This window comes from Micromonospora sp. NPDC051543 (assembly GCF_044454415.1).
Classification (GTDB): Bacteria; Actinomycetota; Actinomycetes; order Mycobacteriales; family Micromonosporaceae; genus Micromonospora.
The window spans coordinates 174460-231136 of the sequence record NZ_JBITDT010000006.1 but is presented as its reverse complement, the minus strand read 5'-3'; the positions used below and the strand labels follow the sequence as shown (position 1 = coordinate 231136).

The following is a 56677-nucleotide window of genomic DNA, read 5'->3' as shown; positions in this document are numbered from 1 at the left end:
CGCTGGGCATCCTCGCCGTGGTCACGCCGGTGACCGCCTTCGTGGCCATCGAGTCCGGTGAGGCGTTCACCGACGCCCTGGTCGCCCGGGGCTACCAGGGGCAGATCCTCGACCAGATCTTCGAGCACTCGCGCTACGGCGACATCCTCTTCCGGATCGTGGTGCCGCTGGGGATCGTGGCCATCGCGCTGCTCGTGGCGACCAGCGGACACCCCCGGGTGCCACGGCTGCCGGCCCTGGTGACGCCGGTGCTCGCGGTGGCCGCCGTCGCGCTGTCGCTCGCTGCCCTGGTCTACGTCGCTCTGACCGGTCACTCCGGTGCCGAGGCCGTCTGGGGCACCACCCTCTGACCAGCGCGGACCGACGGTCGCTGCCGGCCGCCGCCCAGCGGCGCGGTGGTCAGAAGAGGATCCGCGAGCAGAGCAGGCAGACGAGGGCCACCACCACCACGGCGGCAGCGGCCCCGAAACCGTAGGTGACCCGCTGCGACCGCTGCTCCGCCACGTCCAGGGCGGCCGTGTCCTGAGGTGGCAGGCGTCGCGGCGGCGCCGGCTCCAGGTGTACGGGGGGACGCCAGCCCGCCGGAGGCGGCACGCTCGGGGGTGGCCCCGCATAGCCGTCGGTGGTTGGTGTGGCGGGCGGCGGTTGGTCCGCCGGGGGACCGTCGCCGGTCCCGGGCCGACGCCAGTAGTCGTCCGGGGTGCTGCCACCGCTGGGGGTCGTCACGCCGTCCGAGGCTACCAACGGAGCCGCCGGCCTGCGCTAGTGTTGCCGCTCGTGAGCACCGAGGAACCCGGCGCCGCGGTCGCGCGCGGCGATGACGACCGCACCGTCGACCTGAGCGACGACTTCGTGGTGCTGCCCGAGCAGACCTCGGACGACACCGACCACGGCTGGGGCGAGCGCAGCGGAGGAAACGACGACTGGCTCCTCGCCCAACGCCCTCCGCACTGGGACTGAACCCCGGGCAGGTAGACCTGGCCCGGGGTTCAGCGGCGCATCGCCGACGTAGCGGTCTGCGACCGAGCGGAATCAGGACGCCGAGCTGGCCGCCGCCTTGCCGCCGCCCGACCCACCGGACGACGAGGACGAACCGGACGACGACCCGGACGAAGACGAGGACGACGAGGACGACGAGCCGGAGTCCCCACCCGAGGACGAGGACGACTCGGACTTGGCCGGCTTGGTCGCGCCGCCGGCCGACGTCTCCGAGCCGGACGCGCGGGAGTCGGTGCGGTAGAAGCCCGAGCCCTTGAAGACGACGCCGACGGAGTTGAAGACCTTGCGCAGCCGCCCCTGACACGCCGGGCACTCGGTCAGCGGCTCGTCAGAGAAGGACTGCACCGCCTCGAGCTGGTGACCGCACGCGGTGCAGGCGTACTGGTACGTAGGCACGTTCTCCTCCGGTATCTGGACTCGGCCAGTTGGCACTCGACGTATTCGAGTGCCAATGGTGCGTCATTCGGGCCGGGTTCGTCCAGCGGACGTGTGGGGCGCGACACCCTGCGCCGTACCCGGGCCGTCAGCAAGCGTACGCATCCCGCCAGAGGGGGTGACCACCGCGCGGACCGGACGGTCGTGCGGCTCGGCGGGCAGCGCCTCGACCAGCTCACCGTCGTGCAACGGCACCACGGTCAGGCTCGCCGTGGGCACCCGTGCCAGCGCCCGGTCGTAGGAGCCTCCGCCGCGGCCCAGCCGCCGGCCGTGGTGGTCGACCGCGAGCGCCGGCACGACCACCAGTTCCGCGCCGGAGACGGCGGTCACGCCGAGGCGGGGACCGACCGGCTCCCGCATGCCCCGGCCGGCGGCGGCCAGCGCGTGCGGACCGGTGTACGCCGCCCAGTCCAGGTCAAGATCCGCGCGGAGCACCGGAAGCAGCAACTCGCCCTCGGCCGGTAACGCCCCGCGCAACACCTCCGCGAGACTGGCGCCGCCCGGCTCGGAGCCGACCGGCACGTACGCCGTCATCCGGCGCGGGCGCAGCCGTCGTACCAGGGCGACCAGCTCGGCCTGGACGCGCCGGGCGGCTTCGGCCCGCGTCGCGTCGTCCAGGGCCCGACGGTGGGCGAGCAGCCGTACCCGGGTGTCCCGCTTCGTCACACGGGTCACTTCCGCTTCATCAGAAAAATCTGACACGCAACACTCCTGACGCAACGCCACTCCCACGGTTGCTCTGTGTCAGCATCGCAAGCAACGGAGGCGGAACTTCCGGGGGGACCGAGTGACGCTACGCGGGCGGTTGACGGCAGCCTTCCTCGTGGTGGTGCTCGGCCCGGTCCTGCTCGGTGCGTTCTTCGTCGCCTCCACCGTCACGGCCGTCGACCGCACCCGGTCCATCGAACGCCTCGCCGTGGCGGCGTCCGCGGTGCGTACCTCGGTCGACGCGCTCTGCCAGCAGCTCCGTGCCGCCGCCGACGCGGTCGCCCTCACCGGTGATCCGGCGGTCGTCGCCGGTCAGCTCATCGGCCGGGGGTTGGCCGCGGCGGTGCAGGTCAGCGACGTGGGTGGACGGGTCACGTACGTCTCGCCGGGCGCGCCGTCGACACCCTGGCGGGACTGCTCCGAGCCGGTCACCGTGACGTCCGGTCCGGTCCGCGCGCTGGCGGCCCGCGTCGACCGGCGGGACGCGGCCGGCACCCTGCTGGGCAGTGTGGCCGCCGCGCAGCTCGTCGACCCCGCCTTCGTGGCCCGGCTGGCGGCGGTGAGCGGAGTCGCGGTCACGCTGCTCGACGGCGGTGCGAGCGCCGCCCGGTTCACCCACACCACCGAGTCCCGCGAGGTACGCGACGGGGTGCTGGCCGCCGCCGGCCACACCACCGGCGGACGGGTCACCGAAACCACGAAGGGGCGGTACGTGCGCCGGGTCGGGCCGTCGGTGGGCCAGCCGTTGCCGCTGGTCCTGTCCGTGCCGAGCACCAGGCCACCGGGTCTGCACGTCACGCTGGCCGGCGTGGTCGTCCTGGCCGGGCTGCTCGCCGTGCTGACCGCTTGGCGGCTGGCCCGGGTGACCACCCGGCCCCTGGCGGAGCTGGCCGGCGCGGTCGACCGGGTGGCGCACGGCGACCTGACCGCCCGGGTGCCGGTGCGCGGCCGGGACGAGCTGGGCCGGCTCGCGGAGGCGTTCAACCGGATGACCCGCGAGACCGGTTCGTACGTCGCGGCGCTCACCAGCAGTCGTGACCAGCTCCGCGGGCACCTCGCGGTGCTCGGCGACACCCTGGCCAGCACCCACGATCTGCAACGCATCCTGCGGGTGATCCTGCACAGCGCCATCGCGGCCACCGGCGCCCGGGCCGGCGCGGTGCTGCTGGTGGAGACCGGTGGGGTGCTGGTGGCACAGTGCAGTGAGGGTCTGGACGGGCGCTGGCCGGCCCCCGACCCGGACGGCCCGGAGACCCTGCGGGTGCCGGTCGGCGTCGGCGTGGTCGGCGCGGTGGCCGCCACCGGCGAGCCGCAGCGGGGACGCGTGGAACCGACCGAACCGCCGACCGGCGAGCCGCGCTGCCGCACCTACGTCGCGGTCCCCTTCGCCGCCCCGGGCACGACCGGGCTCGGCAGCGGCACGACGACCATCCCGGGCGGCGAGCGGACCATCCCGGGCGGCGAGCGGACCGCCGACGAGGCGGTCTCTCCGGCGGCGGCCCTCGGCGTGTTGGCGCTCTACGATCGGGTGGGCGCGGCCGAGTTCGACGACGACGACCTGGTCACCCTGCGGACCTTCGCCGGGCACGCGGCCGTCGCGGTCGAGAACGTGCGGGTGCACGAGGAGGCCCAGCGGCTCTCCCTCACCGATCCGCTCACCGGGCTGTGGAACTACCGCTACCTGCGCGAGTCGATCCGCCGGGAGGTCGAGCGGGCCAGCCGGTTCGGCCGGATGCTCAGCGTCCTCGCCCTCGACCTGGACCGCTTCAAGGACGTCAACGACACGTACGGGCACGCGGCAGGGGACACCGTGCTGGCGGAGTTCGCCCGGCGGGTACGCGGCGAGATCCGCGAGGTGGACCTGGCGTTCCGGCAGGGCGGGGAGGAGTTCGTGCTGCTCCTGCCGGAGACCGACGCCCGGGGCGCGGCGATCGTCGCGGAACGGCTGGGCGCGGCGGTACGCGAGACGCCGATCGCCGTCGAGGCGTACGCGGGACCGATCGTGGTGACCGTGTCGGTCGGCATCGCCGTCTACCCGGACCACGGCAGCACCGGGCGGGAGGTGCTGGAGGCCGCCGACGACGCCCTCTACGTGGCCAAGGCCGCCGGTCGGGACACCTACCGCGTCGCGGAGGTCCGCCCGGACGTGCCGACGCGGGAGATCCCGGTGCCGGCCGGCGCGGTCAGCCCACCCGACGGGCTGCCGAGAGCCGGCCGGTCCGCGCAGGTCCCGCGGGAGCCGGGCGGCCACGCCCGGTCGGAGCCGGCTGCGGGCGTACCCGAATCGAACCGTCCGGGGCCCGCGCACGCGCGGCCGGAACCGGCGGACGGCCCGGTGGACGCCGCGCGAGCGGGCCCGGACGCGGCGCGGCCGGGGCCGGGCGGCGGCGCGTCTTCTGGGCCACACCCGCCGCGGCAGAGCCGTGGCCGATAGTCTCGCGGCATGTCGGAGCACTCAGCGAACCCCTCAGCGACGGTCGCCGCAACCGGCCGTCCCCTGGCGGTCAAGGCCGTCATCCCGGCCGCCGGACTGGCCACCCGCTTCCTGCCGGCCACCAAGGCGGTTCCCAAGGAGCTGCTGCCGGTCGTCGACCGGCCGGTGCTGCAGTACATCGTCGAGGAGGCCGCCCAGGCCGGCATCGGTGACGTGTTGCTGATCACCGGTCGGGGTAAGACGTCGATGGTGGACCACTTCGACCGTCGCCCCGACCTGGAGACCAGGCTGGAGGAGAAGGGCGACGCCGAGCGCCTCGCGGCCGTGCGTCGGCCCGGTGAGCTGGCCGAGATCTACACCGTCCGGCAGCCGGAGCAGCTCGGGCTCGGGCACGCGATCGGGTACGCCGAGGCCCACGTCGGTGACCAGCCCTTCGCGGTGCTGCTCGGGGACGAGTTCGTGAAGCCGTCCGAGCCGCTGCTGCCGGCCATGCTGGAGTTGCAGGCCCGCACCGGCGGCGTGGTGCTCGCCTTCTTCGAGGTCGACCCGGCCGACACCAAGCGGTACGGCATCGCCTCGGTCGAGCCCGCCGAGGCCGACCTGACCGACATCGGCGAGGTCGTCAAGGTGACCGGCATGGTGGAGAAGCCGCAGCCGGAGGACGCGCCGAGCAACCTGGCCGTGCTGGGCCGGTACGTGCTGCCCGGCACGATCTTCGACGCGATCCGGCGGACCAAGCCGGGCAGCGGGGGCGAGATCCAGTTGACCGACGCGATGGAGTTGCTGCGCACCGAGGGCACCCCGGTGCACGCGATCGTCTACCGGGGCACCCGCTACGACACCGGCATGCCGCTGGGCTATCTCCAGACGGTCGTCCAGATCGCCGCCGAACGCGAGGACGTCGGCACCGAGTTCCGCGCCTGGCTGGCCGACTTCGTCAAGGCCGACGCGGCAGGCGGATCTGGTACATGACCGCGACGGCCGACGCCGAGGCGGCCGCGAACGAGTTGACGCCGCTCGCCGACTACCTGGGCAGCGTGCTGCGCAGGTTACGAGCGCTGCCGCCACTCGACCTCGACCTCACCCAGGCGCACGGCAACGTCCTCGCCGAGGACGTCGTCGCGCCGCACGCCTTCCCGGCCTTCGACCAGGCGGCCGTGGACGGGTACGCGGCCCGCTGGGAGGACATTTCCGGAGGGGGCCGGGGTCCGAGCTACGTCCCGGCCCCCTCCGGCACGCCCGGTGGGCGGAGCATCCGGCTCAACGTGGTCGGCGACCTGGGCGCGGCGAGCTGGCGTCCGGTGCGGCTCACCCCGGGCGCGTGCTTCTCGGTGGCCGCCGGGGCGCCCCTGCCGGTCGCCGCGGACGTGGTGGTCCCGGTGGAGTGGACCGACCAGGGCATGGCCGCCGTCGAGATCTTCCGTACCCCCAAGCGGGGGTACGGCGTCCGCCGCGCCGGTGAGGAGCTGCCCGCCGGCACCCTGCTCGCCCGCGCCGGCACGTACGTCTCCCCGGCTCTCGTCGCCGTGTTCGCGGCCACCGGCATCGGCCACGTGGTGGTCCGGCCGAGTCCACGGGTGGTCATCGTGGCGACCGGGGACGAGCTGGTCGACGTGGGCCGGGGCAGCCAGCCCGGTCAGGTGGTGGACGCCAACTCGCACGCGCTGACCGCCGCCGCGGCCGAGGTGGGCGCGCTGGCGTACCGGGTGGGCATCTGCGACGACGACCCGGAGGGGCTGCGTGGCCTGCTGGAGGACCAGACCCTGCGGGCCGATCTGATCATCACCACCGGCGGGACCGGCACCGGCCCCGGTGACATGGTCCGGCGGATCCTGTCCCGCCGCGAGGGCGGCCGGGCCGGACCGGTGACCTTCACCGACGTGGCGCTCTATCCCGGCACCGCTCTCGGGTTCGGCACGGTCGGCGCCGAGGAGGTGCCGGTGGTCTGCCTGCCCGGCGACCCGGGCGCCGCGCTGATCGGCTTCGAGGTGCTGGCTCGGCCGGCGATCCAACTGCTCGCCGGCGCGGAGCCGGTGTTCCGTCCCAGCGTCCGGGCACACCTGCTGGAGACCGTGTCGTCGCCCGGCGGGCTGCGCGAGTTCCGGCCCGCGCACGTCGCCGAGCGACGCGGCGGCGGTTACACCGTGCAACCGCTGCGTGGAGGACCGTTCACCCTCTCCGGCCTGGCCGAGGCGAACGGGCTCCTGGTGCTCGGCGAGCGGGTCACCAGTGCCGCCGCCGGCTCCACCGTGGACGTCCTGCTGCTGGACCGCCGTCGGTGAGATCCCTCGGACGGGATGTCGGGGGTGCACTTGCGCGCGAACCGGTCCCGCGCGGGAGACTGTGCGGGTGAGTCTCTTCGGACCGGTCCGTGCGCCCGGCTGGCCGGCGGTGCTGGTCGACGGGCCGGTGCTGTTGCGCCCCTACCGGCGTTCCGACGCGGCGGCGTGGTCGCAGGTACGCCGGGCCAACCAGGCCTGGCTGGCCCCCTGGGAGTCGTCGCTGCCGGGCGGTTGGGACGAACTGAACTCGCCGGCCGCGTTCCGGTGGGTGCACCGCGACCAGCGGCGCTCGGCCCGCGAGGGCGAAGGGATGCCCTTCGCGGTCTGCCTGCGTGAGGCCGACCGGGATCGGCTGGTCGGGCACCTCAACGTCGGCAGCATCGTGCGCCGCGCCTTCTGCTCCGGTTACGTCGGCTACTGGGTGGACGCCCGGGTGGCCGGGCAGGGCGTGATCCCGACCGCGCTCGCGCTCGCCGTCGACCACGCGTTCGGCCCGGGTGGACTCCACCGGATCGAGGTCAACATCCGGCCGGAGAACCGCCCGTCGCGGCGGGTGGTGGAGAAGCTGGGCTTCCGCGAGGAGTCGTACCACGTGCGCTACATGCACATCGACGGCGCGTGGCGTGACCACATCGGATACGCGATGACGAGCGAGGAGGTCGCCGCCGAGGGCGGTCTGCTGGCCCGCTGGCACCGGATCCGCGCGACCGCCCGGTAACGACTGTCCCACGCACGGGATCGGCGCGGCGCTGCGGTATCGCGGTCGGTTCACCGTAACCTCAAGTAACTGCAAGCTGCGGCAAGCGCTCACCGCCCGGATGATCCACGCGCTCAGGCGTGATCGGTGGAAGATCCTGCGGTCGGGGAGCGGTTGCTCCGAATTCGGTGACGGGAGGGGTGAGGGTGCCGACCTCGGTGCTCCTCGCCGTCCTCGCCGCCGCCGGCCTGCTCGCCCTGGCTCCGGCGCTGGTTCGCCGGTACGACGCCACCGAGCGGCTGGTGGCGGAGCGGGCGCAGTCGACGGCGCGGGTGCTCCAACGCCGTCGGCGGCGTCGCACTGTGCCGGGACGGCAGCCCCTCCACCCGCCGCGCTCACTTGTCGTAACCCTCAGTGAAGATTCGACTACGGGGAAGTTGGCCGTACCGGTCTCCGCGCCCCCGGCGGCCCGTCGCTCCGGCCGGTTGCGCGCCGTGCCGCCGGCCTTGACGCGCCCCCGCCGTCGTCCACCGCGCCGGCAGCACACCCCCGCCGTGTACCGGCGACGCCGCGTCCTCGCCGCGCTGCTGCTGCTCAACGTCGTCGAACTGATCGGCGTGCTGCTCGTCAGCCCCGGCTTCTGGATCGGCTTCTCGGTCACCTTCATGCTGCTGGCCCTGTACGTCGTGCACCTGCGCAGGCGAGCCCTCGCCGCTCGCCGCCGGCGTCGCGCCCGGGCCCGGGAGGCGGCGTGGTTGGCCGCCCGCCAGGCCGAGGTCCGCCGCGAACAGGCCCGTCGCGCGGCGGCCCGCCGGGAGGCGCAGCGTCGTCTGGCGGCCCAACGCGAGGGGGTACGCCGAGCCGCCATGGGCCTCGACCGCCCGGCGGACCTGCCGGCGGCGGTCAACGGCGGCTCGGTCTCGTACCGCCGCTCGGGTGGCCTGCGCGGTCGCCCCTACGAGGCCGGCCGGGGCGCCTGACCACGCGTTCGTGGGCCTTCGCCGGGCCCTGCGGCGCTTGATCGACTCGACATCCGGAAAGGCGTGGTGTCCGGGTGTCCGGGATACCCCGATTTTCGGGAAGGCGAGTGGATCTCGGGCCTGCGGGGCGGCGCACCGGGGGTGGATTCGCGGTGGAGGCGGGCGACCTGTTAGCCTTGCTGCCGGCCCGCCCGGTGAAAGCCGGGTGGGACCGAAGCCGGTTCGCCGGCGGGGGGCTGTGGCGCAGACTGGTAGCGCACCTCGTTCGCATCGAGGGGGTCAGGGGTTCAAATCCCCTCAGCTCCACCCAGCAGCAGATAGAGGGCGGGTTCTCGGATTACCGAGAACCCGCCCTCGCTGTGTGCCGTGGCTGTCGGGTCCCGCCGTCAGCTGACGGTGATGTCGCTGCACCACATGTACGTCTGGTCCATGTGCGACGCCTTCCACAGCACGAACAGGATGTGGTTCCCGCTGCGCGAGGACGGGATCGAGACGTTGAACGAGATGTTCTGCGCCGGCGCGTAGCGGCCGGTCGTCGCGATCAGGTCCAGGTTGCCCCACCCGAGTTTCTGGGTGGCCGGGTTGAACCCCTGCTTCGAGACGTACACCTGGAAGTAGTCAGCGCCGTGGCTGGCCTGGTCGTACATCTGGACCGTCAGGTTGCGGCTGACGGCTGTCGACTTCCACGCTCCCGGCTGGTTGAGCGAGTCGTTCCGGGAGAGGGCGTTGCTGCACAGCTGCCCGTCCGGGGTGCGGGCCTGGAACTGGCCGCCGAGACCGTCGCGCAGCTGGCTCATCCAGTTCCACATGGTGTCGGGGTTGGCCTGGAACGCGCGGTAGCACATCGGGTCCTGCTGCTGCATGGCCGGATTCGTGTGCTGGTTGCCCCAGGTCTTCCAACACTGGTAGGCGCGAGTCGCCGGGTTGATGACGGTGCCGTGTGCCTGGGCCGCGCCGACCGAGGGCAGTGCGCCGGCCACCATGGCGAACAGCAGGACCAGCGCCTGGAGGGACCGACGGACGGTTGACCGGGGTCGCCCGCCGGATTGATCGGACTTGGTTGAACGCACGGTTCATCCTCCGTTCTCGGGGGTGATCGGGGGTGGGAACGCTCCCAAACCCACTGTTACATCCATGTGTCTAAATATCAATGCTGATCTATCTAAAATGGGATATGAGGTGGTCAGAATGGTCGCCACCGATCGGAGGAACCTGGTCACAGGCCGGCTGCGGCGTCGTACCGGCGACGCTGGTCGGCCATCTCCGACTGGGTCAACGCCTCCTTGAGCGCCAACTCCTCGTACTTGTCCGGGAACATCTGCCGAAGTCGGTCGACGAACATGACATCGGCGGTCGCCTCCACCACCTGGATGCCCGGCGGGTTGGTCGACATGTCCATGATCACGGGGCCGGCCAGCTTGACCGCCACGTCCCAGGGGCGCTTCTTCTCGGCGACTCCGCACAGGTGGAAGCCGTAGACCGTACGCACGTCGGTCAGCGCGGCGGCGTCGGTCGGTTCGTACCCGTAGACGCGGACCCCGCAGATCACCGGCGGCTTACCCTCGGTAGCCACCTGCTGGGCGCCGTGGCCGGCGTGGTTGTGCTGCCCCGGGTCGGCCTGTTCGAGCGTCGTCCGCATCCGCGCGGTGATCTGGGCCTGCAGGTCCGCCGGCTTCGCGTCCTGGTTCGCCTGCCTGACCAGTACGACCGCACCGGCCGACACCGCCAGCAGGATCACCGCCACCCACACCAGGCGGTTGCGATACCACCTGGCGGCATTCTCTGGGGAACTCATCATTGCCTCTCACCTCGTCGCCGGTTCCGGCGTCCTCACGGACCGGACCAGACGCCCCGGCGGGCACGTCGGCCATCGGGGGCATGTGTCGGGGGTGCGTACGACGGAAACGGCGAGCTGTCCGTCGTCACGGAGATGGCCCGGCTGTGCGACAGGCGAGCGTCTGCCCAATCGGCGCGCTGCCGGCACTGCGCTGCTCCCGCGCTGGCCGTTTCCAGCGCGGTTGCCCCCGCGCTGCGGCGATACGAGCCATTCCAACACGTCTGACACCACTCTGGCAACATCGACGTACATCATTGCAAAATCGGCGCGGCGGTCAGGCGAACCGTTCGGTCGTCACGGCGATCAGCCCCTGCTGTCGCAGCAGGTTCGTGAGGTTCATCAGGGTCTCGCGCACCGCCGGGGCCCCGCCTTCTCGCATCAGGACCGTCACGTCGAGGCCCCAGGCGAGTGTGTTGCCGACCCGTCTCAGATCCCAGGTGAACCGGGCGCCGCCGCTGTCGTGACGACCGTCGGCGACCGATCCGGCGGTGCCACCACCCGTCGTGCGCCAGAGGCTTCGCAGGGCTGTCACCTGCTCGACCCGCAGGTCCTTCGCGAACAGGACGCGGTACACGCGTCGTTCGTGAAAGCCCTCCGGCGGCGGCTGGGTCGGGCCGAGTCGCAGTGGCGTGGCCGCCGCGATCGGTTGATGGTCACGGAAGTACGTCCGCAGCACGACCTCGGACGGAAGTTCACCGCCGCCGAGGCGTTGGTAGGCGTCCGCCGCCTCGGCGCGTCCGACGGGAACGACCCGGGCGAGTACGGCGGGGTCCGCCCGCAGACCGCGGCTCAGCGAGGCGGAACTCCACCAGCCATCGCTCGGTGTCCAACTCGCGCTGTGCAGGCCGGTGGCACAGAGGTCGTCCTGGCGGGTGAACTCCTCGACGAGGACGCACTCCCCGTCGTGGCCGTCCGGTGCGGGCAGGACCAGGTGGTAGTCCAGAGCGCGGCCCGAAGGTGGGTCGATGATCACGCGTCCGATCCTGCGGCCACCGCGGATGCGGGGCAAGGGCGTTCCACCCGTCTGTAGCAGACCGCAAGCCGGCAGGACCGGTCACGTCGCTCATCGGACAGGCCGCAACCCCGGGGCGGCTTCAGGGGTGCATCTGACACAAGTCGATGCCCGGGATCGCCGGGCTCCACACGGGGAGAAGAGATGACGTACACCGCTCGACGCAGGATGCTCGCCGGCACCGCCGCTGGACTGCTGGCCGCCTCCCTCGGGGTCGCCGTGTCCTCGCCAGCGACCGCCTCGACGGCGACCGCCGCGCCCGCGAGGACCACCGCCAGCGCCTGCACCATCAGCACCCTGCCCTACCCGACGGACACCTACCGCGCCGACGCGAGCGCGATCGACCCGTCGGGCCGCTTCGTCGCCGGCACGGGCCTGCGGGTCGGTGAGACCGAGAACGAGTACCTGCTGCTGGTCTGGGACAAGCAGCGGCTCATCGAGATCGTGGCGCCGGGCAGCGGACTCGACCCGGTCGACGTCAACGAGAGCGGCACCGTGATCGCCAACGGCTGGGCGGAGAGCGGCATCGGACGGCCGTGGACCTACCGCGACGGCAAGCTCCAGCAGTTGCCGGTGCTGCCGTCCACCGGCATCTTCGTCACCGCCATCAACTCCGCGGGTGACATCGTCGGCTTCGGCTCCGACATCGTGCCCGGCGAGTTCAGCGCCCTGCGGTGGCCGGCCGCCCGGCCGGGGACGGTCGAGGTGCTCGACGCGCCGGTCAACGCCCAGGCGACCGGCATCACGCCGAACGGGACCATCGTCGGTCAGGCGGGACCCTTCGGCGACTGGACCGGATGGGTCCGCCGCCCGAACGGCAAGGTCAAGCCGCTCGCGGTCGCCGGCGGTGGGTCGACGGTGGTCAACGCCGCTGCGGGCCATTGGGCGATCGGTCAGGTCTGGCTCGGCGGTAACAACCCGGCGAAGGTCCGGTGGGACCTCCGCAACGGATCGCACACGATCCTCGACCCGGAGGCGGGGCTCGACGACGTGAACGCCAAGGGCGTCGTGGTGGGCGGTGCCCTGGTCACCCGTGGCGCCACCTCCCGGGTCCTGCCGGGCGGCGGCAACGTCGGCGCGAAGGCCATCGCCGACACGGGTGCCATCGTCGGCTTCCGGAACGCCGACCGGGTGACCCCGGTCCGGTGGACCGGCTGCTGACCTGTCGAACGCGTGGGGCCGGTCCGATCATCGGGCCGGCCCCACCAGCACGTCAGGGCCGCCAGGAACCGGCGGTCGCGAACTGGTGCTGGTACTCCAGCACCCCCGACGTGTCGTGCACGTCGAACACCACGCTGCCGGTACGTCTGCTGCCCGCGGCCAGGTCGTTACCGGCCGGGATCGGCTTGCCGCAGCCGGAGAAGGCACCCGTCACCGCGTTGGTCTCGGTGCCGTCGGCGGCGACCCACTGGAAGAAGAGCGGGTTCGCCGAGCCGGTGCCCTTGGTCACCGTCACCGTCACGTCCGCGATCACGAACATGCCCTCGTCGGGCTTCAGGCCGTACGTCTTGCAGGGCTTCGTAGCGGTGTGGAACTTCGTCACGGTGATCTCGACGGTGCCGCCGTTGTCGTCGATGACGAGAGTGTCCCCGACGGACATGTTCCGGGCCTTGGCGGAGGCGACGGATGGTACGGGCGAGGGCATGGCCCCGGCTGCCGGCTGCCCGGCGTCGCTGGTGACGCCGGGGGTGGGCAGCGCCTCGGTCACGTTGTTGGCGGCGTTCTTCGCGCCGATGACGACGGCCACGATGCCGCCGGCGCAGAACAGCAGGGCGAGCACGGCAGTCGTCACCGCGACGGCGACCACGGTCCGCTGCGACGTCGTCGTCGGCGGGAGGGGCTGCGGCATCGTGAGCGGGTGGCCCGGCCCGTCGCCCTGCGGGTACGCGGCGCCGGAGTACGGCGGCGGGACCGGCTCGCTGCCCGCAGCCGACCAGGGGCTGGGCGTCGCCGGCGGAACCGTCGGGTCTGCGGCGGACTGCTGCGGTGTGGCCGGGAGCAGCGGCTCCGGACTCGGCTGCTGAAGGTCCTGCGGTCCGACGGGGGGCTGGGGGTGGGTCACCGTACTCCTTGACGCCTCGTACGTGCGGTTCGGGAACGCGCCGACGCTACCTCGCGGCGCCGGGCGGCCGGTCGGCACGCCGGCCCGCGTCCCACGGCCCCCGCAGCCCGCGGCGGTGGCCAGCGTGGACGGTGGTGGTCAGCGCGGTGCGAGGACGGCAGCGGTGCGGACCAGGCCGTCGACGACCACGAACCGGCCGTGGATCGTGCTCGGCGGGTCCGCAACCCCCGTGGCCTCCGCCGCGTCCACCCGCACCGGCGCGATCCGAGCGGTGAACGTCCCGGCGTCCGGGTCGATCTCCAGGCGGGCGTCGTGGAAGTCCAGCCAGGACCCGACGACCGGATGCCAGACCTTGTAGACGGTCTCCTTGGCACTGAAGAAGACGATCGGCCAGCGGATGCCGGAGGGGAGTCGCGCGTAGTGCTCCTGCTCCTCGGGCAGCAGCACGAGTCGGCGTACCCCCGCATCGATCTCGCGGTGCTGCTCGGCGTCCATACCGACGGACCGCACGTCGGTGGCGCGCGCCGCGGCGGCGGCGCAGTAGCCGGCGGTGTGGGTGATGGCGCCCACCACGCCCGCCGGCCAGACCGGCGCCCGGTTGGCCGCGCTGGGCACGGCCGCCACCGGCAGGCCGAGGTCGGCCATGGCCCGGCGGGCACAGACCCGGCCGGCGGTGAAGTCCCGTCGACGGGTCTGCACCGCCTGGTCGCTGAGACACGCCTGCTCAGCGTCGAGGAGATCGCCGGTCCAGTCGTCGGGCGCGGCGACCGCCACGGCGACCGTCGGCGGCAGGAGATCACGCACGGCGGGGCCCTACCGTCGAGTAGCGAGGACGCGTTCTTTGGACCGTCAAATTTCTGACTCCCACGACCGCAGAACGTACCGCAAAGATGTAACACCGGAGGGACGCGTCGCGCTCTCCATGATGGCTCCGGGGGGACCACCATCAAGAGCTGGCAAGTTCCCGTGAGCATCTGAAGGAGCTGCGATGAGCGATGGCGCCGAACGGCCAGGGGGTCGGGCCGACGACCACGCACCGACGACCCCGGGCTGGAACTGCGGCTCCTGCGGCGACGAGTGGCCGTGTGCGACGAAGCGTGACCGACTGCTGGCGGAGTACGGGGGTGATCGCGCGATGCTCAGCGTCTACCTGGGCTCCTGCCTCGCCGCCGCCGCCGAGGACCTGCGGGCCGCGCCGGTGATGTCCCTGCAGGGCCGCTTCATCGGTTGGCTGCCGCGGGGGACGCGACGAAGCTGAACCGCCGGTGGCCCCGCCCGACCGGGCGGGGCCACCGACGGACACGGCCGACTCAGGGCCGCCGGGGCCGCCGGGTCAGGGCGAAGCCGACCACCCCGGCCACCGCGGCGAGCACGCCGCCGATGCCGGTCCAGATCCAGCGCGAGCCGAGATCCGGCAGCCAGTCCGTCAGCGAGCCACCCTCGTCGTCGGCCTCCGGCTCCGGCGTCGGTACGGCGTTGAGCACCGTGCCCGCCTTCGTGTTCGGCACCAGCGGTGCGGCCAGCTCGCCGTCATCGGCTGAGGTGCCCCGGTCGGTGACGACGCCGACCAGCAGGTCCACGTCGACGGGTGCGCCCAGGTCCGGCTCGGGCAGGTCGGTGACCGAGAGTCGGACCACGTACGTGCCGGGCAGCGGGTCGGCCGACCAGGGTTCCGCCCAGGGACGGACCTCGCGCAGGGTGCAGCCCAACGCCACACTGGACGCCTTGCCGTCCACCGTGGGCGTCTGCGCCCCGGCGGTGCACGCCTGCCGTCGGCGCAGCCCGTCGAACACGTCGATCGTCCACGTGGAGGCGCCGCTGCGTGCCTTCGGGAAGGTGACGGTGGCGCTGATCTCGTGGATCTGCCCGGCCGTCGCGGTGAACGACCAGTACAGGTGGTCCCCGACCGAGGCGTCCACGCGTACCGGTTGACCGGCGGTGATCGGCGTGGCGGTGAGGAACGAGGTGCCGGCCCGGGTCACCGGAGTGGCGCCCGGCGACGGGCTGGGGGCGGCCACGGCCGCCGCGGGCAGTAACGCGACCCCGCCGGCGGCGAGCAGCGCCGCCAGCGACCGGAACAGTGCCGTACGCATCAGTTCTCCCTCCAGGTGGCGACCCACCAGCGGGTGAGCAGGCCGGCGACCAGGCCGGTGAGCAGACCCGCCATGGTGAGCAGGGCGAGCAGGACCCAGCCACGGCCGAGGTCGGGGCCGTCCGGGGTGCCGGCGGCGGCGACCACGTCGATGGTCAGCTCCACCGGCATGCCGGGCGTCGCCGCGGTGCCCGGGCGTGCGGCGAACGAGTTGCTCACCACCAGGCAGACGGTGGTGGGCTCGACGGCGGGACTCGGACTCGTCCCGGCGGCGTCCTTGTCGTCGGCGGTGGTCTCGTCGTCGGCGCTGGCCTCGTCGTCGGCGCTGGCCGACCAGCGCAGACCGGCGGAGAGCACGTCGGCACGGCCGCTGCCGGCGTCCGCTCCCCTCACCAGTTCCCGTCCGTCCGCCGCGGTGGCCCGCAGCAGTACCCCGTAGTCCCGGTTCACCGGCCGGTCCAGCGCCATGCTCACCGACGCGCGCAGCTCCTGACCGGGGCGCACGGGCACCCGGTAGTAGCGGTGCTCGGAGAACGACTCCCGGTCCGCGTACACCCCGGGGGCGAGCAGCGGCGCGGACTCGCAGGCGTCCGTGCCGCCGACCACGGTCGGCGCCCGGGTGTGGGTGTCGCCGGCCCGCTCGACGAGCTGCTTGATCCGGCCCGTCAGCTCGTCGGCGCTCTGCGCGGCGGTGTACGTGCCGCCGGTCGCCCCGGCGATGCACAGCAGCTGCCGGCGTACCTTCTCGTCGGGTGCGAGGCCGAGCGTGTCGACGACCAGGCTGGTGCCCTGCGCGGCCAGTTCCCGGGCCACCTGGCACGGGTCCGGCGGGGCGCAGGTGTCCTCCCCGTCGGTGATCAGCACGATCCGCCGGGTGGTGGTCCCGGTGCCCAGGTCCTGTGCGGCGGAGCGCAGTGCCAGCCCGACCGGGGTGAAGCCGGTCGGCCGGAGTGTCGCCACCGCTGCCTTGGCCGCGGTCCGGTCGACCGGACCGACCGGCACGATCTGTTGGGTGTCCTGGCAGCCGACCTTCTTGTCCTTGCCCTTGTAGGTGGCGCCGAGCACCCGGATGCCGAGCTGGGTCTCTTCCGGCAGCGCGTCCACCACGTCGTTGAAGGCCTGCTGGGCCACCGAGATCCGGCTGCGTCCGTCGATGTCCGCCGCCCGCATCGAGCCGCTGACGTCGAGCACCAGCTCGACCCGGGGTGGCTCGGCAGCCTGTTCTTCGTCGGCCGCCGCCGGGACCGGCCCGGTCAGCGCGGTGGTCGCCAGCAGTCCGAGAAGGACGGCCGCCGATCGTCTGAAGTTGATCACGGCCCGCAGTGTAGTGAGATCCACTTTGGAGGGCCGTGGGGGTGGTTGGTCGTTCCGGACGGCCAAAGCGTCCCTCTGGGGGCGCTGGGTCCACGTCAGGTCACCCTCGGTCAACGGCCGGAGGATAGTCCTCGGCCCGGCCGGAATCGGTCGGAAATCCGACCCAAGTTGACCCGTTGTGCCGGTGGCGCGCGGTGGTTAAGCTCTTCATGCGCGCCCCAATCGCCCGCTTCCCCCGTGGCAGGCGATCGGGGCGCGCGTCTTTGTCTGGAACTTCCTTGTCCGGAACTTCTTCGTCCGGAACTTCGCAAGCGAGCATCGGGCCCGCACGCATCACGCGTGCGGGCCCGATGTCCTTCGCGCTGTGCGGCGCGTCGCCTGCCGGTGCTTATATCCAGCGACCGTCGAGCCACATCCGGGCCAGCCAGTCCGAGTACGGGATCAGTTTGCCCACGAAGATCGGATAGAAGTAGGCGAAGCACAGCCCCACCAGCAGCACGTACGCCCCGGCCGCGATGCTGCCCACCAACCGTCGTTCGTAGCCGGCGTCGCCGGGCACCAAGGCTTTCGTCTCACCCACGTCACCCCCGGCCGGGGCGATCAACGCGCCCAGCACGTACACCACGGCGAGCACCAGGAAGGGCAGCGCCGGGGCCGCGTAGAACGAGAACATCGTCCGGCCGTCGAGGGCGAACCAGAACCAGGGCAGCAGACCCGCGGCCACGGTGAGCAGGATCGCGCCGGCCCGCCAGTCCCGACGGGCGATGCCCAACCAGACGAGCGCCACCAGAGCGGGCAGGAACGACCACCACAGCAGCGGAGTGCCCAGCAGCAGGATCTCCGAGGCGCAGGTCGGTGCGCCGCAGGCGCCGTCCCCCGACCAGTGGAAGGCGACCGGGCGGCCGAGCAGCAGCCACTGCCACGGCCACGACTGGTACTTGTGCGGGTCGTCGAGCTGGGCGTGGAAACCGTACGCGGCGCGGTGGTACTCGTAGAGGTTGACCAGCGGGCCGATGACCGGGGTGTCGCTCAGTGACCCCGTCGGGTACGCCGACGACGTCGCCAGCCGGTAGTAACCGTCGTCGCTCAGCAACCAGCCCGACCAGGTCGCCAGGTAGGTGCCGACCATCAGCACCCCCGCCAGCACCAGCCAGGGCACCTCGTCGAGCAGGGTGTCCCGCCAGGGCCTGCGGACGCCGGCCGACCGGCGGAGCCCGACCTCCCAGAGGACCACGAAGAGGGCGAACACCGGCACGAAGTAGAGCGCGCTCCACTTGACCGCGCAGGCGCAGCCGATCAGCACCCCGGCGGCCAGCCGCCACCACGGCCACGTCCGCCAACCGGTCGACGGTCGGCCCGCGCGCCCGGGCAGGCTGGGGTCGAGGCCGTCGTCCAGCGCGCGTGCCCAGCGCCGACGCCGGGCGTCCCGGTCGAGAACCAGCGCGCCGAAGGCCGCCAGCACGAAGAACAGCAGGAAGATGTCGAGCAGCGCGGCGCGGGACAGCACCAGGTGGAAACCGTCCAACGCGAGCAGCAGGCCGGCCGCGCAGCCGAGCACCGTCGAGCGGAACAGCCGCCGGCCGATGCGGACCAGCAGCAGCACCGACAGCGTGCCGATCAGGGCCGCCGAGAACCGCCAGCCGAACTCCGGCGCGGTGGTGAACAGGTGCCCGCCGACGGAGACCTTCGAATCCGCGTCCTGGTAGCCGAAGGCCCACTCGCCGATGCCGATCAGCCACTTGCCCAGTGGCGGATGCACCACGTACGACGGGACGTTGTCCTTGTAGTTCCATTCGACGCCCCGGCTGATCAGCCCGTACGCGTCCTTGGCGTAGTACGTCTCGTCGAAGATCTTGCCCTTGGGGCTGGACAGGCCGACGAAGCGCAGGATCGCCGCGATGGCCACCACCAGGGCGGTGGCGAGCCACGAGTACGGGTCCATCCGGCTGTCGACGGTGGCGAACCGGCGACGGACCGCGGCGGACACACCCCCGCTGTCGGTGGGCGGCGTCGCCGCTTCCTGATGGGGGCTGGGCTCGCCCGACACCTCGACCGTTCCTGCCGGCTCGACGCTCGGGCTCTGCGCTGTCGACGCACTCGTCACCCGGCGATCGTAGGCTGCCAGGGTGTCCTGTGGCGCCCGTCGTCCCTGATACCGGTATTCGCTGTCGATGAAGGAGACGATGTCGTGGGTGAAATGTCCGAAGCTGGACGCCTGATCCTGCTCGGCGCCCCGCTCGGCAACCCCGCCGACGCCTCGGTCCGGTTCCGCGAGGTGCTGGCCAGCGCCGACGTGGTGGCCGCCGAGGACACCCGCCGCCTCACCCGGCTGGCTCGCGACCTCGACATCACCGTCGGAGGCCGCATCGTCTCCTACTTCGAGGGCAACGAGGAACGGCGTACGCCCGAACTCGTCGAGGTCATCCTCGGCGGGTACGCGGTGGCGCTGGTGACCGACGGCGGCATGCCGAGCGTCTCCGACCCGGGATACCGGCTGGTCCGGGCCGCGCTGGACGCTGGTGCGCCGGTCACCGTCGCCCCCGGGCCCAGCGCGGTGACCACCGCCCTCGCCGTCTCCGGGCTGCCCTGCGACCGGTTCTGCTTCGAGGGATTCCTACCCCGGTCCGGAGGCGCCCGCCGGTCCCGGCTGCGCGCGCTCGCCGCCGAGGAGCGCACCCTCGTCTTCTTCGAGGCGCCGCACCGGATCGGCGCGGCGCTCACCGACCTGGCCGACACGTTCGGTGCGGACCGGCCGGCCGCGCTCTGTCGGGAGCTGACCAAGACGTACGAGGAGGTTCTCCGCCGTCCCCTCGGTGAGCTGGCCCGCTGGGCCTCGGAGACCGAGCCGCGCGGGGAGATCACCCTGGTGGTGGCCGGTGCGCCGGTGACCGCCGCGGAACGCCCCGACGACGAGACCCTGCGCGCCGCGGTCGCCGAGCGGGAGGCCACCGGACGGTCCCGCCGGGACGCCATCACCGATGTCGCCACCGAGTACGCCCTACGCCGCCGCGAGGTCTACACGATCGTGCACAGCTGACCCGCCGCCGCGCTCACCAGGCGGCCGCCAGGAAGCCGAGGGTGATCAGCGTCGGGCCGGCGAGCGCGGCGGTCACCGCCCACCGGCGGTGTCGCCGGCCGGGCAGCCGGGCCGACCCGGTCCACCGGACGATGCCGGCGGCGCAGCCGAGCACCACCACCAATCCGGGCAGCCAGCGCAGGTGCCGGCTCGCGCCGGTGTCGGCGTACGCGGTGCTGCCGTCCGGTCCGGTCATCCGTGCCCGGTGCGCGGTCCCGGGTGCGTCGCCCCCGGCGGGCACGCCGCCGACGCGTACGCCGGGTGCCAGGAACCGTCCCTCGTCCGCCGTGAACATCCCCCGGCAGCGCTGGGTGAGCCCACCGCCGGCGCAGGAGTCGATCACCACGGTGCCGTCGCGGGAGTGCCCGACGGCGAGCCAGAGCGGTCCCGCGCTGACCCAGGCGAAGAAGGCGGTGACCAGGCTCAACAGCACCAGCACGGTCAGTCCGACCAGGGGGTCGGGCGGTGCGGCCGCCCGCCCGGTGCCGCGACGACCCGTCGCCGGGGTGCGGGGCCGGGGAGCGGGGTCCTCCCGGACCGGGGTGCCGTCCCAGTGCACCTCCTCGATCGGCGCCCAGAAGGCGCCGCGGTCGTCCGGCGGCTCCGTTCCGTCGGACCGGTGCGCGTCCCGGCCGCGGCTCTGCTGACGGACCGGCACCCGGCGCGGCACCGCGTCCACCGGCGCCCCGGTGGTCGGCTCCACCTCGGTCGTCGCCGCCTGACCCGGTTCGACAGCGGCGGGCGTCGCGCTCCCGGCCGCCGCCGTCCCGGCGGACGAGCCGGCCGCTGGCCTCTCGGCGGACGAGCCGGCTGGTGGCCTTTCGGCGGCCGGGCCCGGTGGGTGCGGCCGGGCCGGGCTGGGCGTGGGCGCCGTCGGGCTGGGGCGCGCCGGGGTCGGCGTCGGTGGCCGGGGGGTGGGGCTCGGCCGCGACCCGGCACCGGCGCGGGGCGCGGCATCCGGCTGTGGCACCGGGCTCGGCGCGGGGTCTAAACGGGTGGCGGCGGTCGGGTCGGCGGCGGGCACCGGGCGGGGTTGGGGCGCGACCGTGCCGCCCCGGGACGCCTCGGACGCCCGGCCGGGCTCGTCGTCGACCGTCGGCCCGGTGGGACGCCCGTCATGGTCCCGAGCCGCTCGTCTGCCAGTCACGAGGTTCATTGCACACCGGCGGCGGGGGTCGAACGGGCAGCTGGACCGCGTGTCGGCGACAAATCGGACCAAAGGCCGAGGGGCTCGGCCCGGTCCGTCGACCCGTCACCCCCTATTGGTTCGCGGGCCCGCCGGACGGGTCACTAGGCTTGCTGCTCATGAGTCACGTTCTCGCGGCAGTGGCCTGGCCGTACGCCAACGGCCCCCGCCACATCGGCCACGTCTCCGGTTTCGGCGTTCCCTCCGACGTCTTCGCCCGGTACATGCGGATGGCCGGCCACGACGTGCTCATGGTCTCCGGCACCGACGAGCACGGCACCCCCATCCAGGTGCAGGCCGACGCCGACGGGGTCACCCCGCGCGAGCTGGCCGACCGGTACAACAGGGTGATCGTGGAGGACCTGCACGGCCTCGGCCTCTCCTACGATCTGTTCACCCGCACCACCACCCGCAACCACTACGCCGTGGTGCAGGAGTTGTTCGAGGGGATGTACCGCAACGGCTACATCGTGCCCAAGACCACCATGGGCGCGATCTCGCCGTCGACCGGGCGCACCCTGCCCGACCGGTACATCGAGGGCACCTGCCCGATCTGCGGCTACGACAGCGCCCGCGGCGACCAGTGCGACAACTGCGGCAACCAGCTCGACCCGATCGACCTGATCGACCCGAAGTCGCGGATCAACGGCGAGACGCCGAAGTTCGTCGAGACCGAGCACTTCTTCCTGGACCTGCCCGCCCTGGCCGACGTGCTCCGGCAGTGGCTGGACACCCGCCAGGGGTGGCGGCCCAACGTGCTGCGGTTCTCCCGCAACCTGCTCGACGACCTCCAGCCCCGGGCGATCACCCGCGACCTGGAGTGGGGTGTGCCGATCCCGCTCGACGACTGGCGCGACCGCCCCGACAAGCGGATCTACGTGTGGTTCGACGCGGTGATCGGCTACCTGTCGGCCTCGATCGAGTGGGCCCGCCGCTCCGGCGACCCGGAGGCGTGGCGCAGGTGGTGGTCCGCCGACGGCCAGGGGAAGGATTCACAGTCCTACTACTTCATGGGCAAGGACAACATCGTCTTCCACTCGGTGATCTGGCCGGCGCTGCTCTCCGGCTACTCCGGTGAGGGCTCCCGCGACGGTGAGCCGGGCGAGCTGGGCCGGCTGAACCTGCCCACCGAGGTGGTCTCCAGCGAGTACCTGACCATGGAGGGGCGAAAGTTCTCCTCGTCCCGCAAGGTGGTCATCTACGTCCGGGACTTCCTGGAGCGCTACGACGCCGACGCGCTGCGCTACTTCATCGCCGCCGCCGGGCCGGAGAGCAACGACACCGACTTCACCTGGGCGGAGTTCCTGCGCCGCAACAACGACGAGCTGGTCGCCGGCTGGGGCAACCTGGTCAACCGGTGCGTCTCGATGGCGGCGAAGAACTTCGGGGCAATCCCGCCGGTCGACCCGGCCGGGCTCACGGAGGCCGACGAGGCGCTGCTCGCCGTCGCCCGGGCCGGCTTCGACACGGTCGGCGACCTGATCGGTCGGCACCGGCAGAAGCAGGCCATCGGTGAGGCCATGCGGGTGGTCGCCGAGGCGAACAAGTACCTCTCCGAGCAGGCGCCGTGGAAGCTCAAGGCCGAGGCCGACAAGCCCCGCCAGGGCACCATCCTGCACGTCGCCCTCCAGGTGGTCAGCGACGCCAACACGCTGCTCACCCCGTTCCTGCCGCACTCCGCGCAGAAGGTGTACGAGCTGCTCGGCGGCACCGGCGTACACGCGCCGATGCCCGTCATCGAGCAGGTCGACGACCTGGACGGGGGTCCGTCGTACCCCGTGCTCACCGGGGACTACACGGTGGGCGCGCGCTGGGAGTCGGTGCCGATCGAGACCGGCCGGGCGCTGACCGCGCCGACGCCGGTGTTCCGCAAGCTCGACCCGTCGATCGTCGACGAGGAGCTGGCCCGCCTGACCGGCTGAGCGTTTGGCGGCACGCGGCGGCACGTCCTGCCGCCGCGTGCCGTCAGAGCGCGTACCGGGTGTCCATGACCTGGTCTTCGGTGACCTCGACGCCCGGCGCCCAGGTCTCGTAGACGCCCCGGTCGTGGCACTGCGCGCCGGTGTCGACCACCGCCTCCGGGTCGGGGTGGCGCAGCCGTAGCCGCAGCCAGCCGGCCTCCTCGCGCAACACCAGGCACGGCACGCCCCGCCAGGTGGCGAACCGGAGCCGGCGGGCCACCGCCTCCACCGGGTAGCGGGCCGCCCGGGTCATCGCCAGCACCCGGAAACCCCCGGGCAGGTCGGCCACCGCCTCGTACTCCGTGTCGCCGTAGAGGCCGACGAGCTGGGTGGAGCGCGGGGCGTCGCCGGTCGGCACGAACTCCTGGTCGGGGGAGAGGCCCGGGACCGCGGCCAGCAGGTGCCGCCACTGCGGGCCGACCATCCGCAGCCACGCGCGCTGCTCGGCCTGGTAGCTGTAGAGCACCACCTCCACCCCCTCGGCGGTGTACGCCAACAGCGTCGCGTTCGCCGGCATCGGCAGGTCGGCGAAGTCCCGGGTCACGAACTCCGGGATGAGTTGACCGTTGCTCGGCGCGAAGCCGGTGCCCAGCACCGAGGGACCCACGCGGTCCCGGGAGCTGAGCGCGGTCAGCCCACGGTGCGCCTCGCCCACCGGCACGTCGTAGTCGCCCGGGTCGGCCGCCCGCCAGCGCAGCGCGTACGCCACGTCCGACCCGTCCCGCCCGACGTCCCCGTCGGTGCGCAGCACGGTGGTCGTCGCCGGCGTGCGCAGGTGCGCCACGTCGTGCTCGCGGTAGCAGAAGCCGTGCGGCAGCCAGCCCCGCACGTACCCGGCGAGCTGCCGCGCGGAGAGCATCTTCACCATCCGGGTTCCGCGCCGCACCACCGCCGAGGCGCGCACCGCGGCCAACACCGGGTCACCCGCCGCGGACGGCTGCTGGCTGAGCTGGTGTACGTGCGACCAACCGTGCTCCCGGTGCGCCGGCAGCATCAGCGGCGTCTCCGGCTCCTCGGCCGCCTCGACTGCCCCGTGCACCGCGTTCACCTCGGTGACGTGCACGAACCGATGCCACGGCAGGGCACTGCCCGGGCGGGACGCCCGTTCGAAGCCGGCGACCTCCTCGGCGCTGAACAGCTCGTACGCGGCGCCCCGGGCGATCTCCTCGGCCGGGTACACGTCCCCGCCGAACGCCACACGCAGGCCGATCCGCTCGCCGGCCGCGTCGCTCGCGTGAGGTGTGACCGTCATTGCCGCGACGGTAGAGTCGCGCGGCGTAGTCGAGGTGAACGCCGGGTGGCGGGCGGATGGACGACGCCGGTGTGTGATGCTGTCGCTGATGAGCGAGCCGACTGAAACCCGCCGCGAGCGTGCCGCCCGGCGGGCCGGAGAGTTCCCGCCCGCCCCCGAGCCGCTGCCCCGGCCGGTGCTGGACAGCCACACCCACCTGGACATCACGGTGAGTGAGGCCGGCGTGCCGGGTGGCGGACCGGCCGACGACCCGGTCGCCGCGGCGGTCGACCTGGCCGTCACCGTCGGGGTGGACCGGCTGGTCCAGGTGGGGGTGGACGTCGCGTCCTCGCGCTGGGGCGCGGAGATCGCCGACCGGCACCGGGCCGTGCTGGCCACCGTGGCGCTGCACCCCAACGAGGCGCCCCGGCTGGCGGACCTCGACGAGGCGCTGCGGGAGATCGAGTCGTTGGCCGCCCGCGACCGGGTCCGGGGGATCGGCGAGACCGGGATGGACTTCTTCCGCACCGGCGACGAGGGGCGGGCCGCGCAGGAGGAGAGCTTCCGGGCCCACATCGCCATCGCCAAGCGGTACGGCAAGGCGCTCGTCATCCACGACCGGGACGCCCACGCGGACGTGCTGCGAATCCTCGACGACGCGGGCGCACCGGACACGGTGGTGCTGCACTGCTTCTCCGGCGACGCCGAGTTCGCCCGCGAGTGTGTGCGCCGTGGCTACCTGCTCAGCTTCGCCGGCACCGTCACCTTCGGCAGCGCCACCGCCCTGCGCGAGGCCGCCGCGCTCACACCACTGGACCAGATCCTGGTGGAGACCGACGCCCCCTACCTCACCCCGACGCCGCACCGGGGCCGGCCGAACGCGTCGTACCTGATCCCGCTGACCGTCCGCGCCCTCGCCGCGACCACCGGCAGCGACCTGGACGAGCTGTGCGTCGCCATCTCCGCCAACGGCGAGCGGGCCTTCGGCCCGTGGTGAGCCTCCTCGGCCCGGCGGAGATCCGGGAACTCGCCACCCGGCTCGGCGTCGCGCCCACCAAGAAGCTGGGCCAGAACTTCGTGCACGATCCGAACACGGTCCGGCGGATCGTGAACGCCGCCGGCCTGACGCCCGACGACGTGGCGCTGGAGGTCGGCCCCGGCCTCGGCTCACTCACCCTGGGACTGCTGCCGGTCGCCGGGCACGTGCACGCCGTGGAGATCGATCCGACGCTCGCGGCCGCGCTCCCGGAGACCGCCGCGCGGCACGCCGGAGCGGACGCCGACCGACTCACCGTGCACCGCGCCGACGCGCTGCGCGTCACCGCCGCCGAGCTGCCCGACCCGCAGCCGACCGCGCTGGTCGCGAACCTGCCCTACAACGTCGCCGTGCCCGTGGTGCTGCACCTGCTCGCCGAGCTGCCCAGCCTGCGGCACGGCCTGGTCATGGTGCAGAAGGAGGTCGCCGACCGGCTCGTCGCCGGTCCCGGCTCCAAGGTGTACGGCATCCCGTCGGTCAAGCTCGCCTGGTACGCCGACGCCCGCAGTGCCGGGCGGGTGCCGCCGAACGTGTTCTGGCCGGTCCCCAACGTCGACTCCGGTCTGGTCGCCTTCACCTGTCACGAGCCGCCCCGGCCCGACGTACCCCGCAAGCGGGTCTTCGCCGTGGTGGACGCGGCGTTCGCGCAACGTCGCAAGACCCTGCGCGCGGCGCTCGCCGGCTGGGCCGGCGGCCCGGACCGGGCCGAGGCCGCTCTCACCGCCGCCGGCGTCGACCCCGGCGCCCGTGGCGAGTCGCTGACGGTGGAGCAGTTCGCGGCCATCGCCGCGTCGGCTCCGGCCGGTACGCCGGCCGCGAAGTAGGCTGGCGCCGTGCCCGCCGAGGAGGTGTACGAGTGACCGCGGATGCTCTTCCGCCGCCGCGCAACCGGTGGTCCGGTCCGGACCTCTGGCGCCAAAAGCTCGGCAACTACACAGTCGAAGACGTGCTCTCCCTGCCCGACGACGCTCCCCGGGTGGAGCTACGCGACGGAGTCATGATCGTGGTTCCCTCCCCGACGTTCGGTCATCAGAAGATCAGCGGCCTGCTCTGGAATTGGCTGAGACAACATTCGCCGCAGGGGATGGAGGCCAGCTTCGCCACCGGCATCATGGTCGGCGTCGACCAGACCTTTGAGCCTGACGTCATGCTTCTCGCGGCGGAAACAATCAACTATGACAGTCACTACTCGACTGCTGAGCCCGTGATTCTGGTTGTCGAGGTCGTCTCCCGCAGCACCCGTCGTCGGGACCGGTTGGAGAAGCCGGCCGACTACGCCGATGCCGGGATTCCGCACTACTGGCGGATCGAGCAGGATCCGCTGCACGTGCACGTGCACGCGTACGACCTCGTCGACGGCCGGTACGAGCTGGCCGCCGACTCCGCCGAGGAGCTGATCGTGGCCAAGCCGTTCGACATCCGCCTGCGCGTGCGGGACATCGCCCCGTGACCGAGGCCTGGCGACCGGACGACGAGGACGAGCGGCGCGGGGCCATCGGCCCGGTACGGGTACGGGTGCCCGCGAAGGTCAACCTGCACCTCGGGGTGGGGCCGCTGCGCCGCGACGGTTACCACGAGCTGAACACCGTCTACCACGCGATCTCCATCTACGACGAGCTGACCGCCCGCCGGGGCGACACCCTCGCCCTCACGATGGAGGGCGAGGGCACCGGCGAGCTTGCCCTGGACGACTCCAACCTGGTGATCCGGGCGGCACACGCCCTGGCCGGGTACGCGGGTGTCCTGCCGCACGCCCGTCTGCACCTGCGCAAGCAGATCCCCCTCGCCGGTGGGTTGGCCGGCGGTAGCGCCGACGCGGCCGCCGCGCTGGTGGCCTGCGACACGCTCTGGGGCACCGGGTTGTCCCGCGACGAGCTGGCCGGGATCGCCGCCGACCTCGGCTCGGACGTGCCGTTCCTCGTCTACGGTGGCACCGCGCTGGGCACCGGGCGCGGCGAGGCGGTCAGCCCGGTGCTGGCCCGACCCACCTCGTGGCACTGGGTGGTGGCCATCGCCGATGTGGGCCTGTCCACGCCGGCCGCCTACCGTGAGCTGGACCGGCTGCGCGACTCCGGCACCGCCAGCACGCCGCTGGGCAGCACCGACGCCCTGCTCGGTGCGCTGCGCCAGCGCGACCCCCGGGTCCTCGCCCGCACGCTCGGCAACGACCTCCAGGACGCGGCGCTCGCGATGCGCCCCGCGCTGGCCGACACCCTCAAGGCCGGCGAGGCTGCCGGCGCGCTCACCGGCATCGTCTCCGGCTCCGGACCCACCTGCGTCTTCCTCGCCACCGACGCCGCCGACGCCGAACGGATCGCCGCCGAGCTGACCAGCGCCGGCGTCTGCCGGGAGGCGCGGGTCGCACACGGCCCGGTGGCGGGCGCGCGCGTCGTCTGACGGCGCTCCCCGGCCGGCGCGGCCGGCCGGGGCGTCCGCGTACCCTTGGGTCAGGCGTCCCGAGGTGCCCGCCGGCACCCGGACGCCTTGATCTTGAAGGGTGGAACGTGGCCAACATCGTCAACCTGGACCGGGTGTCCAAGGGGTACGGCGCCGCCGGGCGGCTGCTCACGGACGTCTCGCTCGGCCTGGACGACGCCGACCGGATCGGTGTGGTCGGCCTCAACGGCGCCGGCAAGTCCACCCTGCTGCGGTTGCTCACCAAGCAGGAGGACCCCGACGACGGTCGGGTCACCCACCGTCGTGACCTGCGCGTGCTCTGGCTGCCGCAGCAGCTCACGCTCGCCCCCGACGCCACCGTCCGGGACGTGGTGCTCGGTACCGCCTGGCTGGGCGAGGGCATGGGCGCCGAGCACGAGTGGGCCGGCGACGCCGGTGTCCGCAACATCCTCGACGGCCTCGGCATGCCGCACCTCGGCCTCGACCAGCCGGTCGGCCCGATGTCCGGTGGCGAACGGCGACGGGTGGCGCTCGCCGCGCTGCTCGTGCGCGACGCGGACCTGCTGATCCTCGACGAGCCCACCAACCACCTCGACGTCGGCGGTGTCGACTGGCTGGCCCGCCACCTGGTCGGTCGCAAGGGCGCCCTCGTCGTGGTCACCCACGACCGGTGGTTCCTGGACGCCGTCTGCACCACCACCTGGGAGGTCGCCGACCAGACCGTCCGGGCGTACGAGGGTGGCTTCGCCGCCTGGACCCTCGCCCGCGTGGAGCGGGAACGCGTCGCCGCCGCCGTGGAGGCCCGCCGGCAGAACCTGCTCCGTAAGGAGATCGCCTGGCTGCGGCGTGGCCCACCCGCCCGCACCTCCAAGCCGCAGTTCCGCATCGACGCCGCCAACGCGCTGATCGCCGACGTGCCGCCGGCCCGCGACACCATGTCGTTGCAGCGCATGGCCGTCTCCCGACTCGGAAAACAGGTGTACGAGCTCACGGACGTCGAGCTGCACGCCGGCCCGAAGGAGATCCTGCGCGACGCCACCTGGCTGATCGGCCCCGGTGACCGGATCGCCATCCTCGGTGCCAACGGCGCCGGCAAGACCACGCTGCTGCGAATGCTCGCCGGCATCACCCGGCCCGACGGTGGCCGCCTCACCACCGGCTCCACGGTCCGACCGGCGTTCCTGTCCCAGGAACTCGCCGAACTGCCCGGACACCTGCGGGTGCTCGAAGCCGTCGAGGAGGTCGCCCGCCGCGTGCAGCTCGGCGACCGTGAGGTCTCCGCCGCGCAGCTCGCCGAGGTCTTCGGCTTCGACGACCGGCGGCTCTGGACCCCCGTCAGCGACCTCTCCGGCGGTGAGCGCCGCCGTCTGCAGATGCTGCGGCTGCTCGCCGGCGAGCCCAACGTGCTGCTCTTCGACGAGCCGACGAACGACCTCGACACCGACACCCTGGCCGCGCTCGAAGACCTGCTCGACTCGTGGCCGGGCACGATCATCGTGGCCAGCCACGACCGCTACCTGATCGAACGCGTCACCGACACCGCGTACGGGATGTTCGGCGACGGCCGGTTGGTGCACCTCCCCGGTGGCGTCGACGAGTACCTCGCCCGGACCGCCGAGCGGGCCGGCTCCACCCGGACGGGCGGCACCCTGACCGCCGCGCCCACCGGCCCGGCCACGAGCGGCATGTCCGCCGCCGAGGTGCGCCAGGCCCGCAAGGAGCTGACCCGCCTGGAACGGCAACTCGGCAAGCTCGACCAGCGCGAGGCGACCCTGCTCGACCAACTCGCCGCCGACGCCACCGACTACGCCCGGGTCGCCGAGCTGGACACCCAGCTCAAGGACCTGCGCGCCGAACGGGAACGGATCGAGGAGAGCTGGATGACCCTGGCCGAGGAGTTGCCCGAGGGCTGACCTGCCCGGGCACGCCGGCGCGGGGGCCGTGTGCGGCGTCACACCGGCACATGCGGGACAATCATCGGCGACACCTCACCCCACGGCGTTGGAGACCCAGACATGGCCCACACCCCCATCAACCACCCCGCGCGGCCGATCTACCGGGCGATCGGCGGGCTGACCGGTCTGTACCTGGTGGTCTTCGGTGTGCTCGGCATCATCGCGAGCGCCGGCAACGAGGTCCTCGCGCAGGATGACACCCGCGTCCTCGGCCAGGGCACCAACCTCGGCTTCTCGCTGCTCAGCGTTCTGCTCGGGCTCGTCGTCCTGGTCGGCGCCGCGCTCGGCCGCAACATCGACGTGGCGGTCAACCAGTGGATGGCGTACGCCCTGATGGTGATCGGCCTCGGCGGTCTCGCGTTCATCCGTACCGACGCCAACATCTTCAACTTCAGCGTCGTCACGGTGATGGTGCTGCTGTCGGCCTCCCTGGTGCTGCTCATGGCCGGCATGTACGGCAAGGTCGGCACGGACGAGGAGGCGGAGGCGTTCCAGAAGGCTCGGCTCGTTCTCTGAGGCTCTCTGCTTGCTTTCGTGGTTGCGGCCGTGGGTTTTCGCCGGAGCCCGAACTGCTCCGGGCGGTCAGGCTTGATCCCTGCGCAGCTCGGGCTCCGGCGAAAACCTGACCTGGTCCAGCCTCCGGCGGACCGTCCGGCTTTGTGGTTCTTCGGACAGTTGGCTCTGCCTTGGGTGACAATCCTCCTGAAACGGTCAGACTCAGGTGGATGGGGTTCGGGTATGCCGCACTTTCCGGTCAACCATCCGGCACGGCCGCTCTACCGGGTGCTCTCCGGGCTGATCGGCGTGTACATCCTGGTCTTCGGCGTCTGGGGGGTGGCCGAGACGATCGGTGACCCGCTCTTCGCCCGCACCAGCACCTGGGCCCTCGGGCTACGGACCAACCTGGCCTTCTCGCTCGCCTCCGTGGTCTTCGGAGTCGTCCTGATCATCGGGGCGTCCCGGCGCACCAACCTCGGCCACTACATGAACCTGACCGCCGGGGTGGTGTTCCTGGTGACCAGCATCCTGATGATGTCCGTGCTGCAGACCGACGCGAACTTCCTCAACTTCTCGATGTCGACCGTGATCGTGTCGATGCTGTTCGGCCTGATCCTGCTCGGCACCGGTCTCTACGACAAGGTCGGCCCGTCGGAGCACGCCGAGGCGGAGTTGGAACGCCGTAAACACCCGGTGGCGGACGCGCACCGGAGTTGAGACGGGGTCAGTGCCGGCGGGCGGTGATCAGGGTGGGTTTCGCCTCCAGGTGCGACAACCCGTTCCACGCCATGTTGACCAGGTGCGCCGCGACCGTCTCCTTGCGCGGCTTGCGCACCTCCAGCCACCAGCGGCCGGTCAACGCGACCATGCCCACCAGCGCCTGCGAGTAGAGCTCGGCCAGCTTCGGGTCGTACCCCCGGCTCTTGAACTCGGCGCCGAGGATGTGCTCGACCTGGTGGGCGACGTCGTTCATCACGCTGCTGAAGGTGGCCGTGCCGGACATCAGCGGCGACTCGCGGACCAGCACCCGGAACCCGCTCGTCTCCTCCTCGATGTAGCCCAGCAGGGCCAACGCCGCCTGCTCCAACAACTCCCGCGGATGCCCCGCCGTCAGCGCTGTGGTGATCCGGTCCAGCAGGGCCCGGACCTCCCGGTCGACCACGACCGCGTAGAGCCCCTCCTTACCGCCGAAGTGCTCGTAGATCACCGGCTTGGAGACCTTGGCGCGGGCCGCCACCTCCTCGATCGAGGTGGCGTCGAAACCGCGCTCGGCGAACAGTTGCCGGCCGATCGCGATCAACTGCTCCCGACGCTGCGCCGCCGACATCCGTACCCGGGAGGTGGGCTTGGGTTTCGCCGCCGCGGCCGGCGTCGACCGCCGTCCGACCGGCTCGTCAGTCACCTCGGGCATGTCGCCGCCTCGCTGGCGCTCGGTCACGCCCTGCCGTGGAATGGTGTCTCCGCTGTGCCCGTTCACGTCGTCGCCTCACTGGCGGGCTGTCCGACCGCCCTGCCGTGCCGTGCCGTGCGACCGTACCCGGATCAGGCGCGGCCCTCGTCCGCCGAGCGGTCCGGTCCCCCGCATCGCTCGGTCATCCGGCCATCCTGCCAGGCGACCCGCCGTGGCACCGCCCGGTTTACCGTGGTGCGACCGGCTTCACGAGCTTGGCCGCGATGCGTTCGGGCTTCGGCCAGCGCACCTGCGACGCCGCGCCGATCTTCTCGAAGAACCAGATCACCCGCGCCGAGATGTCCACCTGACCCCGCAGCACACCGTGCCGCGCGCTGGTCGGGTCGGCGTGGTGCAGGTTGTGCCAGCTCTCACCGAACGACAGGATCGCCAGCGGCCAGAAGTTCGACGCGCGGTCCCCCTGACGCATCGCGAACGGACGCTCGCCGTACACGTGGCAGACCGAGTTGATCGCCCAGGTGACGTGGTGCAGAAGGCCGACCCGGACCAGCCCGGCCCAGAAGAACGCGGTGAGCGCGCCCTGCCACGACCAGGTCACCAGGCCGCCGATCAGCGCCGGGCCGAGCAACGAGACGACCACCAGCGCGGGGAAGAGCCGGTCCACCCGGCTGATGTCCCGGTCGGCGATCAGGTCCGGAGCGAAACGCTCCCGGTTGGACAACTCGCGGCGGAACAGCCAGCCCACGTGGGCGTGGAACAGGCCCCGGGTCAGTGCCCAGACGCTCGAGCCGAAACGCCACGGCGAGTGCGGGTCACCCTCCAGATCGGAGAACGCGTGGTGCCGTCGGTGGTCGGCCACCCACTGGATGATCTCGCCCTGCACCGCCAGCGAACCCGCGACCGCCAGGGTCACCCGCAGCCACCGCTTGGCCTTGAACGAGCCGTGCGTGAAGTAGCGGTGGAAACCCACCGTGATGCCGAGCCCGGAGACCACGTACCAGACCAGGCCGATGATCACGTCCGTCCAGCCCAGCCAGCCGCCCCAGGCGACGGGCACGGCGACCAGCAGTGCGACGAAGGGGATCACGACGAACGCCCACAGAGCGGCCAGGATCCCGGGGGACTGGGTGCCGTCGGTGAGCGGTTTCGGGCCGGGGCCGGTGGTGTTGGGTTCGAGCACGGTGGTGGACATGACACCTCGCAGGGGGGACGGGGAAAAGATCACTAACCTACGCCTACGTCACCGTAACTTACGGTCCGGTAGATCGCACGAGGAACTTTCGAAGAACCGTCGTACGCCCGTGCCAAACTGCTGGTCATGGCCGATTTGCTTGCCGTCGAGGTGGCTCGCCTGCGCACCGCTGAACAGCTTCCCGTCGCGCGGATTTTGGACCGTCTCGGCATCGGGCGCAACCGTCTCCAGCGTCTCCTGAGCGGGGTGCCGTCAGGGCCTCGGACGCGGCGACCGGACGCCACCGACGTGGACGATCGAGGGGATCTTGAGGGATATGAGTGCTGGCGTCGGCGGGGTCGGGCGTTAAGGTGTAGCGGCGGGATCCGCTCCTGCCGCGTCGTCCTTCTTGACGATGCGATCGGCCGTGGTGTAATTGGCAACACCCGGGTCTTTGGTACCCGTATTTCAGGTTCGAACCCTGGCGGCCGAGCTGTCCCTATAAGTCCGCTTTAGGTTCTCCTGGGGGTAAGAGGGAACCGTGCCGGGCCTCGTGGTTAGCATGGCCGCGAGAGTGTCCGCCGTCCCGACGGGAGCCACGTCGTGCCCCAGCCCCACCTTCGTACCGTCGTCGTACTCGCCGCCGGTGAGGGCAAGCGGATGAAGTCGACACTGCCCAAGGTGCTGCACCCCCTGCTCGGTCGTACCCTGCTGGGCCACGTGTTGAGTGCGGCCGCGCCGCTCGCCGCCGACCGGACCGTCGTGGTGGTGGGTCACGGCGCCGACCAGGTTCGAGCGCACCTCGCCGAGGTCGCCCCCGACGCCACGCCCGTGCTCCAGGCCGAGCAGCTCGGCACCGGGCACGCCGTGCGGATCGCGTTGGACGCCGTGCCGGAGGGCGCCGGCACGGTCGTGGTGATCAACGGAGATGTGCCGTTGCTGCGCCCGGAGACGGTGGGCGCGCTGGTGACCGCGCACGAGGAGGCCGCCGCCGCGGCCACCGTGCTGGCCGCCGAGGTGCCCGACCCCGCCGGGCTGGGGCGGATCGTCCGGGACGCCGACGGCCGGCTGGAGCAGATCGTCGAGGAGCGCGACGCCGACGCGGCGCAGCGCGCGATCCGCGAGATCAACGCCGGCATCTACGCCTTCGACGCGGTCCGGCTGCGCGACGCCCTGGGCAAGCTCTCCACGGACAACGACCAGGGCGAGGAGTACCTCACCGACGTGTTCGGCCTGCTCCGTTCGGCCGGCGAGCCGGTCGCGGTGCACCTGGCCGTCGACCATGTCGAGACGCTGGGCTGCAACGACCGGGTGGAGTTGGCGTCGCTGCGCCGGCTGCTGCGCGACCGGGTCAACGAGGCGTGGATGCGTACCGGCGTGAGCCTGCTCGACCCGGTGACCACCTGGATCGACGTGACGGTGGCTCTGGACCGCGACGCGGTGGTCGACCAGAACACCCAGCTGCGCGGCGCCACGGTGGTCGGCGCGGGCGCGCTGGTCGGGCCGGACGTCACGCTTGTCGACACCATCGTCGGCGAGGGCGCGTCGGTGGTGCGCAGCCACGCGGTCGGCGCCGAGGTGGGCGCGGGCGCGAGCGTCGGGCCGTACGCGTACCTGCGGCCTGCCGCGCGCCTCGCGGACAAGGCGAAGGTCGGCACGTTCGTCGAGGTGAAGAACTCCGAGATCGGGGCGGGCTCGAAGGTGCCGCACCTGACCTACGTGGGTGACGCGACGATCGGCGAGCAGAGCAACATCGGCGCCGCGTCGGTCTTCGTGAACTACGACGGGGTCAACAAGCACCGTACGGTGATCGGCAGCCACGCCCGGACCGGCGCGGACAACATGTTCGTGGCACCGGTCGAGGTGGGTGACGGCGCGTACACGGCGGCCGGTTCGGTGATCGTGGACGACGTGCCGCCGGGCGCGATGGGTGTCGCCCGGGCGCGGCAGCGCAACATCGAGGGCTGGGTGGTGATGCGGCGGGCCGGTACGGCGGCGGCCGAGGCCGCGCAGCGTGCCCGCGACGCGAAGGGTGCGCAGCGATCCGGCGACGCGAAGGGTGCGCAGCGATCCGGCGACGCGAAGGGTGCGTCGGAGGCGGCCGGGACCGCAAGTGACAGTGAGGCAATGCACGGGCGGGCCGAGACGGTGGGCGGTGCGTCCGGCGCGGGAGATACTGCAACCGAATAGTCCCCGACCCACCACCACCGGGCCGGGAACCGCCGACAAACGGGAGCAGACGGGCCCATGGGCAGCATCGTCGCCGAAAACCGCAAGAGCCTGATGCTCTTCTCCGGACGGGGTTTCCCGGAGTTGGCCAAGGAGATCGGCGAGGTGCTCGGCGTGGCACCGACGCCGGCTGACGCGTACGAGTTCGCCAACGGCGAGATCTTCGTACGGTTCAAGGATTCGGTGCGTGGTTCGGACGCCTTCGTGGTGCAGTCCGTGACGCACGGAGTGAACACCTGGGTCATGGAGACCCTGATCATGGTCGACGCGTTGAAGCGTGGTTCGGCGAAGCGGATCACCGTGGTGCTGCCGTTCTACCCGTACGCGCGGCAGGACAAGAAGCACCGCGGCCGGGAGCCGATCTCGGCCCGCCTGGTGGCGGACCTGCTGAAGACCGCCGGTGCGAACCGGATCCTCACGGTCGACCTGCACACCGCGCAGATCCAGGGCTTCTTCGACGGGCCGGTGGACCACCTCTTCGCGATGGACGTGCTCGCCGAGTACGTGGAGCACAGGTACGCCGGCCGGCCGATGACCGTGGTGGCGCCCGATTCGGGCCGGGTGCGGGTGGCCGAGCGGTGGACCGACCGGCTGGGCGGCTGCCCGTTGGCGTTCATCCACAAGACCCGTGACCCGATGAAGCCGAACCAGGTGGTGGCCAACCGGGTGGTCGGTGAGGTGGAGGGTCGGGTCTGCCTGATCGTCGACGACATGATCGACACGGGTGGGACGATCACGAAGGCGGCGGACATCCTCAAGGAGTCGGGGGCGGCGGAGATCGTGGTGGCGTCCACCCACGCGCTCCTGTCCGACCCGGCCACGGAGCGGTTGAAGAACAGCCCGATCAGCGAGGTCGTGGTGACCAACACGCTGCCGTTGCCGCCCGAGAAGCAGCTCGACAAGTTGACCGTCCTGTCGATCGCGCCGCTGCTGGCGCGGGCGATCCGGGAGGTGTTCGACGACGGCTCGGTGACCACCCTCTTCGGTGGTCTGAGCTGAACCGGGTCCGGTCTGGCAGGCAAGTCTGACAAACTGGTCGAAACGGGCTGATCCGCCAGCGGGAAACACCGCTGGCGGATCAGTCCGGTGCCGTGATCGGGGACTGCCGGAAACCTGGGAATTGGCTCGGGTAGACTGGTGCGGTTGCCACGGCGAGGGTGCCCGGCGGGCCGCTGAAGAGCGCCGCACGGAGGCACCGTCATCGACGCGGTGCTCCGGGCAGTCGTTCATGACGCATGAGCCCCAGCGAGCCCCTCGCCCCAGCACCGCCAGACGACAAGCCGCCGCAGCGAAGCATCAGGAGTTTCCCCGTGTCCGAGGTAAAGATCAGCGCCGAGCCCCGCACCGAGTTCGGCAAGGGTGGTGCCCGTCGTACCCGCCGGGCCGGCAAGGTGCCCGCCGTGCTGTACGGCCACGGCGAGAAGCCCAAGCACATCGCGCTGCCGTCGCGGGAGTTCGCCGCCGCGATCCGCAAGGGTGGCGCCAACCAGCTCTTCGCGATCGACATCACCGACGGCACCCAGGTGCTGGCGCTGCCGAAGGCGATCCAGCGTGACCCGATCAAGGACACCTTCGAGCACGTGGACCTGCTGCTGGTCCGCCGCGGCGAGAAGGTCACCGTCGAGGTCCCGGTTCAGCTGACCGGTGAGGCCGCGAAGGACACCCTGATCGTGCACGACCACGACACCCTCTCGGTGACCGCCGACGCCACCAAGGTGCCGGACCACCTGGAGGCGTCGATCGAGGGCGCCGAGGCGGGCACCACGATCACCGCCGCCGACGTCGAGCTGCCCTCCGGCGTGGAGCTGGCCGCCGACTCCGAGCTGCCGGTCGCCTCGGTGACCGCCGCGCCGACGGCGGAGCAGCTCGAGGCGACGCTGCCCGAGGTCGAGACGGCTACCGACGAGGCCGAGGCCGAGGTCGGCGAGACCACCGAGGGCTCCGAGGGCGCGGACGCCGCCCCGGCCGCCGAGGGCGACGAGAACACCGAGGCGCGTACCGAGGCCTGATCGGTTCGTACTCTGCTGACAGGCGTCCCCGAGCTTCGGGGGCGCCTGTCGGTGTATCGGGAGTCGGCGCAGACGTGTTAAGGGGCGGGTCGTGACGGACGAGGCGGGACCGTGGCTGGTGGTCGGCCTGGGCAACCCGGGGCGGGAGTACGCCGGGAACCGGCACAATGTCGGTTTCATGGTGGCCGAGCTGCTGGCGGGTCGTGTCGGCGCGCGGTTCGGTCGGCACAAGCGGGCGGTGGCCGAGGTCGCGGAGGGGCGGCTGGGGTTCGGTGGTCCGAAGCTGGTGCTGGTGAAGCCACTGACGTACATGAACCTCTCCGGTGGGCCGGTGGCGGCGCTGTCGCAGTTCTACAAGGTGCCCCCGGCGCAGGTGGTCGCGGTGCACGACGAGCTGGACATCGAGTTCGGCCAGGTGCGGATCAAGTTCGGTGGCGGCGAGGGCGGGCACAACGGCCTGCGTTCGATGTCGAAGTCGTTGGGCACGAAGGACTACGTGCGGGTGCGGTTCGGGGTGGGGCGCCCGCCGGGGCGGCAGGATCCGGCGGACTTCGTGCTGTCGGATTTCGGCGCGGCGGAGCGCAAGGAGCTCGATTTCCTGGTGGACCGGGCTGCCGACGTGGTGGAGTCGGTGATCGTCAAGGGCGTGGAGCCGACCCAGAACCAGTATCACGGGGGTTGAGTCGGGCGGTGCGTACCGGATTGGAAACGCCGGGCCGGTAGTCTGCGCCTTTCGGCGTGCCGTGACCGGCGACGCGGGTCGCGGCCGATCGGTGCGTGCGGGCACGGGCCGCGGCGAGGCGACGGGAGCGGGCAGATGGGCAGTCCTCCGATGATCGACGGGGCGTTCGCCCGGTGGTTGGCCTCCCGGGCCGGTCAGGCTCTGCTGGACCTGCGTACGGAGATGGGCTTCTCGGACACCGGGGCGCTGAAGTCGGCCGGGGACAAGGTGTCGCACGACCTGATCCGCACGGAGTTGGCGCGGTGGCGGCCGGGGGACGCGGTGCTCTCCGAGGAGGACGAGGGCTCGCGGTTGGCCTGGGCGGCGGAGGTGAACGCCGGAGCGGTGTCCCGGCTGACCGAGGACCGGGTCTGGATCATCGACCCGTTGGACGGCACCCGCGAGTTCGCCGAGGAGGGCCGCTCGGACTGGGCGGTGCACGTGGCGCTCTGGGCGCGGAGCGCGCCGAGCCCGCACGGGCTGGTCGCCGGTGCGGTGGGGTTGCCGGCGCAGCACCGGGTGTTGGGCACCGACTATCCACCGGCGTACCCGCCGATGACGGTCGAGGCGGCGACCGCCGGCGAGCGCAAGATCCGTCTGGCGGCGAGTCGGAGTCGGCCGCCGGTGTTCCTCACCGATCTGGCCGAGGACGTGGGCGCGCACCTGGTGCCGATGGGTTCCGCCGGGGCGAAGATCGCTGCGGTGGTGACCGGCGAGGTGGACGCGTACATCCATGCCGGCGGGCAGTACGAGTGGGACTCGGCGGCGCCGGTGGCTGTGGCGACGGCCACCGGACTGCACGCTTCCCGGATCGACGGTTCTGCGCTTCGATACAACGAGGCGGATCCGCGCCTGCCGGACCTGCTGGTCTGTCGCAAGGATCTCGCCAGCCGGTTGCTTGCAGCGCTGCAGAGGCATTCCGGGTAGCCTGAGCGCACTTCTTGACATGTCCGACCGGAAAGGTCTGGAAATCGGATGAGCGAGCGAGTGTCATGACCTCCCCCGCGGCCTACCGGGTCTCCCACCTGGACGCCCTCGAGGCGGAGAGCATCTTCGTGATGCGTGAGGTTGTCGCCGAGATGGAACGTCCGGTGCTGCTCTTCTCCGGCGGCAAGGACTCGATCGTCATGCTGCGGTTGGCGCAGAAGGCGTTCGCCCCGGCCAACATCCCCTTCCCCGTCATGCACGTCGACACCGGGCACAACTTCCCCGAGGTGCTCGAATACCGCGATCAGCGGGTCGCCGAGCTGGGGTTGCAGCTCGTGGTGGCGAGCGTGCCGGAGGCCCTGACCAGCGGGCTGGTCCGGGAGTCGGGCGACGGCATGCGCAACCGGATCCAGACGCCCGTGCTGCTGGACGCGGTGGAGAAGCACCGCTTCGACGCGCTGTTCGGTGGCGCCCGCCGGGACGAGGAGAAGGCACGGGCCAAGGAGCGGGTGTTCAGCTTCCGCGACGAGTTCGGCCAGTGGGACCCGAAGAACCAGCGTCCGGAGCTGTGGTCGCTCTACAACGGCCGGCACCACCCGGGCGAGTCGATCCGGGTCTTCCCGCTGTCCAACTGGACCGAACTGGACGTCTGGCACTACATCGCCAGCGAACGCATCCCGCTGCCGTCGATCTACTACGCCCACGAGCGTGAGGTGATCGAGCGCGACGGCATGCTCTACGCGGTCAACGAGTTCTTCCGGCCGCGCGCCGGCGAGGAGCGGTTCAAAGCCCAGGTGCGTTACCGCACCGTCGGCGACGCCTCCTGCACCGCGGCGGTCCGCTCGGACGCGGACACCGTGGAGAAGGTCATCGAGGAGGTGGCGGCCACCCGGATCACCGAGCGGGGCGCGACCCGTGGTGACGACCGGGTCAGCGAGGCCGCCATGGAAGACCGTAAGCGGGAGGGCTACTTCTGATGAGCACCGAGACACTGGCGTTCGCGGCTGTTACCGGGGCCGGTCCGGAGGCGCGGGCGATGGACCTGCTGCGGTTCGCGACCGCCGGCAGCGTGGACGACGGCAAGTCGACCCTGATCGGCCGGCTGCTGTACGACACCAAGTCGCTCTTCACCGACCAGTTGGCAGCGGTGGAGGCGGTCAGCGCGGCCCGGGGCGACGAGTACACCAACCTCGCGCTGCTCACCGACGGCCTGCGCGCCGAGCGGGAGCAGGGCATCACGATCGACGTGGCGTACCGGTACTTCGCCACGCCCCGGCGCAAGTTCATCATCGCGGACACCCCGGGGCACATCCAGTACACCCGGAACATGGTCACCGGCGCTTCCACGGCGGACCTGGCGTTGATCCTGGTCGACGCCCGTAAGGGCCTGGTCGAGCAGTCCCGCCGGCACGCGTTCCTCTGCTCGCTGCTGCGGGTGCCGCACCTCGTCCTGTGCGTCAACAAGATGGACCTGGTCGACTGGTCGCAGGAGGTCTACGAGCGGATCGCCGACGAGTTCACCGCGTTCGCCGCGAAGCTCGACGTACCGGACCTGACGGTGGTGCCGATCTCCGCGCTGCGGGGCGACAACATCGTGGCCCGGTCGGAGAACATGCCGTGGTACGAGGGCCCGTCGCTGCTGCACCACCTGGAGCGGGTGCACATCGCCAGTGACCGCAACCTGGTCGACGTCCGGTTCCCGGTGCAGTACGTGATCCGTCCGCAGTCGACCACGGTCACCGACTACCGCGGCTACGCCGGTCAGGTCGCCTCGGGCGTGCTCAAGCCGGGCGACGAGGTGATGGTGCTGCCGTCCGGCTTCACCAGCCGGATCGCCGCCGTCGAGACGGCCGACGGGCCGGTCGCGGAGGCGTTCCCGCCCATGTCGGTGACGGTGCGGCTGGCCGACGAGATCGACATCTCCCGGGGCGACATGATCTGTCGGCCGAACAACGCGCCCGCCGTCGCCCAGGACATCGAGGCGATGGTCTGCTGGATGGACGAGACGGCCCCGCTGCGGGTCGGTGGCCGGTACGCGATCAAGCACACCACCCGTTCGGCACGGGCGATCGTGCGCGGGCTGCACTACCGGCTGGACATCAACTCGCTGCACCGGGACGAGTCGGCGGACGAGCTGCGGCTCAACGAGATCGGTCGGGTCCGGCTGCGCACCACGGTGCCGTTGCTGGCCGACGAGTACCGCCGCAACCGTACGACGGGCGGCTTCGTCATCATCGACGAGACCACCAACCGCACGGTAGGCGCCGCCATGATCGTCGAAGCCGCCTAACCCCCACCCCCATTTCGCGTTGATCAAGAGGTTCGCGTCAGAAAACGTGCGGATTCTGACGCGAACCTCTTGATCACCGGGATGAACGCGGGGGTGAACGCCGGGGTGGGAGGGGGTGGGGTCAGGGCAGGCGGGTTGCGCCGGGGGAGGGCAGGACCGGGGTCGTGGTGGGGGCCGTGTAATCGCGTTCGGCGTAGGCGATCCTGACTGCCTCGGCCACCGCTTCGACACGGTCGGTCTCGACCAGGGCGAGGACGCAGCCACCGAATCCGCCGCCCGTCATGCGCGCGCCCAACGCGCCGGCCGACAGCGCCGCCTCGACCGCCGTGTCGATCTCCGGCACGGTGATCTCGAAGTCGTCGCGCATCGAGACGTGCGAGGCGGTGAGCAGCGGGCCGATGTCCCGGACCCGGCCGGCGCGCAACAGCGCGACGGTGTCGAGCACGCGCTGGTCCTCGGTGACCACGTGCCGGACCCGGCGCCGGGTCTCGGCGTCGTCGAGCCGGGCCAGGGCGGCGTCGAGCTCGTCGACGGTCACGTCGCGCAGCGCGGGCACCCCGAGCGCCTTGGCGGCGGCCTCGCAGGAGCGGCGGCGGGCGGCGTACTCACCATCGGCGTGCCGGTGCGGCGCGCGGCTGTCGACGACCAGCACGGTCAGCCCGGCGGCGTCCAGGTCGAACGGGATCTGCTCGACGGACTCGTCGCGGCAGTCGAGGAAGAGCGCGTGCCCGGCGCGACAGCGGATCACCGCGGACTGGTCCATGATGCCGGTCGGCGCGCCCACGTAGACGTTCTCCGCCCGCTGCGCCAGCCGGGGCTGCCGCTCGGCGGGCAGCTCCAGCCCCGCGAGGTCGAGCAGGGCGGCGAGAACGGCGGACTCGAGCGCGGCCGACGAGGAGAGCCCGGAACCCAGCGGCACGTCGGAGGCGATGGCCAGCCGGGCGCCGGGCACCGCGTGGCCGGCGTCGCGCAGCGCCCAGACCACCCCGGCCACGTACGCGCCCCAGCCGGTCACCCGGCCGGGCTCGGCCACGTCGTCCGCGTCGAAGGTGATCGTCTCGCCGGAGAGCTCGGACCAGACCGTCCAACGTTCGTCGTCCCGCCGGTCGGCGGCGACCACGGTACGCATGGGAAGCGCGAACGGCAGCACGAACCCGTCGTTGTAGTCGGTGTGCTCGCCGATCAGGTTGACCCGACCGGGCGCGGCCCACAGGCCGGCGGCCGAGGCGTCGTACTGGTCGGTGAAGCCGGCGGCGGCCCGCTCGGCGACGTCACCGGTGGGGCTGGTCATGGTGCCTCCTTTCGCGACTGCGGGGCCCGCAGACCCGGCTCACTCCCCGCGCTCACGACTGCTCCAGCACGTGTGCGCGGTAGAAGGCCCAGGCGTCGCCGACCATGTCGTGCAGGGTGGGCTTGCGCGGCACCCAACCCAGCTCGTCACGGGCCAGCGCGGAGGAGGCGACCAGTTCGGCCGGGTCACCCTCGCGGCGCGGCGCGACCTCGACCGGGAGCTGGTGGCCGGTGACCTCGCGGACCACGTCGACCACCTGGCGGTTGGTGAAGCCGTTTCCGTTGCCGAGGTTGTAGATGCGGTGCTGACCCGCGGTGGCGGCGTCCAGCGCGAGCAGGTGCGCGCGGGCGAGGTCGGCGACGTGGATGTAGTCGCGTACGCAGGTGCCGTCCACGGTCGGGTAGTCGTCGCCGAAGAGTTGGAGCTTCTCCCGCCGGCCGGCGGCGACCTCCAGGGCGATCGGGATGAGGTGTGTCTCCGGGTCGTGCCGCTCGCCGAGCGCGACGTCGCCGGCGAGGTGCGCTCCGGCCACGTTGAAGTAGCGCAGGGACACGGCGGCCAGCCCGTGCGCGTCGGCCTCGGAGGTGAGCGCCATGTCGACCGCGAGCTTGGTGGCGCCGTACGTGTTGGTGGGCGCCTTGACCGCGGTCTCGGTGATCGGCAGCTCGGTGGGGTTGCCGTAGACGGCGGCGGTGGAGGAGAAGACCATCCGGGGCACCCGGGCGGCCCGGACCGCGTTGATCAGGGCGAGCGAGCCGACCGTGTTGTTCTCCCAGTACAGCTCGGGTTTCACCATCGACTCGCCGGCGGCGATGAGGGCGGCGAAGTGCAGCACCCCGTCGAAGCCGGCGTCGGGGGTGAGGACCTGGGCGGCGTCGTGAATGGACGCCTCGACGTGCGTCGCGTCCGGAGCGAGCGCCTCGCGGTGACCGGTGCGCAGGTCGTCCAGGATGACGACCTGGTGGCCGGCGTCGAGCAGCATCCGGGTCACCACGCTGCCGATGAAGCCGGCACCCCCGGTGACGAGCAGTTTCACGTCGTTGCCTCCTGCCTGGCCCGCCGGGACGTGGCCCTTGGTGATCACCCTACGGCGGCGCTCGGGAGCGGTGTGGATCGCGCCGAACGCCATTCCATCATAATCTCTCACGTTTAAACAGAGCCGAACATCTCCGGTGCGGTGGGCACCCGGTGTCTACCATCTCTTTCATGCGGGAAGCAGCCCGTTCCGGGCTCCGGCGGCGGGTGCGGAAACGGTCCCGCCGTGACCCCGGGCCGCTCGCGCGGGCCGTCGCCCGGGTGCTGGTGCGTACCGCCGACGGCGCGACCCGCCTCGTCACCGATCTGCTCGGCACCGGCCCGGCGGCCGGCCGGGAACGCATCTCCGAGGCCGAGCTGCGGGACCTCGTGGCGGTCAACACGGTGCTCGACCCGGACGAGCGGCGGATCATCGACGAGGTGCTGGTGGCCGGGGCGAGCCTCGTCCGCGAGGTGATGATGCCCCGCACCGAGGTGGTCTTCCTGCCGGCCCGGCTGACCATCGCCGAGGCCGCCCGGCTGGTACGGGCCGAGACGCACTCGCGGTACCCGGTCACCGACGGCACCCAGGACGACGTGGTCGGGTTCGTGCACCTGCGGGACGTGCTGCTCCGTCCGGACGCCGACCCCTGCGCCACCGTGGGCGAACTGACCCGCGAGGTCAAGCAGGTGCCGGGGAGCAAGCGGGTCCTGGCCGCGCTGACCGAGATGCGCCGGGAGGGGCACCACCTGGCGGTGGTGGTCGACGAGTACGGCGGAACCGCCGGCATCGTCACCCTGGAGGACCTGATCGAGGAACTCGTCGGAGAGATCCACGACGGGTACGGCAGGCCGCCCGACCCGAGCCACGCCGGCCTGCCGGCCGTGGTCGACGGCCGGCTCAACCTCGCCGACTTCGCCGAGCGGACCGGTGTGGCGCTCCCCGCCGGTCCGTACGAGACCGTCGGCGGGTACGTGATGGCCGTCCTGGGTCGCCTGCCGCTGACCGGCGACGAGGTGCCGGTGCCCGGCGAGCCGCCCGACGGCGGCGGGCCCGATCGGGCAGCATCGGCCGACGGTTGGCTGCTGCGCGTGCTGGCCCTGGACGGACGCCGGGTCGCCCGGCTCGCGGTGACGGCGGCCCGGATGCCGGAGCAGCGGCGCGATCCCGCCGTCAGCCACCAGCGCGAGGCGGACCGGGGCGCGGGACAGCAGCGGGGCACCGCGCTGGGGCCGGGCCCACGGCCGGGGACGAGCGGGCCACGCGAGGTCAGCGCCCCGACACCGGCTGGCCGGGGCCGACGCGCCGGCCCGTCATGACGGCTCCGCATGCTTGCTGACAGAATTATCGTCATGCCCGACGTTCCCGAGCGACCCCGCGTCTTCTCCGGCATCCAGCCGACGGCCGACTCGTTCCACCTCGGCAACTACCTCGGCGCCGTGCGGCACTGGGTGGCCCTGCAGGACACCCACGACGCGTTCTACTGCGTGGTGGACCTGCACGCGATCACCGCCGGTCACGATCCGGCGGTGCTGCGCCAGCGGACCAGGGTGGCGGCCGCCCAGCTCTTCGCGGTCGGTATCGATCCGGACCGCAGCACCCTGTTCGTACAGTCGCAGGTGCCCGAGCACCCGCAGTTGGCATGGGTGCTCGGCTGCATCACCGGTTTCGGCGAGGCCAGCCGGATGACCCAGTTCAAGGACAAGTCCCAGAAGCAGGGCAACGAGCGGGCCAGCGTCGGGCTGTTCACCTACCCGGTCCTGCAGGCCGCCGACATCCTGCTCTACCAGGCCAACGCGGTGCCGGTCGGCGAGGACCAGCGTCAGCACCTGGAACTCTCCCGCGACCTGGCCCAGCGGTTCAACTCGCTGTTCGGCGCGACGTTCACGATCCCCGCGCCGCACATCGTCAAGGACACCGCGAAGATCACCGACCTGCAGGATCCGACGGCCAAGATGTCCAAGTCGTCGTCCTCGCCGGCCGGCATCATCGACCTGCTGGAAGACCCGGCCCGCTCGGCGAAGAAGATCCGCTCCGCGGTGACCGACACCGGTCGGGAGATCGTCTTCGACGCCGAGACCAAGCCGGGCGTGTCCAACCTGTTGACCATCTACTCGGCGCTCAGCGGGCGTGGCATCGACGACCTGGTGTCCGCGTTCGCCGGCCGCGGCTACGGCGACCTCAAGAAGGAGCTGGCCGAGGTGGTGGCGGAGTTCGTCCGTCCCATCCAGGAGCGCACGCGCACGTACCTCGACGACCCCGCCCAACTGGACAAGCTGCTCGCCGCCGGCGCGGAGAAGGCCCGGTCCGTGGCCGGCGAGACGCTGCGGTCCGCGTACGAGCGGGTCGGTTTCTTCCCGCCGGTGCGCGGCGAATAGCGCTGCGGGGACGGGTGGGCGAGTCGGTGGCCGACGTGGCGGCACGGAGTGTGGATCGCAGTGGCGGGGTGCCACCGTCGGGCGACACCGTGCAGATCGGCATCGCGGTGGACATCCCGGAGCCGTGGGGGGCGCAGCTCACCCGGCGACGGATCGAGGCGGGTGATCCCCTCGCGGTGCCCGCGCACGTGACGCTGCTCGGTCCGACCGAGATCCCGACCAACGTGCTGCCGGGCATCGAGCGGCACCTCGCCGCCGTGGCCGCCGCACACCTGCCGTTCACGCTGCACCTGCGGGGGACCGGCACGTTCCGGCCGGTGACGCAGGTGGTGTTCGTCGCGGTGGCCGCCGGCATCAGCGAATGTGAGTTGCTGGCCGCGGCCATCGCGGCCGCGCCGGGCCTGCACCGCCAGACCCGCTTCCCGTACCATCCGCACGTCACCGTCGCGCATGACGTCGCTCCGGAGGCGTTGGACAAGGTGTACGAGGATCTGGCCGACTTCTCCGCGATGTTCGAGGTCGACGCGTTCACCCTGTTCTCGCACAGTGGGCCGGCCCGGTGGCAGCCCCGCCGGGACTTCCGCCTCGGCGACTGACGTTCGGCGGCGCGCCGGCTGGCGAGCGGTCTTGTACTGGTTGCCGGGACGGCGGCGGGAGATCGGCGAGGATGATCGCGTGAACGTGATCGGCCGGATCGAGGCGGGCATCGACCGCTGGGTGGGTGCCGCGCGTGCCCGGTCGAGCCTGTTCGACCACGTGTGGCGTGCCGGGACACTCTACGCCGACGTGTTGGCAGGAAGGCTCGCCGCGGCGATCGCGTACTACGGCTTCTTCGCCGTCTTCGCTCTCGCCCTGGTCGCGTACTCCGTCTTCGGCGCGATCCTGGAGGACAACGACGAGGTCAGCGAGGCGGCGACCGGGTTCCTGAAGGAGAACCTGCCGTTCCTGGACGCGCAGCAGATCGCGAACTCCAGCGGCACGGTCGGTGTGGTCGGCCTGGTCATCCTCGTGTTCACCGGCATCGGCTGGGTGGAGGCGATCCGCTCCTCGCAGCGGCTCATGTACGCGCTCAACCAGCAGCCCGGCAACCTCGTGGTCCGGCGGCTGGTCGACCTCGGGGTGATGATCGGCGTCTTCGTGCTGCTCGGTCTCTCCGTGGCGGCGGTGGACGCGTTGGAATCGCTGCTGCGCTTCCTGCTGCGCAGCACCGGGTCGGTCGGCCTGACCACCGTCAGCGCCGTACTCAGCGTGCTGGTCAACGCGGTGCTCGCCACCGCGCTGCTGCTCGCGGTGCCCCGGCTGCGGATGAGCCGGTCCCGGCTGCGTCCGGTGGTGCTGCTGGTCGCGGTCGGCATCACGCTGCTCAACACGCTCGGGCGGTACTACGTGGTGCGCACCGAGCGGAATCCGGCGTACACCGTGGTGGCCGGCGCGGTCGGTCTGCTGCTCTACCTCTACCTGCTGAACCAACTGGTGCTGTTCGGCGCGGCGCTGCTCGCGACCAGCCGGAGTGGGCGCGTGGTAGACCTGGCGGAGGGCGCCCCCGCGGTGGATGTCGACGAGGACACCGACCCCGGCGCTCCGGGCGGTGCGGGGTGAGGGTGGAGATGTCCGACGTGCTGATCACCGTCGACCAGGACTCGCCGGTGCCGCCGTACGAGCAGGTCCGTGTGCAGCTCGCCGAGCTGATCGGCGACGGCCGGCTGCCGGTGGGCAACCGCCTGCCCACCGTCCGGCAGCTCGCGGCCGACCTGCGACTGGCCGCGAACACGGTGGCGCGGGCCTACCGGGAGCTGGAGGCGGCCGGCCTGTTGCAGACCCGGGGACGCAACGGCACCTTCGTCGCGCCCGGGCGGGACGACGCCGTCGACCGGCTGCACCGGGTCGCCGTCGACTACGCCGCCGAGGCGCGGCGGCTCGGCGTGTCCCCGGACCGTGCTGTCGCTCTCGTGCGGGCCGCCCTGGACGCCACCCGACACGACTGAGCCGACCAGCCTCTCATCGGCCGCCGGACGGGCGGTAACTGAACAGAACGGCACCGGCGCTCACGTTCGCGGACCATGATGAGCCCGTGGGCGCACTCATGACACTGGACCTGCCGGCCGACTCGCCGATGCTCGGCCTGCCGTGGATCATCACCTTCGGGCCGCTCGGCGACCTGGACGAGTGGGAGCCGGTGGTCTGCGGGCCGTACGAACGGCCGCACGCGTTGGCGTTGGCCGAGGCGGTGGTGGCCGAGGAGCAGTTGATGGCAGTGGTGGAACCGCTGCTGCCGGCGCTGTCGGCCGACGAGATCCGCAGCGAGATCGCCGCCGCGCAGGTGGCCGCCGAGGACGAGGCCCGGCAGGTCGAGGGGGCCGACCTGTACGGAGACTTCGAGGACGTGATCGACGAGGAGTTGGACGCCGCAGCCGACGAGGCGGGTCACGGTGAGCCCGCCGAGCCGCCGGACGAGGCCGAGGTGCGCGCCGGCTTCACCCGGATCGCGGCGCTGCTCACCGCGAAGTAACGCGGCAGGTCAGCGCCTCGGGGTGGCGACGGGACGCACCACGGGCGTCACACGAACACCGGCGCCGCGCGGAATCCGTTCCGCGTGGCGCCGGTGCACCTCACCCCCCACCACAAGGGGTCGGCAGCCCAGTCGCCCGTTGGCGCGGGGCACGACGGACGACCAGGTCGAGATTGGCTTACCCGCTCAGCGCCGTTCGAACCAGGCGGCTGCGTCGACGGGCAGCAGTTGGTCGGTGAGCGGCGCGAACGCCAAGACGCCCGGGCCGGTCACCCTTGCAAGCGTCAAGCAGACCTTGCGTAAGGCAACCGCACGGCGGCCGGAGCCACCGCGGTCGAGCCGCGGACGACCAGTTCGGGGCGGAACAGGTACTCGGAGTGCGGGGCGCCGTGCCCGTTGATCTCGTCCACCAGAGCCCGGACCGCGGCCACCGCCATCGCGGTCACCGGCTGCCGCACGGTGGTCAGCGTTGGGTCGGTGAAGGCCATCAGTGGCGAGTCGTCGTAGCCGACCACCGAGAGGTCGCCCGGAACGGACAGGCCGCGTTGCCGGGCCGCCCGCACCGCGCCGAGCGCCATGAGGTCGGAGCCGCAGACCAGCCCGGTGACACCACGGTCGAGCAGCCGGCCGGCCGCCGCCTCGCCACCCTCCACACCGAACAGTGTCAGCTCGGCCAGGGGGGCGAGATCGGCCTCGGCGACGCCGGCCAGCCGGGTCATCGCCGCCCGCCAGCCGGCCACCCTGCGCCGCACCGGCACGAACCGGTCCGGGCCGGTGATCAGGCCGATCCTCCGGTGCCCGAGGGCGACGAGGTGGGCCACCGCCAGGTCGGCGGCCTCCCGGTCGTCGCAGGAGACGAAGGGCGCCGCGACGTCGGGGACGTACCCGTTGATCATCACGACCGGCAGCGGCCGGGCGATCAGCGCCCGGTAGCGGTCGTGGTTGGCGGCGGTGTCCGCGTGCCGGCCGGAGACGAAGACGATTCCGGAGACCTGCCGGTCCAGCAGCATCTCCACGTATTCGTCCTCGGTCACGCCGCCCGCGGTCTGCGTACAGAGCACCGGGGTGAACCCACTCTGCGCCAGTGTCGACTCGATGACCTGCGCGAACGCCGGGAAGATCGGGTTTTCCAGCTCCGGCACCACCAGACCGACCAGGCCGGCGCTGCGCTTGCGCAGTCGCGCCGGTCGCTCGTAGCCGAGTACGTCGAGGGCCGTGAGAACGGCCTGCCGGGTCTCCGGTGCCACACCGGGGCGGTCGTTGAGCACCCGCGACACCGTGGCCTCGCTGACTTCGGCCTGTTGGGCGATGTCAGACAGTCGAGCGCGCATGGCGGCACTGTAGCCCACCGGCAAGTTCTTGCACGGCTCCCTGGAAGCTCTTCCATTGCGGCACGTCCTGCCACCGCCCCGGACGTACGCGGGCAGCGACGCGCCGACCGGCCGGCCCCACTACTACAAAGTGTCGTTGATAGGGGAGGATGGGCGGCGTGGAAGCACTGCGACTCATCCTCCTCTATGTCCATCTGATCGGCTTCGCCCTGCTGCTCGGCGGTTCGATCGCCCAGTACGTCAGCGGGAAGCTGCGGATCAACCCCGCCATGCTCTGGGGCGCCGTGATCCAGCTGCTGACCGGCCTCGGGCTCTCCGCGCCCCTGCGCGGTGGCGGAGACGACGAGCCGAACCCGGCGAAACTTGTGACGAAGTTGGTGATCGCGCTGCTGATCTTCGTCATGGTCTTCTTCTCCCGTAAGCGGGACGTGGTCAACCGTGGCCACTTCCTCGCGATCGTCGGCCTGACCCTGGTGAACGCGGCGGTGGCGGTCTTTTGGCGGTAGCGTCCGAGGGGGGAACCGCACCCCGGAAACCGGACTTCGGCGACACCTGGGGGCTCGGTTAGCAGCACGAAGAGTGATGTGCCCCACGCAAGGGTTACACCCGGGTAACAGGCACTCAACAGTCGTGCACGATTGTCGGCCGGTGGGTGGGCGCGGGCGTACGCTCCCGTCCGTAACGTGGGACAGCCGGCGGCACACCCGCAGGTCGGCTGATGGGCTGCCACCGCACTAGGCGCGGTGTGCAATGGGAAGGAGACGTCTTGCGCTCGGTGCGTGGGATGCGGATCGCCTCGATCCTCGCGGCAGGTGGGCTCGTGCTCAGCGCCGCCGCGTGTGGCGAGGCCCCGGATGATGACAACAACGCCGGCAGTGGCGCCAAGAAGTTCAGCGCCTGCATGGTGACCGACGTCGGCGGCATCGACGACAAGTCGTTCAACACCTCGGCCTGGAAGGGCCTCCAGGAGGCCAAGGCCGCCAACGACAACATCGACATCAAGTACGTCGCGTCGAAGGCCGAGGCCGACTACGAGCCCAACCTGACGCAGTACGTCAACCAGAAGTGCGACTTCATCCTGGCGGTCGGTGGCCTGATGGCCAACGCCACCTCCAAGATCGCCAAGGCGAACCCGAACCAGCAGTTCGGCATCGTCGACGCCAAGCCGGGTGACGCCAACGTCTACCCGATGCAGTTCGACACCGCCCAGGCCGCGTTCCAGGCCGGTTACCTCGCCGCCGGGATGAGCAAGTCCGGCAAGGTGGGCACCTACGGTGGTCTGCCGATCCCGCCGGTGACGATCTTCATGGACGGCTTCGTCGACGGCGTGGCGTACTACAACAAGACCAAGAACAAGAACGTCCAGGCGCTGGGCTGGAACAAGGAGACCCAGAAGGGCTCCTTCACCAACGACTTCGCCAAGCAGGACGAGGGCAAGAAGGTCTCCGACGCGCTGGTCGCCCAGGGCGCGGACATCATCATGCCGGTCGCCGGCGGCTCCGGCCTCGGCACCACCGCGGCGGCCAAGGCCTCGGGCGGCAAGTACAACACCATCTGGGTGGACGTCGACGGCTGCGAGAGCACCCCGGACTGCGCCGCGATCATCACCACCGTGGTGAAGAACATCCCGGAGGCCGTCAAGGAGGCCGTGGTCAAGGCCGCCGGTGGCGAGAAGCTGCAGGCCGAACCCGGCTTCGTCGGCACCCTGGCCAACACCGGTGTCTCGATCGCCCCGTACCACGACTTCGATGGCAAGGTTCCGGCCGAGCTGAAGTCCGAGGTCGACAAGATCAAGGCGGACATCGCCGCCGGCACCATCACCGTCACCTCGAAGGCTCAGCCGACCAAGTGACGTCCGGCGGACCTCTCCGATGAGATCATCGGGGGGTCTGCGGGGCACAGGTACGACCGATCGGCCGCTTCGGCCCCGCGGGTGACCGTGGGAGTCGGGGCGGCCGATCGCGCACCGCGTCAGCCGGGCCGCTCCGGTCCGCTCGACGGCAGCTAGGCTGCACCATCGCTCGCACTCCAGGAGGTTGCGCTGAGACTCGAACTGCGCGGCATCACCAAGCGGTTCGGTGATCTGGTCGCCAACGACCACATCGATCTGACGGTGGAGCCTGGAGAGATCCACGCCCTGCTCGGCGAGAACGGCGCGGGCAAGTCGACCCTGATGAACGTGCTCTACGGGCTCTACCAGCCCGACGAGGGCGAGATCCTGGTCGACGGCACGCCGCTGCGGCTGAAGGGGCCGTCCGACGCCATCGCGGCCGGGATCGGCATGGTGCACCAGCACTTCATGCTGGTGCCGGTGTTCACCGTCGCCGAGAACATCATGCTCGGCGCGGAGCAGGTCCGGGGCGGCATCGCCGGCTTCCTGGACCGGCGGCGGGCTCGGCGCGAGGTCACGGAGGTGTCCGAGCGCTACAACCTGCGGGTCGACCCCGACGCGGTGATCGAGGACCTGCCGGTCGGCATCCAGCAGCGTGTGGAGATCGTCAAGGCCCTCACCCGCGACGTCGACCTGCTCATCCTCGACGAGCCGACCGCGGTGCTCACCCCGCAGGAGACCGACGAGCTGTTGACGGTCATGCGGTCGCTGAAGGCGGCCGGCAAGTCGATCGTCTTCATCACCCACAAGCTGGGCGAGGTCAAGGCGATCGCCGACCGGATCACGGTGATCCGACGCGGCAAGACGGTCGGCACGGCCTCGCCGGAGACCAGCCGCGACGAGCTGGCCGCATTGATGGTGGGCCGCAGCGTGCGCCTCACGGTCGAGAAGTCGCCGGCCACGCCGGGTGAGCCGGTGCTGGAGGTGGCCGGGCTGGTCGTCGACGACGACCGGCAGATCCGGGCGGTCGACGGCGTGGACCTGACCGTACGGGCGGGCGAGGTGCTCGGCGTGGCGGGCGTGCAGGGCAACGGCCAGACGGAGCTGATCGAGGCGATCATGGGGCTGCGCCCGGTGCTCGCCGGCACGGTCAGCCTGGGCGGTGACCGGATCGACGGCTGGACGCCCAAGCGGGTGCTCCGGGCCGGCGTCGGCTACGTGCCCGAGGACCGCAGCGTGGACGGCCTGGTCAAGGAGTTCAGCGTCGCCGAGAACCTGGTGCTGGACATCTACGACCGGCCACCCTTCGGTAGCGGGCTCGCCCTGAAGCCGGACGCCATCGCCACCTCAGCGAAGGAGCGGATCGAGCAGTTCGACGTCCGCACCTCATCGGCGGACGCGGCGGTGGGCACCCTGTCCGGTGGCAACCAGCAGAAGGTGATCGTGGCGCGGGAGCTGTCCCGGCCGCTGAAGCTCTTCATCGCCGCCCAACCGACCCGTGGCGTGGACGTCGGGTCGATCGAGTTCATCCACAGCCAGATCATCCACGAGCGGGACGTCGGCACCGCCGTGATGGTGGTGTCCAGCGAGCTGGACGAGGTGGTCGGGCTAGCCGACCGGATCGCGGTGATGTACCGCGGACGGATCATCGGCATCGTCGGCCCGGACACCCCGCGTGAGGAGATCGGTCTGTTGATGGCCGGTATCCACCCGGACGCGGCGGGCGCGGGCGCGCCGGCCGAGCCCGACGCGACCACCGCCGGCACCGCAGCCCAGCCCGGCACGGCTACCTCTGGTGGCGCGGCCGACGGGGGTCCGGCGCGCGCCGACGGCCCCGCGAGCGAGGACGAGGCATGACCAACCCCAATCCGCAGTCGGGCTCTCCGGACAAGGAGCCGGCGAGCGAGGCGCAGGCGGCGCAGAACGCCCTCGGCAACACCGAGCGGGCCGGCACGACCACGACGGAGAAGACGCCGGAGCCGAAGCCGTCCCTGGGCCGGCTCTTCCTGGACAACCTCTGGGCGGCCAACACCTTCACGGTGACCCTGTTGTCGCTGGTGCTGGCGATCGTCGTCGGCGCGGTGTTGATGGTCGTCTCCGACCCGGACGTGCTGCACACCTACACCTACATCACCGCCCGCCCCTCGGACGCGTTCAGTTCGAGCTGGACGCTGGTGAGCGAGGCGTACGCCAACCTGTTCAAGGGCTCGATCTTCGACCCCGAGGCGTTCTCCGGCTGGGTGAACGGCAGCAACGGCTGGCAGGCCGTGCTCGCGCCGATCTCCGAGACGTTGACGTACGCCGCGCCGCTGGTCTTCACCGGCCTGGCGGTGGCGCTGGCCTTCCGTGGCGGCCTGTTCAACATCGGCGCGCAGGGTCAGGCGACCATCGGCGTCATCCTGGCCGCACTGGCCGGCTTCCTGCTGCCGCTGCCGCCCGGTCTGCACCTGCTGGTGGCGGTGCTCGCCGGCGCGCTGGGCGGGGCGCTCTGGGGCTTCATCCCGGGCATCCTGAAGGCCCGTGCGGGCGCCCACGAGGTGATCAACACGATCATGCTCAACTACGTCGCCACGTACTTCCTGACCTGGCTCATCGTGCAGAACGGCGTGCAGGACCCGACCCGGACCGACGCGATCAGCAAGGCGGTGGACACCTCCGCGGAGCTGCCCCGTCTGCTCGGTGACAACCTGCGGGTGCATGCCGGCATCCTGCTCGCCGTGCTGGCGACCTGGGCGGTCGCCTGGCTGCTCAACCGGTCCACCCTCGGCTTCGAGTTGCGGGCGGTCGGCGCCAACCCGGACGCCGCGCGGACGGCCGGCATCAGCGTGACGCGGACGTACATCCTGATCATGGTCTTCTCCGGGATCCTGGCCGGTCTCGGCGGCTCGAACATGGTGCTCGGCTCCACCGCCAGCGCGTTGACGCCGCTGGTGGTGGCGCAGATCGGCTTCGACGGCATCCTGGTGGCGCTGCTGGGCCGGGTGAAGCCGTGGGGAGTGCTGCTCGCCGCGCTGCTGTTCGGTGCGCTCCAGGCCGGCGGTAACCGGATGCAGTCGTACTCCGGCATCTCGCTGGAGCTGGTGACCGTGCTCCAGGCGCTGATCGTCATCTTCATCGCCGCACCCGCCCTGGTGAAGGCGATCTTCCAGCTCCGGGCCGCACGGGCCGCCCGGTTGCAGACGAGCCTGGCGAAGGGCTGGTAACGCATGTCCACCATGGCTGTCCCCGACGTCGCGGTCGGCGTCGACGAGGGTTTCTGGACCCGGACCCGCAAGGTCGGCCTCACGCTGACGGCGCTCGGCCTGCTGGCGGCGGTGCTGTTCGGGGCGCTCGCCACCGACCAGCAGGCCCGGTTCACGCTCAGCGACGACGCGGCCGGCGCCGCCTTGGAGATCAACGGCACCATCGGTGCGATCCTGTTCGGGATCATCACGATCGCCGCCGGCGCGGCCCTGCTCGCCGGGGTGCCGAAGCGCTGGTTCCTGCCGGTGCTCGGCGTCGGGCTGGTCGCCTTCGTGCTCTCCTTCCTCTGCTGGCAGGTCTCCGCCGCGCCGACCGGGCAGAACTTCATGCCGCTGGTCAACATCATCCGGGGCACGTTCATCCTGGCCCTGCCGCTGATCTTCGGCGCGCTCGCCGGTGTGCTCTGCGAGCGGTCCGGCGTGGTCAACGTGGCCATCGAGGGGCAGTTGCTGATGGGCGCGTTCAGCGGCGCCCTGTTCGGCAGCCTCTCCGGCAACGTCTGGGTGGGCCTGGTCGCCGCCGCCATCGGTGGCGCGTTCATCTCGCTGCTGCTGGCCGTCTTCGCCATCCGCTACCTGGTGGACCAGGTCGTCATGGGCATCGTGCTGAACCTGCTCGCGGTCGGTGTCACCGGCTTCCTCTACGAGCGGCTGATGCAGACCGACGCGGAGAAGTACAACAGCGCGCCGCGCTTCAGCAACTGGGAGATCCCGCTACTCAAGGACATCCCGGTGCTCGGTCCGGCGCTGTTCCGCGGCAACATCTTCCTCTACCTGGGCCTGCTGCTGGTGCTGGTGATCCACATCGGGCTGTTCCGCACCCGGTGGGGACTGCGGACCCGGTCGGTGGGCGAGCACCCGATCGCCGCCGACACGCTGGGCGTCAAGGTGCTCCGGCTGCGCTACCGTAACGTGCTGCTGGCCGGTGTGGTCGCCGGCATCGGTGGTGCGTCGTACACGCTGGCGCTCTACTCGTTCACCAAGAACATGATCGGCGGCAAGGGCTTCATCGCGCTGGCCGCGCTCATCTTCGGTCGGTGGAACCCGACCGGGGCGCTGCTCGCCGCGCTCTTCTTCGGCTTCGCCGACCAGCTCGCCACCTACCTGAGCGCGATCAACAGCTCGATCCCCAGCCAGTTCCTGGCCATGCTGCCCTACCTGGCGACGATCCTGGCGGTCGCCGGCCTGGTCGGCCGGGTCCGGGCGCCCGCCGCCGACGGCAAGCCGTACATCAAGGGCTGACACCCACCCTCGTTCTGTTGATCAAGAGGTTTGCGTCAGGAACATCGCCGATCCTGACGCAAACCTCTTGATCACCGCTGCAGGGGGTGGGGGTTTTTCCGGAGAATGGTGCTATGAGCGACATTGACTGGGCGCGGTTGCGCGCTGCCGCCGTTGAGGCGATGCGGCACGCGTACGCCCCGTACTCGACCTTTCCCGTCGGCGCGGCCGCGCTGGTCGACGACGGTCGTGTGGTGGTCGGATGCAACGTCGAGAACGCCGCGTACGGCGTGACGCTGTGCGCCGAGTGCGGAGTGGTGTCCAGCCTGCACGCCACCGGTGGTGGCCGGCTCGTCGCGCTCTCCTGCGTCGACGCCACCGGCGAGCCGCTGATGCCGTGCGGCCGGTGCCGGCAACTGCTCTGGGAGAACGGCGGCCCGGAGTGCCTCATCGAGACGAAGACCCGGCCGCTGCGGATGGCCGAGCTGCTGCCGCACGCCTTCGGCGTGGAGGACCTGGAGGCCGTCACCGGTGAGACGCCGGTACCGGTCGTCCCGGAGCGGCTGGCCGCCTGGCGCGGTCGCGGCACCGTCTTCGTGCACCCGGACATGTCCGCCGGGCAGCAGGTCTGGACGGCGTACTGGGAGCGGTCGGCCGGGGACGACGCGGGCGCCGAGACCGGTGTGCTGGAGGAGGCACCGAGCTGGGATGATCCCGCCGAGGCGATCACCTGGGGAATGGCCCGGACGCCCCGGGTCGTCGTGGTGGACGAGACCGGCACGATCTTCTGGGCGGGCGAGGGGGAGCCGCCTCTGGAGATCCCGGTTCGGTGGTCTGCCTCTTGAGGTTCGGGGATTGGGCCGACCGTGCCCGGCTCCGGGCGGTCAGGCTTGATCCCTCCGCCGGGCA

54 protein-coding genes, 2 tRNA genes and 1 pseudogene (1 of these 57 cut by a window edge) are annotated in these 56677 nt (G+C 71.7%); 39 read left to right on the top strand and 18 right to left on the bottom strand.

All coding sequences use genetic code 11. The features are described 5' to 3' along the window. Window positions 1-350 carry the 3' portion of a DUF2231 domain-containing protein gene (locus ACIA3K_RS13300; RefSeq protein WP_396801064.1) on the top strand. Its footprint begins 133 nt before the window's first position, so the window shows 350 of its 483 coding nt (coding positions 134-483); its start codon lies off the left edge, out of view; its stop codon occupies window positions 348-350. A gap of 49 nt (window positions 351-399) precedes the next feature. On the opposite strand, the gene ACIA3K_RS13295 is transcribed toward ACIA3K_RS13300, so the two are convergent. Then, entirely contained in the window at window positions 400-726 is a 327-nt protein-coding gene (locus ACIA3K_RS13295; RefSeq protein WP_396801062.1) for a hypothetical protein, read from the bottom strand. Between the two features lie 51 nt (window positions 727-777). Here ACIA3K_RS13295 and ACIA3K_RS13290 point away from each other — a divergent pair, with 51 nt between their 5' ends. Further along, window positions 778-960 carry a hypothetical protein gene (locus ACIA3K_RS13290; RefSeq protein WP_396801061.1) on the top strand — a complete coding sequence of 61 codons (183 nt, stop codon included), beginning with the start codon at window positions 778-780 and terminating at the stop codon, window positions 958-960. A 72-nt stretch (window positions 961-1032) separates the two neighbouring features. Here the strand turns inward: ACIA3K_RS13290 and ACIA3K_RS13285 are convergent, their stop codons facing one another. After that, a complete protein-coding gene (locus ACIA3K_RS13285; protein ID WP_396801060.1) occupies window positions 1033-1395 on the bottom strand; it encodes an FmdB family zinc ribbon protein in 363 nt (120 codons plus the stop codon). Between the two features lie 63 nt (window positions 1396-1458). After that, complete coding sequence (locus tag ACIA3K_RS13280) at window positions 1459-2136, bottom strand: 5-formyltetrahydrofolate cyclo-ligase (protein ID WP_396801059.1); 678 nt, start codon at window positions 2134-2136, stop codon at window positions 1459-1461. Window positions 2137-2221: 85 nt separating this feature from the next. Between ACIA3K_RS13280 and ACIA3K_RS13275 the strand changes: the two genes are divergently transcribed. From ACIA3K_RS13275 to ACIA3K_RS13250, 6 genes are all read left to right on the top strand, one after another. Next, entirely contained in the window at window positions 2222-4576 is a 2355-nt protein-coding gene (locus ACIA3K_RS13275) for a diguanylate cyclase (RefSeq protein ID WP_396801058.1), read from the top strand. 9 nt (window positions 4577-4585) lie between these two features. Then, window positions 4586-5548: a UTP--glucose-1-phosphate uridylyltransferase gene (locus ACIA3K_RS13270; RefSeq protein ID WP_396801057.1), complete on the top strand. Its 963-nt coding sequence runs from the start codon at window positions 4586-4588 to the stop codon at window positions 5546-5548. Beyond that, the gene (gene glp / locus ACIA3K_RS13265; protein ID WP_396801056.1) at window positions 5545-6858 is read left to right on the top strand and encodes a gephyrin-like molybdotransferase Glp; all 1314 of its coding nucleotides are present in this window, start codon (window positions 5545-5547) and stop codon (window positions 6856-6858) included. The genes ACIA3K_RS13270 and glp overlap by 4 nt, the downstream gene beginning before the upstream one ends. Before the next feature lie 67 nt (window positions 6859-6925). Further along, window positions 6926-7576: a GNAT family protein gene (locus tag ACIA3K_RS13260; RefSeq protein ID WP_355048988.1), complete on the top strand. Its 651-nt coding sequence runs from the start codon at window positions 6926-6928 to the stop codon at window positions 7574-7576. A 179-nt stretch (window positions 7577-7755) separates the two neighbouring features. Then, window positions 7756-8535 (top strand): hypothetical protein, encoded by a 780-nt coding sequence (locus ACIA3K_RS13255; protein WP_396801055.1) that lies wholly within the window; start codon window positions 7756-7758, stop codon window positions 8533-8535. A 232-nt stretch (window positions 8536-8767) separates the two neighbouring features. Then, window positions 8768-8841, top strand: a tRNA-Ala gene (locus tag ACIA3K_RS13250). An 80-nt stretch (window positions 8842-8921) separates the two neighbouring features. On the opposite strand, the gene ACIA3K_RS13245 is transcribed toward ACIA3K_RS13250, so the two are convergent. From ACIA3K_RS13245 to ACIA3K_RS13235, 3 genes are all read right to left on the bottom strand, one after another. Then, a complete protein-coding gene (locus ACIA3K_RS13245) occupies window positions 8922-9605 on the bottom strand; it encodes a lytic polysaccharide monooxygenase (protein WP_396801054.1) in 684 nt (227 codons plus the stop codon). Between the two features lie 146 nt (window positions 9606-9751). After that, window positions 9752-10330, bottom strand: a complete 579-nt coding sequence (locus ACIA3K_RS13240) for a hypothetical protein (RefSeq protein ID WP_396801053.1) — start codon at window positions 10328-10330, stop codon at window positions 9752-9754. A gap of 316 nt (window positions 10331-10646) precedes the next feature. Further along, window positions 10647-11345, bottom strand: a complete 699-nt coding sequence (locus tag ACIA3K_RS13235; RefSeq protein WP_396801051.1) for a hypothetical protein — start codon at window positions 11343-11345, stop codon at window positions 10647-10649. A gap of 183 nt (window positions 11346-11528) precedes the next feature. Between ACIA3K_RS13235 and ACIA3K_RS13230 the strand changes: the two genes are divergently transcribed. Then, entirely contained in the window at window positions 11529-12545 is a 1017-nt protein-coding gene (locus ACIA3K_RS13230; RefSeq protein ID WP_396801050.1) for a hypothetical protein, read from the top strand. Between the two features lie 52 nt (window positions 12546-12597). Here ACIA3K_RS13230 and ACIA3K_RS13225 read toward each other — a convergent pair whose 3' ends face one another. Further along, window positions 12598-13446, bottom strand: coding sequence for a DUF4352 domain-containing protein (locus ACIA3K_RS13225; protein ID WP_396801048.1), 849 nt, complete (start codon window positions 13444-13446; stop codon window positions 12598-12600). A gap of 138 nt (window positions 13447-13584) precedes the next feature. Next, the gene (locus tag ACIA3K_RS13220; protein WP_396801047.1) at window positions 13585-14250 is read right to left on the bottom strand and encodes a 4'-phosphopantetheinyl transferase; all 666 of its coding nucleotides are present in this window, start codon (window positions 14248-14250) and stop codon (window positions 13585-13587) included. A 184-nt stretch (window positions 14251-14434) separates the two neighbouring features. Between ACIA3K_RS13220 and ACIA3K_RS13215 the strand changes: the two genes are divergently transcribed. Next, window positions 14435-14704 (top strand): hypothetical protein, encoded by a 270-nt coding sequence (locus ACIA3K_RS13215; protein ID WP_396801046.1) that lies wholly within the window; start codon window positions 14435-14437, stop codon window positions 14702-14704. Between the two features lie 52 nt (window positions 14705-14756). Here ACIA3K_RS13215 and ACIA3K_RS13210 read toward each other — a convergent pair whose 3' ends face one another. The 3 genes from ACIA3K_RS13210 to ACIA3K_RS13200 form a co-directional block, all read right to left on the bottom strand. Next, a complete protein-coding gene (locus ACIA3K_RS13210) occupies window positions 14757-15539 on the bottom strand; it encodes a peptidase (protein ID WP_396801045.1) in 783 nt (260 codons plus the stop codon). Then, on the bottom strand, window positions 15539-16852 hold the full coding sequence (locus ACIA3K_RS13205) for a VWA domain-containing protein (RefSeq protein ID WP_396801043.1): 1314 nt from the start codon (window positions 16850-16852) through the stop codon (window positions 15539-15541). The genes ACIA3K_RS13210 and ACIA3K_RS13205 overlap by 1 nt, the downstream gene beginning before the upstream one ends. 388 nt (window positions 16853-17240) lie before the next feature. After that, window positions 17241-18794, bottom strand: a complete 1554-nt coding sequence (locus ACIA3K_RS13200; RefSeq protein WP_396801308.1) for a dolichyl-phosphate-mannose--protein mannosyltransferase — start codon at window positions 18792-18794, stop codon at window positions 17241-17243. Between the two features lie 255 nt (window positions 18795-19049). Here ACIA3K_RS13200 and rsmI point away from each other — a divergent pair, with 255 nt between their 5' ends. Then, on the top strand, window positions 19050-19889 hold the full coding sequence (gene rsmI / locus ACIA3K_RS13195; protein WP_396801306.1) for a 16S rRNA (cytidine(1402)-2'-O)-methyltransferase: 840 nt from the start codon (window positions 19050-19052) through the stop codon (window positions 19887-19889). 13 nt (window positions 19890-19902) lie between these two features. On the opposite strand, the gene ACIA3K_RS13190 is transcribed toward rsmI, so the two are convergent. Beyond that, window positions 19903-21075 (bottom strand): hypothetical protein, encoded by a 1173-nt coding sequence (locus ACIA3K_RS13190; protein WP_396801042.1) that lies wholly within the window; start codon window positions 21073-21075, stop codon window positions 19903-19905. 158 nt (window positions 21076-21233) lie between these two features. Here ACIA3K_RS13190 and metG point away from each other — a divergent pair, with 158 nt between their 5' ends. Continuing rightward, window positions 21234-23036 carry a methionine--tRNA ligase gene (metG, locus tag ACIA3K_RS13185; protein ID WP_396801040.1) on the top strand — a complete coding sequence of 601 codons (1803 nt, stop codon included), beginning with the start codon at window positions 21234-21236 and terminating at the stop codon, window positions 23034-23036. 43 nt (window positions 23037-23079) lie between these two features. On the opposite strand, the gene ACIA3K_RS13180 is transcribed toward metG, so the two are convergent. Next, a complete protein-coding gene (locus tag ACIA3K_RS13180) occupies window positions 23080-24327 on the bottom strand; it encodes a hypothetical protein (RefSeq protein ID WP_396801039.1) in 1248 nt (415 codons plus the stop codon). A gap of 76 nt (window positions 24328-24403) precedes the next feature. On the opposite strand from ACIA3K_RS13180, the gene ACIA3K_RS13175 reads away from it, so the two are divergent. The 7 genes from ACIA3K_RS13175 to ACIA3K_RS13145 all read left to right on the top strand — a co-directional run bounded on the left by ACIA3K_RS13175 (window position 24404) and on the right by ACIA3K_RS13145 (window position 30909). After that, window positions 24404-25303: a TatD family hydrolase gene (locus ACIA3K_RS13175; protein WP_396801038.1), complete on the top strand. Its 900-nt coding sequence runs from the start codon at window positions 24404-24406 to the stop codon at window positions 25301-25303. After that, window positions 25297-26166 (top strand): 16S rRNA (adenine(1518)-N(6)/adenine(1519)-N(6))-dimethyltransferase RsmA, encoded by an 870-nt coding sequence (rsmA, locus tag ACIA3K_RS13170; RefSeq protein WP_396801037.1) that lies wholly within the window; start codon window positions 25297-25299, stop codon window positions 26164-26166. The genes ACIA3K_RS13175 and rsmA overlap by 7 nt, the downstream gene beginning before the upstream one ends. A gap of 32 nt (window positions 26167-26198) precedes the next feature. Next, window positions 26199-26792, top strand: coding sequence for a Uma2 family endonuclease (locus ACIA3K_RS13165; protein WP_396801036.1), 594 nt, complete (start codon window positions 26199-26201; stop codon window positions 26790-26792). Then, window positions 26789-27739, top strand: a complete 951-nt coding sequence (locus ACIA3K_RS13160) for a 4-(cytidine 5'-diphospho)-2-C-methyl-D-erythritol kinase (protein ID WP_396801035.1) — start codon at window positions 26789-26791, stop codon at window positions 27737-27739. The genes ACIA3K_RS13165 and ACIA3K_RS13160 overlap by 4 nt, the downstream gene beginning before the upstream one ends. Window positions 27740-27846: 107 nt before the next feature. Next, window positions 27847-29652: an ABC-F family ATP-binding cassette domain-containing protein gene (locus tag ACIA3K_RS13155; RefSeq protein WP_396801034.1), complete on the top strand. Its 1806-nt coding sequence runs from the start codon at window positions 27847-27849 to the stop codon at window positions 29650-29652. A gap of 102 nt (window positions 29653-29754) precedes the next feature. Continuing rightward, a complete protein-coding gene (locus tag ACIA3K_RS13150) occupies window positions 29755-30210 on the top strand; it encodes a DUF4383 domain-containing protein (RefSeq protein WP_396801033.1) in 456 nt (151 codons plus the stop codon). A 222-nt stretch (window positions 30211-30432) separates the two neighbouring features. Continuing rightward, the gene (locus ACIA3K_RS13145) at window positions 30433-30909 is read left to right on the top strand and encodes a DUF4383 domain-containing protein (protein ID WP_396801032.1); all 477 of its coding nucleotides are present in this window, start codon (window positions 30433-30435) and stop codon (window positions 30907-30909) included. A 7-nt stretch (window positions 30910-30916) separates the two neighbouring features. On the opposite strand, the gene ACIA3K_RS13140 is transcribed toward ACIA3K_RS13145, so the two are convergent. Both ACIA3K_RS13140 and ACIA3K_RS13135 read right to left on the bottom strand, forming a co-directional pair. After that, a complete protein-coding gene (locus ACIA3K_RS13140; protein WP_396801031.1) occupies window positions 30917-31603 on the bottom strand; it encodes a TetR family transcriptional regulator in 687 nt (228 codons plus the stop codon). 226 nt (window positions 31604-31829) lie between these two features. Further along, window positions 31830-32795, bottom strand: coding sequence for an acyl-CoA desaturase (locus ACIA3K_RS13135; RefSeq protein ID WP_396801030.1), 966 nt, complete (start codon window positions 32793-32795; stop codon window positions 31830-31832). A 400-nt stretch (window positions 32796-33195) separates the two neighbouring features. On the opposite strand from ACIA3K_RS13135, the gene ACIA3K_RS13130 reads away from it, so the two are divergent. From ACIA3K_RS13130 to ACIA3K_RS13095, 8 genes are all read left to right on the top strand, one after another. Continuing rightward, window positions 33196-33267, top strand: a tRNA-Gln gene (locus ACIA3K_RS13130). Window positions 33268-33377: 110 nt separating this feature from the next. Further along, entirely contained in the window at window positions 33378-34964 is a 1587-nt protein-coding gene (glmU, locus tag ACIA3K_RS13125) for a bifunctional UDP-N-acetylglucosamine diphosphorylase/glucosamine-1-phosphate N-acetyltransferase GlmU (protein WP_396801029.1), read from the top strand. 57 nt (window positions 34965-35021) lie between these two features. Beyond that, the gene (locus tag ACIA3K_RS13120; RefSeq protein ID WP_355048964.1) at window positions 35022-36002 is read left to right on the top strand and encodes a ribose-phosphate diphosphokinase; all 981 of its coding nucleotides are present in this window, start codon (window positions 35022-35024) and stop codon (window positions 36000-36002) included. Between the two features lie 311 nt (window positions 36003-36313). After that, a complete protein-coding gene (locus ACIA3K_RS13115) occupies window positions 36314-37012 on the top strand; it encodes a 50S ribosomal protein L25/general stress protein Ctc (protein ID WP_396801028.1) in 699 nt (232 codons plus the stop codon). A 91-nt stretch (window positions 37013-37103) separates the two neighbouring features. Then, the gene (gene pth / locus ACIA3K_RS13110) at window positions 37104-37694 is read left to right on the top strand and encodes an aminoacyl-tRNA hydrolase (protein ID WP_396801027.1); all 591 of its coding nucleotides are present in this window, start codon (window positions 37104-37106) and stop codon (window positions 37692-37694) included. 135 nt (window positions 37695-37829) lie between these two features. Next, window positions 37830-38660, top strand: a complete 831-nt coding sequence (locus ACIA3K_RS13105) for an inositol monophosphatase family protein (RefSeq protein WP_396801026.1) — start codon at window positions 37830-37832, stop codon at window positions 38658-38660. A gap of 65 nt (window positions 38661-38725) precedes the next feature. Beyond that, window positions 38726-39637, top strand: a complete 912-nt coding sequence (gene cysD, locus ACIA3K_RS13100; protein WP_396801025.1) for a sulfate adenylyltransferase subunit CysD — start codon at window positions 38726-38728, stop codon at window positions 39635-39637. Further along, window positions 39637-40950, top strand: coding sequence for a sulfate adenylyltransferase subunit 1 (locus tag ACIA3K_RS13095; RefSeq protein ID WP_396801024.1), 1314 nt, complete (start codon window positions 39637-39639; stop codon window positions 40948-40950). Before cysD ends, ACIA3K_RS13095 begins: the two co-directional genes overlap by 1 nt. A 121-nt stretch (window positions 40951-41071) precedes the next feature. Here the strand turns inward: ACIA3K_RS13095 and galK are convergent, their stop codons facing one another. Next, on the bottom strand, window positions 41072-42241 hold the full coding sequence (galK, locus tag ACIA3K_RS13090; protein WP_396801022.1) for a galactokinase: 1170 nt from the start codon (window positions 42239-42241) through the stop codon (window positions 41072-41074). A 52-nt stretch (window positions 42242-42293) separates the two neighbouring features. Beyond that, window positions 42294-43277 carry a UDP-glucose 4-epimerase GalE gene (gene galE / locus ACIA3K_RS13085; RefSeq protein WP_396801304.1) on the bottom strand — a complete coding sequence of 328 codons (984 nt, stop codon included), beginning with the start codon at window positions 43275-43277 and terminating at the stop codon, window positions 42294-42296. Between the two features lie 170 nt (window positions 43278-43447). Between galE and ACIA3K_RS13080 the strand changes: the two are divergent. The 6 genes and pseudogenes from ACIA3K_RS13080 to ACIA3K_RS13055 all read left to right on the top strand — a co-directional run. Further along, a pseudogene (locus ACIA3K_RS13080) lies at window positions 43448-44443 on the top strand (hemolysin family protein); the annotation flags it as partial. Window positions 44444-44608: 165 nt separating this feature from the next. After that, window positions 44609-45634, top strand: coding sequence for a tryptophan--tRNA ligase (gene trpS, locus ACIA3K_RS13075; RefSeq protein WP_396801020.1), 1026 nt, complete (start codon window positions 44609-44611; stop codon window positions 45632-45634). A gap of 26 nt (window positions 45635-45660) precedes the next feature. Beyond that, the gene (locus ACIA3K_RS13070; protein WP_396801302.1) at window positions 45661-46230 is read left to right on the top strand and encodes a 2'-5' RNA ligase family protein; all 570 of its coding nucleotides are present in this window, start codon (window positions 45661-45663) and stop codon (window positions 46228-46230) included. Between the two features lie 79 nt (window positions 46231-46309). Further along, window positions 46310-47233, top strand: a complete 924-nt coding sequence (locus tag ACIA3K_RS13065) for a YhjD/YihY/BrkB family envelope integrity protein (RefSeq protein ID WP_396801019.1) — start codon at window positions 46310-46312, stop codon at window positions 47231-47233. An 8-nt stretch (window positions 47234-47241) separates the two neighbouring features. Beyond that, window positions 47242-47619, top strand: coding sequence for a GntR family transcriptional regulator (locus tag ACIA3K_RS13060; RefSeq protein ID WP_396801017.1), 378 nt, complete (start codon window positions 47242-47244; stop codon window positions 47617-47619). Window positions 47620-47705: 86 nt separating this feature from the next. Further along, complete coding sequence (locus ACIA3K_RS13055; RefSeq protein ID WP_089017805.1) at window positions 47706-48143, top strand: hypothetical protein; 438 nt, start codon at window positions 47706-47708, stop codon at window positions 48141-48143. A 284-nt stretch (window positions 48144-48427) separates the two neighbouring features. On the opposite strand, the gene ACIA3K_RS13050 is transcribed toward ACIA3K_RS13055, so the two are convergent. Next, on the bottom strand, window positions 48428-49492 hold the full coding sequence (locus ACIA3K_RS13050) for a LacI family DNA-binding transcriptional regulator (protein WP_396801016.1): 1065 nt from the start codon (window positions 49490-49492) through the stop codon (window positions 48428-48430). Between the two features lie 140 nt (window positions 49493-49632). On the opposite strand from ACIA3K_RS13050, the gene ACIA3K_RS13045 reads away from it, so the two are divergent. From ACIA3K_RS13045 to ACIA3K_RS13020, 6 genes are all read left to right on the top strand, one after another. Further along, window positions 49633-49980 carry a hypothetical protein gene (locus tag ACIA3K_RS13045; protein WP_355048948.1) on the top strand — a complete coding sequence of 116 codons (348 nt, stop codon included), beginning with the start codon at window positions 49633-49635 and terminating at the stop codon, window positions 49978-49980. 278 nt (window positions 49981-50258) lie between these two features. Continuing rightward, window positions 50259-51326: a BMP family protein gene (locus tag ACIA3K_RS13040; RefSeq protein WP_396801301.1), complete on the top strand. Its 1068-nt coding sequence runs from the start codon at window positions 50259-50261 to the stop codon at window positions 51324-51326. A 189-nt stretch (window positions 51327-51515) separates the two neighbouring features. Further along, window positions 51516-53162, top strand: coding sequence for an ABC transporter ATP-binding protein (locus ACIA3K_RS13035; RefSeq protein ID WP_396801300.1), 1647 nt, complete (start codon window positions 51516-51518; stop codon window positions 53160-53162). Further along, window positions 53159-54508 (top strand): ABC transporter permease, encoded by a 1350-nt coding sequence (locus tag ACIA3K_RS13030; protein WP_396801014.1) that lies wholly within the window; start codon window positions 53159-53161, stop codon window positions 54506-54508. Before ACIA3K_RS13035 ends, ACIA3K_RS13030 begins: the two co-directional genes overlap by 4 nt. Before the next feature lie 3 nt (window positions 54509-54511). Then, window positions 54512-55789: an ABC transporter permease gene (locus ACIA3K_RS13025; protein WP_355048946.1), complete on the top strand. Its 1278-nt coding sequence runs from the start codon at window positions 54512-54514 to the stop codon at window positions 55787-55789. Window positions 55790-55902: 113 nt separating this feature from the next. Continuing rightward, window positions 55903-56613, top strand: coding sequence for a cytidine deaminase (locus ACIA3K_RS13020; protein WP_396801012.1), 711 nt, complete (start codon window positions 55903-55905; stop codon window positions 56611-56613). Window positions 56614-56677 lie beyond the last annotated feature (64 nt).

Coding starts and splice junctions, on each gene's coding strand:
- galK (WP_396801022.1), bottom strand. CDS start 42,241: ATGACCAGCCCCACCGGTGACGTCGCCGAGCGGGCCGCCGCCGGCTTC.
- ACIA3K_RS13060 (WP_396801017.1), top strand. CDS start 47,242: ATGTCCGACGTGCTGATCACCGTCGACCAGGACTCGCCGGTGCCGCCG.
- ACIA3K_RS13180 (WP_396801039.1), bottom strand. CDS start 24,327: ATGACGGTCACACCTCACGCGAGCGACGCGGCCGGCGAGCGGATCGGC.
- cysD (WP_396801025.1), top strand. CDS start 38,726: ATGACCTCCCCCGCGGCCTACCGGGTCTCCCACCTGGACGCCCTCGAG.
- ACIA3K_RS13270 (WP_396801057.1), top strand. CDS start 4,586: ATGTCGGAGCACTCAGCGAACCCCTCAGCGACGGTCGCCGCAACCGGC.
- ACIA3K_RS13105 (WP_396801026.1), top strand. CDS start 37,830: ATGGGCAGTCCTCCGATGATCGACGGGGCGTTCGCCCGGTGGTTGGCC.
- ACIA3K_RS13200 (WP_396801308.1), bottom strand. CDS start 18,794: ATGGACCCGTACTCGTGGCTCGCCACCGCCCTGGTGGTGGCCATCGCG.
- ACIA3K_RS13120 (WP_355048964.1), top strand. CDS start 35,022: ATGGGCAGCATCGTCGCCGAAAACCGCAAGAGCCTGATGCTCTTCTCC.
- ACIA3K_RS13240 (WP_396801053.1), bottom strand. CDS start 10,330: ATGAGTTCCCCAGAGAATGCCGCCAGGTGGTATCGCAACCGCCTGGTG.
- ACIA3K_RS13145 (WP_396801032.1), top strand. CDS start 30,433: ATGCCGCACTTTCCGGTCAACCATCCGGCACGGCCGCTCTACCGGGTG.
- ACIA3K_RS13095 (WP_396801024.1), top strand. CDS start 39,637: ATGAGCACCGAGACACTGGCGTTCGCGGCTGTTACCGGGGCCGGTCCG.
- ACIA3K_RS13210 (WP_396801045.1), bottom strand. CDS start 15,539: ATGCGTACGGCACTGTTCCGGTCGCTGGCGGCGCTGCTCGCCGCCGGC.
- ACIA3K_RS13175 (WP_396801038.1), top strand. CDS start 24,404: ATGCTGTCGCTGATGAGCGAGCCGACTGAAACCCGCCGCGAGCGTGCC.
- glp (WP_396801056.1), top strand. CDS start 5,545: ATGACCGCGACGGCCGACGCCGAGGCGGCCGCGAACGAGTTGACGCCG.
- ACIA3K_RS13135 (WP_396801030.1), bottom strand. CDS start 32,795: ATGTCCACCACCGTGCTCGAACCCAACACCACCGGCCCCGGCCCGAAA.
- ACIA3K_RS13020 (WP_396801012.1), top strand. CDS start 55,903: ATGAGCGACATTGACTGGGCGCGGTTGCGCGCTGCCGCCGTTGAGGCG.
- trpS (WP_396801020.1), top strand. CDS start 44,609: ATGCCCGACGTTCCCGAGCGACCCCGCGTCTTCTCCGGCATCCAGCCG.
- ACIA3K_RS13230 (WP_396801050.1), top strand. CDS start 11,529: ATGACGTACACCGCTCGACGCAGGATGCTCGCCGGCACCGCCGCTGGA.
- ACIA3K_RS13150 (WP_396801033.1), top strand. CDS start 29,755: ATGGCCCACACCCCCATCAACCACCCCGCGCGGCCGATCTACCGGGCG.
- ACIA3K_RS13215 (WP_396801046.1), top strand. CDS start 14,435: ATGAGCGATGGCGCCGAACGGCCAGGGGGTCGGGCCGACGACCACGCA.
- ACIA3K_RS13040 (WP_396801301.1), top strand. CDS start 50,259: ATGCGGATCGCCTCGATCCTCGCGGCAGGTGGGCTCGTGCTCAGCGCC.
- rsmI (WP_396801306.1), top strand. CDS start 19,050: ATGTCCGAAGCTGGACGCCTGATCCTGCTCGGCGCCCCGCTCGGCAAC.
- ACIA3K_RS13030 (WP_396801014.1), top strand. CDS start 53,159: ATGACCAACCCCAATCCGCAGTCGGGCTCTCCGGACAAGGAGCCGGCG.
- ACIA3K_RS13025 (WP_355048946.1), top strand. CDS start 54,512: ATGTCCACCATGGCTGTCCCCGACGTCGCGGTCGGCGTCGACGAGGGT.
- metG (WP_396801040.1), top strand. CDS start 21,234: ATGAGTCACGTTCTCGCGGCAGTGGCCTGGCCGTACGCCAACGGCCCC.
- ACIA3K_RS13140 (WP_396801031.1), bottom strand. CDS start 31,603: ATGCCCGAGGTGACTGACGAGCCGGTCGGACGGCGGTCGACGCCGGCC.